This is a genomic window from Methyloversatilis discipulorum, from assembly GCF_018780585.1.
Classification (GTDB): Bacteria; Pseudomonadota; Gammaproteobacteria; order Burkholderiales; family Rhodocyclaceae; genus Methyloversatilis; species Methyloversatilis discipulorum_B.
Window position 1 is genome coordinate 1 of record NZ_JADMJL010000006.1, and the last position, 55519, is coordinate 55519.

54 protein-coding genes and 2 tRNA genes are annotated in these 55519 nt (G+C 68.2%); 41 read left to right on the forward strand and 15 right to left on the reverse strand.

Going from position 1 to position 55519, the window contains the following annotated elements:
• The 3 genes from IV112_RS01445 to IV112_RS01455 all read right to left on the reverse strand — a co-directional run.
• On the reverse strand, positions 1-630 hold a 630-nt coding region (locus tag IV112_RS01445; protein WP_304000642.1), incomplete at its 3' end, for a 1-acyl-sn-glycerol-3-phosphate acyltransferase.
• Positions 631-645: 15 nt separating this feature from the next.
• Positions 646-1833, reverse strand: a complete 1188-nt coding sequence (locus tag IV112_RS01450; protein WP_304000644.1) for an alanine racemase — start codon at positions 1831-1833, stop codon at positions 646-648.
• On the reverse strand, positions 1830-2141 hold the full coding sequence (locus IV112_RS01455) for an ArsR/SmtB family transcription factor (protein ID WP_304000646.1): 312 nt from the start codon (positions 2139-2141) through the stop codon (positions 1830-1832). Before IV112_RS01455 ends, IV112_RS01450 begins: the two co-directional genes overlap by 4 nt.
• A gap of 274 nt (positions 2142-2415) precedes the next feature.
• Between IV112_RS01455 and IV112_RS01460 the strand changes: the two genes are divergently transcribed.
• From IV112_RS01460 to glpD, 10 genes are all read left to right on the forward strand, one after another.
• Positions 2416-2766, forward strand: coding sequence for an ATP synthase subunit I (locus tag IV112_RS01460; RefSeq protein WP_304000648.1), 351 nt, complete (start codon positions 2416-2418; stop codon positions 2764-2766).
• Position 2767: 1 nt separating this feature from the next.
• Positions 2768-3658: a F0F1 ATP synthase subunit A gene (gene atpB / locus IV112_RS01465; RefSeq protein WP_019916199.1), complete on the forward strand. Its 891-nt coding sequence runs from the start codon at positions 2768-2770 to the stop codon at positions 3656-3658.
• Between the two features lie 59 nt (positions 3659-3717).
• A complete protein-coding gene (atpE, locus tag IV112_RS01470; protein WP_008063733.1) occupies positions 3718-3960 on the forward strand; it encodes a F0F1 ATP synthase subunit C in 243 nt (80 codons plus the stop codon).
• 45 nt (positions 3961-4005) lie between these two features.
• Positions 4006-4479 (forward strand): F0F1 ATP synthase subunit B, encoded by a 474-nt coding sequence (locus IV112_RS01475; RefSeq protein ID WP_296813549.1) that lies wholly within the window; start codon positions 4006-4008, stop codon positions 4477-4479.
• Between the two features lie 4 nt (positions 4480-4483).
• Positions 4484-5020: a F0F1 ATP synthase subunit delta gene (locus IV112_RS01480; protein ID WP_296813551.1), complete on the forward strand. Its 537-nt coding sequence runs from the start codon at positions 4484-4486 to the stop codon at positions 5018-5020.
• A gap of 10 nt (positions 5021-5030) precedes the next feature.
• Positions 5031-6569 (forward strand): F0F1 ATP synthase subunit alpha, encoded by a 1539-nt coding sequence (gene atpA / locus IV112_RS01485; RefSeq protein ID WP_296813553.1) that lies wholly within the window; start codon positions 5031-5033, stop codon positions 6567-6569.
• A 21-nt stretch (positions 6570-6590) separates the two neighbouring features.
• Positions 6591-7460, forward strand: coding sequence for a F0F1 ATP synthase subunit gamma (gene atpG / locus IV112_RS01490; protein ID WP_008063739.1), 870 nt, complete (start codon positions 6591-6593; stop codon positions 7458-7460).
• A gap of 34 nt (positions 7461-7494) precedes the next feature.
• Positions 7495-8898, forward strand: coding sequence for a F0F1 ATP synthase subunit beta (gene atpD / locus IV112_RS01495; protein ID WP_304000652.1), 1404 nt, complete (start codon positions 7495-7497; stop codon positions 8896-8898).
• A gap of 68 nt (positions 8899-8966) precedes the next feature.
• A complete protein-coding gene (locus IV112_RS01500; RefSeq protein ID WP_029143885.1) occupies positions 8967-9389 on the forward strand; it encodes a F0F1 ATP synthase subunit epsilon in 423 nt (140 codons plus the stop codon).
• 79 nt (positions 9390-9468) lie between these two features.
• Positions 9469-10941: a glycerol-3-phosphate dehydrogenase gene (glpD, locus tag IV112_RS01505; protein ID WP_304000655.1), complete on the forward strand. Its 1473-nt coding sequence runs from the start codon at positions 9469-9471 to the stop codon at positions 10939-10941.
• Here the strand turns inward: glpD and IV112_RS01510 are convergent.
• The 4 genes from IV112_RS01510 to IV112_RS01525 form a co-directional block, all read right to left on the reverse strand.
• A complete protein-coding gene (locus IV112_RS01510) occupies positions 10926-11510 on the reverse strand; it encodes a ubiquinone biosynthesis accessory factor UbiJ (RefSeq protein WP_304000656.1) in 585 nt (194 codons plus the stop codon). The genes glpD and IV112_RS01510 overlap by 16 nt on opposite strands.
• 3 nt (positions 11511-11513) lie before the next feature.
• Entirely contained in the window at positions 11514-12404 is an 891-nt protein-coding gene (locus tag IV112_RS01515) for a Tim44 domain-containing protein (protein WP_304000658.1), read from the reverse strand.
• A 100-nt stretch (positions 12405-12504) separates the two neighbouring features.
• Entirely contained in the window at positions 12505-13242 is a 738-nt protein-coding gene (gene ubiE, locus IV112_RS01520; protein ID WP_019916209.1) for a bifunctional demethylmenaquinone methyltransferase/2-methoxy-6-polyprenyl-1,4-benzoquinol methylase UbiE, read from the reverse strand.
• A gap of 7 nt (positions 13243-13249) precedes the next feature.
• Entirely contained in the window at positions 13250-13687 is a 438-nt protein-coding gene (locus tag IV112_RS01525; RefSeq protein ID WP_304000660.1) for a DUF971 domain-containing protein, read from the reverse strand.
• 150 nt (positions 13688-13837) lie between these two features.
• Between IV112_RS01525 and phoB the strand changes: the two genes are divergently transcribed.
• Positions 13838-14527, forward strand: coding sequence for a phosphate regulon transcriptional regulator PhoB (gene phoB / locus IV112_RS01530; RefSeq protein WP_019916212.1), 690 nt, complete (start codon positions 13838-13840; stop codon positions 14525-14527).
• Between the two features lie 57 nt (positions 14528-14584).
• Positions 14585-15889 carry a phosphate regulon sensor histidine kinase PhoR gene (phoR, locus tag IV112_RS01535; protein ID WP_296813564.1) on the forward strand — a complete coding sequence of 435 codons (1305 nt, stop codon included), beginning with the start codon at positions 14585-14587 and terminating at the stop codon, positions 15887-15889.
• 10 nt (positions 15890-15899) lie between these two features.
• Here the strand turns inward: phoR and IV112_RS01540 are convergent, their stop codons facing one another.
• Both IV112_RS01540 and IV112_RS01545 read right to left on the reverse strand, forming a co-directional pair.
• Entirely contained in the window at positions 15900-17525 is a 1626-nt protein-coding gene (locus IV112_RS01540; RefSeq protein ID WP_304000661.1) for a hypothetical protein, read from the reverse strand.
• Complete coding sequence (locus tag IV112_RS01545; protein WP_304000662.1) at positions 17522-19060, reverse strand: hypothetical protein; 1539 nt, start codon at positions 19058-19060, stop codon at positions 17522-17524. The genes IV112_RS01540 and IV112_RS01545 overlap by 4 nt, the downstream gene beginning before the upstream one ends.
• 198 nt (positions 19061-19258) lie before the next feature.
• Here IV112_RS01545 and IV112_RS01550 point away from each other — a divergent pair, with 198 nt between their 5' ends.
• The 4 genes from IV112_RS01550 (at position 19259) to IV112_RS01565 (ending at position 21640) form a co-directional block, all read left to right on the forward strand.
• Positions 19259-19666, forward strand: coding sequence for a COG4315 family predicted lipoprotein (locus tag IV112_RS01550; RefSeq protein ID WP_304000663.1), 408 nt, complete (start codon positions 19259-19261; stop codon positions 19664-19666).
• A 39-nt stretch (positions 19667-19705) separates the two neighbouring features.
• Positions 19706-20275: a sigma-70 family RNA polymerase sigma factor gene (locus IV112_RS01555; protein ID WP_304000664.1), complete on the forward strand. Its 570-nt coding sequence runs from the start codon at positions 19706-19708 to the stop codon at positions 20273-20275.
• The gene (locus IV112_RS01560; RefSeq protein WP_304000666.1) at positions 20272-20994 is read left to right on the forward strand and encodes an anti-sigma factor; all 723 of its coding nucleotides are present in this window, start codon (positions 20272-20274) and stop codon (positions 20992-20994) included. The genes IV112_RS01555 and IV112_RS01560 overlap by 4 nt, the downstream gene beginning before the upstream one ends.
• Positions 20995-21142: 148 nt before the next feature.
• Positions 21143-21640: an FxDxF family PEP-CTERM protein gene (locus IV112_RS01565; protein ID WP_304000669.1), complete on the forward strand. Its 498-nt coding sequence runs from the start codon at positions 21143-21145 to the stop codon at positions 21638-21640.
• Position 21641: 1 nt separating this feature from the next.
• Here IV112_RS01565 and IV112_RS01570 read toward each other — a convergent pair whose 3' ends face one another.
• Both IV112_RS01570 and IV112_RS01575 read right to left on the reverse strand, forming a co-directional pair.
• The gene (locus IV112_RS01570; RefSeq protein ID WP_304000670.1) at positions 21642-22502 is read right to left on the reverse strand and encodes a DUF3293 domain-containing protein; all 861 of its coding nucleotides are present in this window, start codon (positions 22500-22502) and stop codon (positions 21642-21644) included.
• A gap of 8 nt (positions 22503-22510) precedes the next feature.
• On the reverse strand, positions 22511-24133 hold the full coding sequence (locus IV112_RS01575; RefSeq protein WP_304000672.1) for an ABC-F family ATPase: 1623 nt from the start codon (positions 24131-24133) through the stop codon (positions 22511-22513).
• 132 nt (positions 24134-24265) lie between these two features.
• Between IV112_RS01575 and gshA the strand changes: the two genes are divergently transcribed.
• Genes gshA through IV112_RS01590 form a run of 3 tightly spaced genes read left to right on the forward strand, consistent with a single transcriptional unit; the run spans position 24266 to position 27567 of the window.
• A complete protein-coding gene (gene gshA / locus IV112_RS01580) occupies positions 24266-25588 on the forward strand; it encodes a glutamate--cysteine ligase (protein WP_304000674.1) in 1323 nt (440 codons plus the stop codon).
• Positions 25589-25595: 7 nt separating this feature from the next.
• Positions 25596-26546 (forward strand): glutathione synthase, encoded by a 951-nt coding sequence (gshB, locus tag IV112_RS01585; protein ID WP_304000675.1) that lies wholly within the window; start codon positions 25596-25598, stop codon positions 26544-26546.
• Positions 26518-27567, forward strand: coding sequence for an FAD:protein FMN transferase (locus tag IV112_RS01590; RefSeq protein WP_304000676.1), 1050 nt, complete (start codon positions 26518-26520; stop codon positions 27565-27567). The genes gshB and IV112_RS01590 overlap by 29 nt, the downstream gene beginning before the upstream one ends.
• A 25-nt stretch (positions 27568-27592) precedes the next feature.
• On the opposite strand, the gene IV112_RS01595 is transcribed toward IV112_RS01590, so the two are convergent.
• Complete coding sequence (locus IV112_RS01595) at positions 27593-28696, reverse strand: GGDEF domain-containing protein (RefSeq protein ID WP_304000677.1); 1104 nt, start codon at positions 28694-28696, stop codon at positions 27593-27595.
• 103 nt (positions 28697-28799) lie between these two features.
• On the opposite strand from IV112_RS01595, the gene IV112_RS01600 reads away from it, so the two are divergent.
• The 16 genes from IV112_RS01600 to IV112_RS01675 all read left to right on the forward strand — a co-directional run bounded on the left by IV112_RS01600 (position 28800) and on the right by IV112_RS01675 (position 41990).
• Positions 28800-28976 carry a DUF2256 domain-containing protein gene (locus IV112_RS01600; protein WP_304000679.1) on the forward strand — a complete coding sequence of 59 codons (177 nt, stop codon included), beginning with the start codon at positions 28800-28802 and terminating at the stop codon, positions 28974-28976.
• Positions 28969-30510: a cryptochrome/photolyase family protein gene (locus IV112_RS01605; protein WP_304000680.1), complete on the forward strand. Its 1542-nt coding sequence runs from the start codon at positions 28969-28971 to the stop codon at positions 30508-30510. The genes IV112_RS01600 and IV112_RS01605 overlap by 8 nt, the downstream gene beginning before the upstream one ends.
• A 228-nt stretch (positions 30511-30738) precedes the next feature.
• On the forward strand, positions 30739-31185 hold the full coding sequence (ybgC, locus tag IV112_RS01610) for a tol-pal system-associated acyl-CoA thioesterase (protein ID WP_304000681.1): 447 nt from the start codon (positions 30739-30741) through the stop codon (positions 31183-31185).
• Entirely contained in the window at positions 31182-31859 is a 678-nt protein-coding gene (gene tolQ, locus IV112_RS01615; protein WP_304000683.1) for a protein TolQ, read from the forward strand. The genes ybgC and tolQ overlap by 4 nt, the downstream gene beginning before the upstream one ends.
• A 24-nt stretch (positions 31860-31883) precedes the next feature.
• Entirely contained in the window at positions 31884-32294 is a 411-nt protein-coding gene (locus IV112_RS01620) for an ExbD/TolR family protein (protein ID WP_304000792.1), read from the forward strand.
• On the forward strand, positions 32294-33133 hold the full coding sequence (locus IV112_RS01625; protein ID WP_304000684.1) for an energy transducer TonB: 840 nt from the start codon (positions 32294-32296) through the stop codon (positions 33131-33133). The genes IV112_RS01620 and IV112_RS01625 overlap by 1 nt, the downstream gene beginning before the upstream one ends.
• Before the next feature lie 34 nt (positions 33134-33167).
• Entirely contained in the window at positions 33168-34442 is a 1275-nt protein-coding gene (tolB, locus tag IV112_RS01630; RefSeq protein ID WP_304000685.1) for a Tol-Pal system beta propeller repeat protein TolB, read from the forward strand.
• Between the two features lie 47 nt (positions 34443-34489).
• Positions 34490-35050: a peptidoglycan-associated lipoprotein Pal gene (gene pal / locus IV112_RS01635; RefSeq protein WP_304000687.1), complete on the forward strand. Its 561-nt coding sequence runs from the start codon at positions 34490-34492 to the stop codon at positions 35048-35050.
• On the forward strand, positions 35050-35802 hold the full coding sequence (ybgF, locus tag IV112_RS01640; protein ID WP_304000689.1) for a tol-pal system protein YbgF: 753 nt from the start codon (positions 35050-35052) through the stop codon (positions 35800-35802). The genes pal and ybgF overlap by 1 nt, the downstream gene beginning before the upstream one ends.
• A complete protein-coding gene (gene queC / locus IV112_RS01645; RefSeq protein WP_304000690.1) occupies positions 35799-36491 on the forward strand; it encodes a 7-cyano-7-deazaguanine synthase QueC in 693 nt (230 codons plus the stop codon). Before ybgF ends, queC begins: the two co-directional genes overlap by 4 nt.
• Before the next feature lie 46 nt (positions 36492-36537).
• On the forward strand, positions 36538-37653 hold the full coding sequence (locus IV112_RS01650; protein ID WP_304000692.1) for a YeeE/YedE family protein: 1116 nt from the start codon (positions 36538-36540) through the stop codon (positions 37651-37653).
• Positions 37654-37734: 81 nt separating this feature from the next.
• Positions 37735-37810: transfer RNA gene (locus tag IV112_RS01655), tRNA-Lys, on the forward strand.
• Between the two features lie 36 nt (positions 37811-37846).
• Positions 37847-37922 (forward strand) — tRNA-Lys (locus IV112_RS01660).
• A gap of 255 nt (positions 37923-38177) precedes the next feature.
• Positions 38178-39824, forward strand: a complete 1647-nt coding sequence (locus IV112_RS01665) for a flavin-containing monooxygenase (RefSeq protein WP_304000694.1) — start codon at positions 38178-38180, stop codon at positions 39822-39824.
• Between the two features lie 86 nt (positions 39825-39910).
• On the forward strand, positions 39911-40966 hold the full coding sequence (locus IV112_RS01670) for an alpha/beta fold hydrolase (protein ID WP_304000695.1): 1056 nt from the start codon (positions 39911-39913) through the stop codon (positions 40964-40966).
• Positions 40967-41105: 139 nt separating this feature from the next.
• Positions 41106-41990, forward strand: coding sequence for a helix-turn-helix domain-containing protein (locus IV112_RS01675; RefSeq protein WP_020166247.1), 885 nt, complete (start codon positions 41106-41108; stop codon positions 41988-41990).
• Between the two features lie 11 nt (positions 41991-42001).
• On the opposite strand, the gene IV112_RS01680 is transcribed toward IV112_RS01675, so the two are convergent.
• Together IV112_RS01680 and IV112_RS01685 are read right to left on the reverse strand one after the other, a co-directional pair.
• Positions 42002-42847 (reverse strand): EamA family transporter, encoded by an 846-nt coding sequence (locus tag IV112_RS01680; protein WP_304000698.1) that lies wholly within the window; start codon positions 42845-42847, stop codon positions 42002-42004.
• Positions 42848-42877: 30 nt separating this feature from the next.
• The gene (locus IV112_RS01685) at positions 42878-43108 is read right to left on the reverse strand and encodes a hypothetical protein (RefSeq protein ID WP_024300751.1); all 231 of its coding nucleotides are present in this window, start codon (positions 43106-43108) and stop codon (positions 42878-42880) included.
• 189 nt (positions 43109-43297) lie between these two features.
• On the opposite strand from IV112_RS01685, the gene IV112_RS01690 reads away from it, so the two are divergent.
• The 4 genes from IV112_RS01690 to IV112_RS01705 all read left to right on the forward strand — a co-directional run bounded on the left by IV112_RS01690 (position 43298) and on the right by IV112_RS01705 (position 49058).
• On the forward strand, positions 43298-44212 hold the full coding sequence (locus IV112_RS01690; protein ID WP_304000699.1) for an asparaginase: 915 nt from the start codon (positions 43298-43300) through the stop codon (positions 44210-44212).
• 153 nt (positions 44213-44365) lie between these two features.
• Positions 44366-45898 (forward strand): EAL domain-containing protein, encoded by a 1533-nt coding sequence (locus tag IV112_RS01695; RefSeq protein WP_304000700.1) that lies wholly within the window; start codon positions 44366-44368, stop codon positions 45896-45898.
• 30 nt (positions 45899-45928) lie between these two features.
• Positions 45929-46597: an ABC transporter ATP-binding protein gene (locus tag IV112_RS01700; protein WP_304000701.1), complete on the forward strand. Its 669-nt coding sequence runs from the start codon at positions 45929-45931 to the stop codon at positions 46595-46597.
• A complete protein-coding gene (locus IV112_RS01705; protein WP_304000702.1) occupies positions 46590-49058 on the forward strand; it encodes an ABC transporter permease in 2469 nt (822 codons plus the stop codon). Before IV112_RS01700 ends, IV112_RS01705 begins: the two co-directional genes overlap by 8 nt.
• Before the next feature lie 13 nt (positions 49059-49071).
• Here the strand turns inward: IV112_RS01705 and IV112_RS01710 are convergent, their stop codons facing one another.
• Positions 49072-49797, reverse strand: coding sequence for an SDR family oxidoreductase (locus IV112_RS01710; RefSeq protein ID WP_304000704.1), 726 nt, complete (start codon positions 49795-49797; stop codon positions 49072-49074).
• Between the two features lie 150 nt (positions 49798-49947).
• Between IV112_RS01710 and IV112_RS01715 the strand changes: the two genes are divergently transcribed.
• Both IV112_RS01715 and IV112_RS01720 read left to right on the forward strand, forming a co-directional pair.
• Positions 49948-51090, forward strand: a complete 1143-nt coding sequence (locus IV112_RS01715) for an HD-GYP domain-containing protein (protein ID WP_304000705.1) — start codon at positions 49948-49950, stop codon at positions 51088-51090.
• A gap of 9 nt (positions 51091-51099) precedes the next feature.
• A complete protein-coding gene (locus tag IV112_RS01720; protein ID WP_304000706.1) occupies positions 51100-55503 on the forward strand; it encodes a PAS domain S-box protein in 4404 nt (1467 codons plus the stop codon).
• The last annotated feature ends 16 nt before the right edge of the window (positions 55504-55519 follow it).

The following is a 55519-nucleotide window of genomic DNA, read 5'->3' on the forward strand; positions in this document are numbered from 1 at the left end:
GAACAGCGTCTGCTGCGGGCGCGAGGCGAAGATCATTTCCTGCATCAGCCGGCGCATCGCTTCGCCCGCGCGGCGGCGGCGCTCCTTGGCGCTGCCGGCCGCCGGCATGGCGATCTTCGTGGTCGGCAGCACGGTGATCGCGATGCGCGGAAACAGCGATTTCGGATAGCGCCCGGACACGCGCGAGAAATAGCTGCGCGAGGCGCCGTCCAGTCGCACCGGCAGCACGGTGGCACCGGTCTTTGCGGCGACGAAGGCGGGGCCGTCGTACACCTTCATCAGGCTGCCGGTCGTGGTGATGCGTCCTTCGGGGAAGATGACCACCGGGCGACCGGATTCGAGCAGGCGGATCACCTTTTTCATCGCCATCGGGCTGGTCGGATCGACCGCGAGGTAGTCGACCAGGGACAGCAGCAGCCGGAAGAAGGGATTGCGTGCGACACCGGTGTGCACGACGAACACCGGATCCATGGGCAGGAAAAGGCCGAGCAGCAGGCCGTCGAGGAAGGACTCGTGATTGGCGACCACCAGCAGGCGCTCCTGCCTTTCCGGCGGCGACGCCGGTGGCGTGATGCGGAACAGCAGTCGGCAGACGAAGGTGAGCAGGGGACGGACAAGGCGACGCAGCATGAACGCTCCGCGGGTTCAGAAAAGGAGTTCGGCCGGATGCGGATGGCCGAGGAAGTCGAGCGGACTGGCGCTGGCGCCATAGGCGCCCGAGCAATGAACGACCAGTAGGTCGCCCGGCTGCGCGCGCGGCAGCTCGATGTCGCGCGCCAGCACGTCGAAGGGCGCACACAACGGACCGGCGACGCTCACCCGTTCGATTTCGTTGGTCGGCGTCTGCGGATGCAGCGTCATCGGGAAGTTCGCCGGCTGTAACCGGTCCGGTTGCAGTGTCGCGTGCAGGTGCTGGTGTGCGCCGCCATCGACGATGAGCCAGGTACGACCACGCACCGTCTTGCGTTCGATCACGCTGCAGACGTAGATGCCGGCCGCCGCCACCAGGTAGCGGCCCGGTTCGAGCGCGAGCCGGGCCTGCGGGTGACGCGCCCGCAGCGACTCGTCCAGTGCGTGCAGATGCGCTGCGACCGGCGCGAAGTCGAGCGCTTGTTCGTCGTCGACGATGGCAACGCCGAAGCCGCCGCCCAGATTCAGCCAGGGCAGTGCAAGGTCGGCCGCGTCGGCAATCTGCATGGCTTCCGCAAAACAGCGGGCGTGCAGGGCGACGATCTCGGCCGCGTCCAGCATGCGCGAGGCGCAGTAATAGTGCAGGCCGCTGAATTCGAGACCGTGCCGGCGCACGGCTGCGATGGCGCTACCCAGTTGCGCACTGTCGATGCCGAAGAAGCTGTCGCCACTCATGCGCACGCGCGAGCCGGCGATCGCGAAGTCCGGATTGGCGCGCAGCGCGACGCGCGCCTGGCGTCCCTGCTGTGCGGCGATGCGCGCGATGCGTTCGATCTCACCGACCGATTCGGCGCAGATGCGCACGCCGGCCGTGATCGCCGCCGCCAGCTCGGTGTCACGCTTGCCCGGACCGGTGAAGCCGATGTGCGTCGCGGAAAAGCCGGCATCCAGCGCGCGCGCCAGTTCCCCGCCCGAACTGACGTCGGCGCCGTCGAGCCGCGTGCTGATGCACTGCAGCAACGCGGGCAAGGGATTGGCCTTCACCGCGTAGCACAGCTGCAAGGTGGCGGGCAGCGCGGCGCGCAAGGCGTCGATGCGAGCCAACACGGCGGCGCTGTCGATGGCATAGAACGGGGTGCGCCCGGCGCGCTGTGTCAGGTCCGACAGTCTGTCTGCCGCGACTCGGGGAGCGGACCTGCTCACCGGTGCGCGTCCAGGTAGTCGATGACGGTCTGCAGCCGCTGTATCAGCGAGTCCGCCATCAGCCGGAAGTGAATTTCGCGGCCCTGCCGGGTCCGTTCGAGCACACCGGCCTCGCACAGCAGTTTGAGATGGTGCGAAACGGTCGGCCGGCTCAGAGAGGAGGCGCGGGTCAGTTCGGTCACGTTGAGGCTTTCGCCCGGCTCGAAGGTCAGCAGGATGCGCTGCCGCTCCGGGTCGCCGAGCGCGGCGAACAGACGGGAGTAGTCCTGCCAGTCGGCAGGAATGGTCTGGGCGTAGTCGTTTCTCATGTCGAAAAACATCGACTATTTTCAGGCCGAGGTCAAGCGTCGCCCGCGAGCCGAGCGTGCGAAATGTTTTCTTTTTGCCGGATCCGATGCACACGCACTGTTCCGGGGCAAAATCCGGGAACTTCTTGACGGCGGCTGTAAGCGTATGTATCGTCAAGGGCTTTGCGCGCGAAGCTGTGCCGGTTCAGCTCGTCGCAGTGCGAACACTTGTGTCTTATAGAAGATTCGAGGTTCGCGGACTTTGGGTGGTACGGATGCGTGGAAGGCCTGCTGCATGTTGAAAGCGATCATGCTGCAGCTTTCGCTGGTGCTCGTGGTGACGGGCATCGCGCTGTTCGTCGGGGGCTGGATGGCTGGACTGTCCGCCCTGCTCGGTGGCCTGAGTTATGCGGCGCCGAGTCTCCTGTTCGCGATACGTCTCGGTCGTCTGGCGCGCCCAGGGGTGCAGGCCGCGGTGTCGTACCCGCTTGAATTCTTCCTCGGCGAGGCGATCAAGGTCGTCTCGACGATTGGGCTGCTGTTGCTGTGCCACTACCTCGTGCCCGGATTGTCGTGGGGCTGGTTCTTGGGGGGTCTGGGCGCGGCGCTGCAGGCAGGTTTTTTTGCTTTCTTGTTCAAACACTGACATGGCATCTGGAACCGAACTGGCGACTGAAGTGGCCCACGGCCCGACCCCCGGCGAGTACATCGCCCACCACCTGACCTTCCTGAACAACACCGGCGAGAAGCAGGTCGAGTTGATCAACTGGAATCTGGTCAATCTCGACACCGTCTTCTACTCGGTGCTGCTCGGCGTCCTCGCGCTGTTCGTGCTTTACCGCGCCGCGGCTAAGTCGACGTCCGGCGTACCGGGTCGCTTCCAGGCCGCCGTCGAAATCCTCGTCGAGATGGTCGCCGATCAGGCCAAGGGCCTGATCCACAGCGAAGAGTCGCGCCGCACCGTGGCACCGCTCGCCCTCATCGTCTTCGTCTGGATCTTCCTGATGAACGCGATGGACTTCCTGCCGCTCGATCTGCTGCCGCGCATCTGGGAAGGCATCTACGCATCCGCCGGTCATGATCCGCATCACGCCTACATGCGCGTCGTGCCGACCGCCGACATCAACGCCACCATGGGCATGTCGATCGCGGTGCTGCTGGTCTGCCTGTATTACAACGTGAAGATCAAGGGCGCCGGTGGCTGGGCGCACGAACTGATCTCGGCGCCCTTCGGCGACAAGCTCATTCTGGCGCCGTTCAACTTCGCGATGAACGTCATCGAATTCCTTGCCAAGACCGTGTCGCATGGCATGCGTCTGTTCGGCAACATGTTTGCCGGCGAACTGATCTTCATGCTGATCGCGCTGATGGGCGCTGCCTGGACGGGTGCCAACGCGCCGAGCTTCCTGCTCGCCTTCGGCCACATCGTTGCGGGTTTCGCATGGGCGGTGTTCCACATCCTCGTGGTCGCGCTCCAGGCATTCATCTTCATGATGCTGACGCTGGTGTACATCGGTCAGGCACACGAAGGTCACTGAGTTTGCAGTTGCAGTCCGGTTTGTTGTTTTCGTTTTTCTTTTAAATCTAAGGAGCTGTTATGGAACAAGTGTTCGGTCTCGTCGCCCTCGCCTGCGGTCTGATCATCGGTCTGGGTGCAATTGGTGCTTGTATCGGTATCGCGCTGATGGGCGGTAAGTACCTCGAAGCCTCGGCTCGCCAGCCGGAGCTGATGAACGCGCTGCAGGTCAAGATGTTCCTGCTGGCCGGCCTGATCGACGCCGCCTTCATTATCGGTACCGGTATCGCCCTCTGGTTCGCCACTTCGACCTTCCTGAAGTAAGAACGGCATCCGCCCCAACACCGATTTATTGAAGGGAAAGTTGCCGTGAATCTGAACGCAACGCTCATCATCCAGATCGTCGTGTTCCTGACCTTTGTGTGGTTCACGAAGAGCTTCGTGTGGCCGCCGATCGTCAAGGCTCTCGACGAACGCGCGAAGAAGATCGCTGACGGGCTGGCGGCTGCGGACAAGGCAAAGGCAGATCTGGCCAACGCGGAGAAGAAGTCGATCGAGGAACTGCGCGCAGCGCGTGAGTCCGCGGCCGAGCTCCGTTCGGGTGCAGAGAAGCAGGCGGCCAAGCTGGTCGAGGATGCGCGCGCGGAAGCGAATCGCATCATCGCGGCGGCCCGCGAAGCAGCGACCACCGAAGCTGCGGCTGCAGCGCAGAAGGCGAAAGATGCCCTGCGCGACCAGGTCGCCACGCTGGCGGTCGCGGGTGCGGAACGCATCCTGCGTCGCGAGATCAACGCCCAAGTCCACGCCGATCTGCTCACCAACCTGAAGCAGGAACTGAGCTGACACCATGGCAGAGAACGTCACCATCGCGCGACCCTACGCCGAAGCCGCGTTCCAGCTGGCCAAGGAAGGCAACTCGCTGGCAGCCTGGGCTGACGCCCTCGGCATGATGGCCGCTGCTGCCGCCGAGCCGCAGGTCAAGAAGCTGCTGGCCGATCCGACCCGCACCTCGACCGACCGTGGTTTCCTCTTCCTCACCGCAGTGCCCGGCGAACTTGCCGACGCGCATCGCAGCTTCGCACGCGTGCTGGCGCAGAACGGCCGTCTGGCCCTGCTGCCGGAAATCGCGCAGCTCTTCACCGAGCTGAAGAACGAGCACGAACGCAGCGCTGTCGCCTACATCAGTTCCGCCTTCCCGATGGACGACGCCACCGTGTCGCGCCTGCTGGCCGACCTCGAGCCGCGTTTCGGCCGTCGCCTGGAAGCCCGGGTCACGCTCGATCCCGAACTGATCGGCGGTGTGAAGGTTGCGGTCGGTGACGAAGTGATCGATGCCTCGGTCCGCGGCAAGCTTGCCGCCATGGCCACTGCGCTACAGAACTAGGAGTTTTTTGATGAACCTCAATCCGTCTGAAATCAGCGACCTGATCAAGAGCCGGATCCAGAACCTGCATCTGTCGTCGCAGGCGCGCACCGAGGGCACCGTGGTTTCGGTGACCGACGGCATCGTGCGCGTGCACGGCCTGGACGACGTCCAGCAGGGCGAAATGCTGGAATTCGAAGGCAACACGTTCGGTCTGGCGCTGAACCTCGAGCGCGACTCCGTCGGCGCCGTGGTGCTGGGTGATTACGAACACCTCTCCGAAGGCCAGACCGTCAAGTGCACGGGCCGCATTCTCGAAGTGCCGGTCGGCCCCGAGCTGATCGGTCGCGTCGTGAACTCGCTCGGCCAGCCGATCGACGGCAAGGGCCCGATCAACGCCAAGCTGACCGACAAGGTTGAAAAGGTCGCTCCGGGCGTGATCGCACGTCAGTCGGTTTCGCAGCCGGTGCAGACCGGCCTGAAGTCGATCGACTCGATGGTGCCGGTCGGCCGTGGCCAGCGCGAGCTGATCATCGGCGACCGCCAGACCGGCAAGACCGCGGTCGCTGTCGACGCCATCATCAACCAGAAGGGTCAGAACATGACCTGCATCTACGTTGCGGTGGGCCAGAAGGCCTCGACCATCGCCAACGTGGTGCGCAAGCTGGAAGAGTACGGCGCGATGGCCTACACCATCGTCGTCGCCGCCACCGCCTCCGACTCGGCCGCCATGCAGTTCCTGGCACCGTACGCCGGTTGCACGATGGGCGAATACTTCCGTGACCGCGGCGAAGACGCGCTGATCGTCTATGACGATCTGTCCAAGCAAGCCGTGGCCTACCGTCAGATTTCGCTGCTGCTGCGCCGTCCGCCGGGCCGCGAAGCCTACCCGGGCGACGTGTTTTACCTGCACAGCCGTCTGCTCGAGCGTGCCGCTCGCGTGAATCCCGACTACGTCGAGAAGTTCACCAACGGTGAAGTCAAGGGCAAGACCGGTTCGCTGACCGCGCTCCCGATCATCGAAACGCAGGCCGGCGACGTGTCCGCCTTCGTTCCGACCAACGTGATCTCGATTACCGACGGCCAGATCTTCCTGGAAACCGACCTGTTCAACGCAGGCATCCGCCCGGCTATCAACGCCGGTGTGTCGGTGTCCCGCGTCGGTGGTGCGGCCCAGACCAAGATCATCAAGAAGCTGGGCGGCGGTGTCCGTCTGGCGCTGGCCCAGTACCGTGAGCTGGCTGCGTTCGCGCAGTTCGCCTCCGACCTGGACGAAGCGACCCGCAAGCAGCTCGAGCGTGGCCGCCGCGTGACCGAACTGATGAAGCAGCCGCAGTACTCGCCGCTGTCGGTCGCCCAGATGGGTGTTTCGCTGTACGCCGCCAACAACGGCTACTTCGACGACGTCGAAGTGTCCCGCGTGCTCGCTTTTGAATCGGCCCTGCACCAGTTCCTGCAGCAGAAGTATTCCGATCTGATGAACAAGATCGAGTCCTCCAAGGACCTCGACGGTGAATCGGAAAAGACGCTCGCTGCCGCGGTGGCCGAGTTCAAGAAGAGCTGGGCGTAAGCGCGCGGACAGGAGATAACCATGGCCAGCGGAAAAGAGATCCGTTCCAAGATCAAGAGCGTGCAAAACACGAAGAAGATCACCAAGGCGATGGAGATGGTGGCTGCATCCAAGATGCGCAAGGCGCAGGACAGGATGCGGGCCGCCCGGCCCTACGCCGACACGATCCGCCGTCTTGCTGCCAACCTGTCTGCCGCCACGATCAGCGACTACAAGCACCCGTTCCTCGCGACCGTCGGTCAGATCAAGCGCGTCGGCATCATCGTCGTCACCACGGACAAGGGTCTGTGCGGCGGCATGAACACCAACGTGCTGCGTCTGGCGCTGAACACGATGAAGGAGTGGGAAGGCAAGGGCGCCACCGAAATCCGCGTTGCCGCCATCGGCAACAAGGGTCTGGGCTTCATGCAGCGCATGGGCGCCAAGGTGGTGTCGCAGGTGACGCAGCTGGGCGATACGCCGCATCTGGAAAAGCTGATCGGGCCCGTCAAGGTCATGATCGACGCCTTCCAGGCCGGTGAGCTCGACGCGGTCTATCTGTCCTTCACCCGCTTCATCAACACGATGAAGCAGGAGCCGGTGCTCGAGCAACTGCTGCCGCTCACGGGTGATCGTCTGGGCACGCCGGAAGGCACCTGGGATTACCTGTACGAGCCGGACCCGCAGGTGGTGATCGACGAGCTGCTCGTTCGTTACGTTGAAGCGCTGGTGTATCAGTCGGTCGCCGAAAACATGGCGTCCGAACAGAGCGCACGTATGGTGGCGATGAAGGCCGCGTCCGACAACGCAGGCAATGTCATCGGCGAACTGCAGCTGGTCTACAACAAGACCCGCCAGGCGGCGATTACCAAGGAACTGTCCGAGATCGTCGGCGGCGCCGCGGCAGTCTGATCGCGCAAACGAATTTTTGTATTGGGGATAGACGATGAATACCGGAAACATCGTTCAATGTATCGGCGCCGTGGTGGATATCCAGTTCCCGCGCGATTCGATACCGCACGTGTTTGAAGCACTGCAGCTCGACGAAGCCGAAGGTACGCACACGGCTGAAGCGGGTCTGACGTTCGAAGTCCAGCAGCAGCTGGGCGACGGCGTCGTGCGCACGATTGCGCTGGGTTCCAGCGACGGTCTGCGCCGCGGCATGAAGGTGAAGGGTACCGGCGCCGCGATCAGCGTGCCGGTCGGCACCGCCACGCTGGGTCGCATCATGGACGTGCTTGGCCGTCCGATCGACGAAGCGGGCGACATCGCCACCGAAGAACGTCGTGCCATTCACCAGAAGGCACCGAAGTTCGACGAACTGAGCCCGTCGGTTGACCTGCTGCCCACCGGCATCAAGGTGATCGACCTGATCTGCCCGTTCGCCAAGGGCGGCAAGATCGGTCTGTTCGGCGGTGCCGGTGTGGGCAAGACCGTGAACATGATGGAACTCATCAACAACATCGCGAAGAGCTACGGTGGTTACTCCGTGTTCGCCGGTGTGGGTGAGCGCACCCGTGAGGGCAACGACTTCTACCACGAGATGGAAGAGTCGAAGGTTCTCGACAAGGTGGCGATGGTGTTCGGCCAGATGAACGAGCCGCCGGGCAACCGTCTGCGCGTGGCGCTGACCGGCCTGACCATGGCCGAGAAGTTCCGCGACGAAGGCCGCGACATCCTGTTCTTCGTGGACAACATCTACCGCTACACGCTGGCCGGTACCGAAGTGTCCGCGCTGCTGGGCCGCATGCCGTCCGCCGTGGGCTACCAGCCGACGCTGGCCGACGAAATGGGCCGTCTGCAGGAGCGCATCACCTCGACCAAGGTCGGCTCGATCACGTCGATCCAGGCCGTGTATGTGCCTGCGGATGACTTGACCGACCCGTCGCCCGCCACGACCTTCCAGCACTTGGATGCAACCGTCGTGCTGTCGCGTGACATCGCTTCGCTGGGCATCTACCCGGCGGTCGATCCGCTCGACTCGACCTCGCGTCAGCTGGATCCGCTGATCGTCGGCGAAGAGCACTACGCGGTCGCCCGCAAGGTGCAATCGACGCTGCAGCGCTACAAGGAACTGCGCGACATCATCGCGATTCTGGGCATGGACGAACTGTCGCCGGAAGACAAACTGGCCGTGGCTCGCGCCCGCAAGATCCAGCGTTTCCTGTCGCAGCCGTTCAACGTGGCTGAAGTCTTCACCGGCTCGCCGGGCAAGATCGTTCCGCTGGCGGACACGATCAAGGGCTTCAACATGATCGTCAATGGCGAATGTGACCACCTGCCGGAACAGGCCTTCTACATGGTCGGCGGCATCGAGGAAGCGTTCGAAAAGGCGAAGACGCTGCAGTGACGCGGCAAGCGTGAGCCGTGACGGACTTCGGTCCGGCGCGGCTTGCGGGCAGCATTCACGGAGTAATCATGGCTATGACCGTACATGTCGACGTTGTCAGCGCGGAAGAGAAAATCTTCTCCGGGCTCGCAGAATTCGTCGCGCTGCCGGGCGAGAGCGGCGAGCTGGGCATCCTGCCCGGCCACACTCCGCTGATCACCCGCATCCGTCCGGGCGAAGTCCGCATCAAGGTGCCGAATCAGGCTGCCGACGAGCTGATCTTCGTGGCCGGCGGCCTGCTGGAAGTGCAACCGGGTCTGGTGACCGTGCTGGCGGATACCGCCATCCGTGGTACCGACCTGGATGAAGCGAAGGCGAACGAAGCCAAGCGTCTGGCCGAAGAAGCACTGGCCAACCGTCAGGCCGGTGTCGACTACGCTGCGGCGCAGGCGGAACTGGCTTCGGCCATCGCCCAGCTGGCGGCAATCCAGAAGCTGCGCAAGCGTCACTGAGCGCGGTTTCGAGCAGGTCCGGAAAGGCACGCCTCGGCGTGCCTTTTTGTTTTTGGCGCGCCCGGCGCAGAATCCGCCCATGCACCGGGAATCCTGCGATCTGCTCATCGTCGGGGCCGGCATCAACGGCGCCGGCATCGCACGCGACGCCGCACTGCGCGGTCTGGACGTCATCGTCTGTGAGCGCGGCGACATCGCCGGCGCCACCTCGTCAGCCTCCACCAAGCTCATCCATGGCGGACTGCGCTACCTCGAGCAGGGTGCCTTCGGCCTGGTCAGGGAATCCCTGCAGGAGCGCGAGACGCTGGCGCGCATTGCGGCCCACCTTGTGCGTCCGCAGCGCTTCGTCGTGCCGCACACGGGCGAACGGCCGGCCTGGATGCTGGCCGCCGGACTGCTGCTGTATGACCTGCTGGCCGGGCGCAGCACACTGCCGCGATCGCGACGCCTGCGTGCCGACTTTCCCTCGTTGCAGCACATGCAGCCGCCAGTGAGCGCAGCACACGCCTATTACGACCTGTGGGTGGACGACGCGCGTCTGACGTTATGCACCTTGCTCGACGCGCAGGCGCACGGCGCACGCGTGCTGCCGCAGAGCGCACTGAGCACGGTGACGGCCGAAGGCGCGCACTGGCGCTGCACGGTGGGACAGACGACGGTGCTCGCGCGCTGCGTCGTCAATGTCGCCGGGCCGTGGATGAACGCGGTCGAGGCGCTGCGCGGTGTTGCGGCGGCACCGGTGCGGCTGGTGCAGGGCACGCACATCGTCGTACCGCGCCTGCACGCTGGCGACGACGCCTGGCTGCTGCAACAGCCGGACCGCCGCGTCGTGTTTGTCATCCCGTTCGCCGGCGACTTCCATCTGGTGGGCACCACCGAAACCGATCTGCCGTCACCCGAGGCGCTGAGCGCCACGGCGGCGGAGCGGCGCTACCTGCTCGACGCGCTGCGGCGTGCCTTTGGGGGCGCTCCAGTCGAGAACGATATTCGCTGGGAATTCAGCGGCATGCGACCGCTGATCGACGGCGGAGGCAGCGCGCGCACGGCCAGCCGCGAATACCGGATGAGGATGGAAGGCGAGCGCGGCGGCCGCGGCTGGATGTCGATACAGGGCGGCAAGCTCACCACGCATCGAAGCCTCGCTGAACGGGCGGTCGATCGACTGGCCGCGTTCCTCGGATCGAACGCACGCTGCGTGACCGCCGACCGCCTGCTGCCGGGCGCCGAGGCCGCCGGCCCGACACAGCGTTCCGAACTCGCGCGCACGCTGGCGCAGCGCCATCCCGCACTGTCGTCAGGATGGATCGCCACACTGGTCGGACGTCACGGCAGCGAGACGTCGCCGCTGCTTGAACAGGCGGCGCGTGCAGGCGGACCCGGACGCGACTTCGGGGGCGGGCTGTTCGAGGCGGAAGCGCGCTGGTGCGCACAGTACGAGTGGGCGTACAACGCCGACGACGTGCTGTGGCGGCGGACGAAATGCGGGGTCGGGATGAGTGCTGCGCAGCGCGACACCTTCGCGCGCTGGTGGGTGGATCAGCGTATCGGCTGAGCTTTGCGTTCGAGCAGTTCGAGGCGCTTCTGCAGACGTGCCAGGTCGTCGCGCAGCGTATCGACTTCGTCGGCAAAGGCGGCTGTTGCGGCCGGACGCACCAGCAACTGCGCTTCGTCCGCCGCATATTCGCTGGCCGACGCGGCGAGCCGCGCGCCGAGGTCGCGGCCGCCGGCCCATGCCGCACGCGCACCGCCCACCACACGTTCGGCGGCCGCGTCACCGATCAGCCGGCTCAGGTCTTCCGCCGCGTCCCAGCGCAGGCCGCGCAGCACCTGACCGAGGGTTTCGGCCAGCGCCGCGTCGCCTTCGATGCGCGCATCGCGCAATACGGCGTCGCCTTCGTGTAGCAGCCGGAGTGCGGCATCCGCCGGCAGTCGCAGGGTGACCGCCAGCGGCTCATCGGAGGCCGCAGCCAGCCGGCCGTCTTCGCCAACCCTGAAGGCGACGCCGAGCGCGCCCAGTTCGAGCCTTGCCTGCGCGCCCGCATGCCGGGCCAGCCGGGCGTGCGCGCCCGGCGCCTGATCGAGCAGGTGGTTCAGTACCGGGAGCGCGGCCGTCGCGAGCATGATTTACTGCAGTTGCTGGATACCGGCGATCACCCAGCCGCGGCTGCCGGACACCGGCTTGGCCAGATGCCACACTTCGTCGAACGGTGCTGGCGCTGCGCTGACTTCCTCGCGCAGCAGGCCGCTGAAACGGACGCTGGCGATGTACTGATCGTTCTCGGTGGCCAGGTCGAGCAGCGCGGCGTCGAGCTGCACGATGTCGATGTGCTGGGTTTCGCCACCACGCTCCTGCAGCTGCATGCGGATTTCGGCGAACACCTCGGGCGAGGTGAACTGACGGATGTCCTCGACGTCACCCTTGTCGTTCGCCGCCTGCAGGCGCACGAAATTCAGCTTGGCCTGACGAAGGAAGCCGTCGACGTCGAAATCCCCCGGAATGTTGCCTGCACCGGCTGCGGCGGCCGGCGCCGAGGCGGCGACCGGGGCCGCCGCTTCGAAGCGCTGCGGGGCGGCGCCCGGGCCTGCGGTCGCGCCGGCGTACTGCATGCCCTGCTGCGGCGGCGGCGCGCTGCGGCGTGCGGCGAACATGCGCCAGACGAAGAGGGCGACCATGACCAGCAGCGCGATCATCATGAAGGACGCCATTTCCTCGCCGAAACCGAGGTGGGACGCCAGTGCGGCCAGGCCGATGCCGGCCGCCAGACCAGCCAGCGGGCCCATCCACGAGCGCTTGGCCGGCTGCGCGGCAGCGGGTACGGCGGGCTGCGCCTGGCGCTGGGCAGTGGTGGCGTTCTGCGTCGGCGAGGTCGGCGTGGCGTCACGCTGCATCGTGGTCGAATCACGCTGCGAACCGAAGGACTTGCCGCCACCCATGCGCTTGGCGGCTTCGGCGTCATGCATGGCGCCGCCGAGGCCGACGACGGCCACGCACAGCGCGCACAGGAAATTCTTCATCGATATGTCTCCATCAAAGGTGGGGCGAAAACGCGAGAGCGAAACTTAGCACACGAATTGACCGCAAAATGCGCGGATCGTTCGCCTCTCCACCCGGATTTCAGAGCTTGAAGCCGCGATGCAGCGCCACCACGCCCGCGCTCATGTTGAAGTACTCGACGCGGCCCAGGCCGACCTCGCGCATCATGCCGGCCAGCGTTTCCTGGTCCGGGTGCATGCGGATCGATTCGGCGAGATAGCGGTAGCTCGCCTCGTCGTTGGCGACGCGCTTGCCCAGCCAGGGCAGCACCTTGAACGAATACAGGTCGTAGGCCTTTTCGAGCGGCTTGGCGACGCGCGAGAACTCGAGCACCAGCGCGCGGCCGCCCGGTTTCAGCACGCGGCGGAACTCGGCCAGCGCGCGGTCCTTGTGCGTCATGTTGCGCAGGCCGAAGGCGACCGTGACGCAGTCGAAATGGTTGTCCGGGAAGGGCAGCTTCTCGGCGTCGCACAGCAGGCTGGGCAGCACGAAGCCGGCGTCGCGCAGGCGGTCGCGGCCTTCGCGCAGCATGTCCGGATTGATGTCGGTGTGCCACACCTCGCCGCTGGCGCCGGCGCGCTTCGCGTGTGCGAGCGTCAGATCGCCGGTGCCGGCGGCGACGTCGAGTACGCGCTGGCCCGGGCGCACGCCGGCCATTTCGATCGCGAAGGCTTTCCAGGCGCGGTGCAGGCCGGCCGACATCAGGTCGTTCATGATGTCGTAACGGCGCGCGACCGACGAGAACACGCTCGCCACACGGCGGGCCTTGGCCGCTTCGGGTACGCGCTCGAAGCCGAAATCGGTGGAGTTGTCGCTCATTGCAGGCTCAATGGTGGTGACCGCAACCGCCGCTGCCGCAGCCGCCCTTGGCGGCCGGCGGCGGCACCAGCGCCGGATCGCGGCTGGCACCGGCGGCGTCCAGGCGCGCGAGATAGTCGGCCCACAGCGCTTCCTGGTTCTCGCCCAGCAGATAGAGGTAGTCCCACGAGTAGATGCCGCTGTCGTGGCCGTCCGAAAACACCGGCTTGATCGCGTAGGCGCCGACCGGTTCGACGCGCGTGATGTCGACGTCGCGCTTGCCGATCTGCAGCGTTTCCTGTCCCGGCCCGTGGCCGCGCACTTCGGCCGACGGCGAGCACACGCGCAGGAACTCGAAACTGAAGCTGAAGCTGCGGCCGTTGTCGAAGCTGACGTCCATCATCTTCGACTTCTGCTGCACCTTGATTTCGGTGGGGATGGGGGTGTCCTTGTCCAGTCCTGCCATGATGTTCCGTGTCCGCTGCAAAGAGTCGGGAATGATACCCCGCGCCCGTCGTGATGGCCCTGCGGACCGACCGGAGGCGCTGTCACTAAACCGTCACCATACTGAAATAGACTGCGTCGCGTTCCCGTCATCCCACGCTCGCATACCGTCATGGCCCGCATACTCGTCGTCGAGGACGAACCGTCCATCCAGGAACTGATCAGCGTCACGCTCACCCGCACCGGCCACGATCCGCTGCGCGCGCCGGACGCCGAAACCGCGCTGCGCCTGCTACAGGCCGAACTGCCCGATCTGGTGCTGCTCGACTGGATGCTGCCCGGCCAGAGTGGTATCGATCTGGCGCGCCGGCTGCGCGCCGACGAGCGCACGCGTGGCGTGCCCATCATCATGCTGACGGCACGCGGCGACGAACAGTCCAAGGTGACCGGTCTGGAAACCGGCGCCGACGACTACGTCACCAAGCCCTTCTCGCCGCGCGAACTGGCGGCCCGCATCAAGGCCGTGCTGCGCAGGCAGAAGCCGCAGGCGACCGAAGACCCGGTCGAGATCGACGGTCTGCGCCTCGATCCGGCCACGCATCGCGTCACTGCCCGCGGCCAGGCCGTGGTACTCGGCCCGACCGAGTTCCGCCTGCTGCACTTCTTCATGACCCACGCCGAGCGCGTGCATTCGCGTGCGCAGCTGCTCGACAGCGTGTGGGGCGACCACGTGTTCGTCGAGGAGCGCACGGTGGATGTGCACATCCGCCGCCTGCGCGGCGCGCTGGAAGCGAGCGGACACGACGCGCTGATCCAGACCGTGCGCGGCAGCGGCTATCGCCTGTCCTGCCAGAAGGAGTGAGCCGTTTTGCGCGTGAGCGCCCATAATCCGGCGCCGTGATCACCCGCTGCGTACTCCATGCGTGAATTCTGGTTCCGCGCCGCCCTGCGCGTCGCGCTCATCCTCGTCTGCGTGCTGATCGGCCTGGCGGCCGACGCGCTGGCACCGGCGCTGGCGCTGGCCTGCGCGCTGCTGCTCGCGGGCAGCCTGCGCGACCAGTACGAGATCGGCCGCTTCGACCGCTGGCTCAACTCGACCAGCGACGCCGAACTGCCGGACGGTGCGGGCCAGTGGGAATTCCTGTTTGCCAAGCTGGCGCGGCGCGAGCGCAACGCCCGCCAGCAGCGCGAGGACCTGCGTAGCCGGCTGGAGCGCATGCGCGAAGCCAGCCGCGCGATGCCCGACGGCACGCTCATCATGTCGCGCGACGAACTGATCGAGTGGCTGAATCCGATGGCCGAGGAACATCTCGGGCTGGACGGCCGGCGCGACATCGCGATGCCCATCCTGAACCTCGTGCGCCAGCCCGAGTTCGCCGAGTACCTGCAATCCGGCGACTACGGCGAGCCGCTGTCCATGCCCTCGCCGCGTCAGCCCGGCCGCACGCTGCAGCTGCGGGTGGTGGCTTTCGGCGACGACCAGAAGCTGCTGCTGACGCGCGACATCACCCAGCTCGAAAAGCTCGAAACGATGCGGCGCGACTTCGTCGCCAACGTGTCGCACGAAATGAAGACGCCGCTGACGGTGATTCACGGCTTCCTCGAAACGCTGGAGGACGCGCTGCCCGAACTGCCGCAGGAGCAGGCGCTGTCCTTCATCCGCATGGCGCAGCAGCAGTCGGTGCGCCTGCAGCGCCTGGTCGATGACCTGCTGACGCTGTCGGCGCTGGAGACCGACACGCCGACACCGGAAGAGCCGGTGGACATGCGCAACCTGCTGGACATCGTGTTGGTCGAGACGCGGGCGCTGTCGTCCGGCCGGCACACGGTGACGCTGGACGTCGACGCGGCGCCCGGTGCGCTGCTCGGCTGCGCACGCGACCTGCGCAGCGCGCTTGGCAACCTCGCCAGCAACGCGGTGCGCTACACGCCGGACGGCGGCAGCGTGAAGCTCGCCTGGCGCGTGGTCGATGGTTGCGGGGAGTATTCGGTGACCGACAACGGCATCGGCATCGACGCCCAGCACATTCCGCGACTGACCGAACGCTTCTACCGCGTCGACCGCGGCCGCTCGCGCGAGACCGGCGGCACCGGCCTCGGCCTGGCCATCGTCAAGCACGTGCTCGAACGGCATCAGGCGACGCTGCAGATCGACAGCCAGCCGGGTCAGGGCAGCCGCTTCACCGTCCGCTTTCCCGCTCGCCGCACGCTGCCCGCACTCTGAACGGCGTCGCTCAGACGCCGTTTGCGGGTGTCTCCTCGCCGAAGGCGGCGCGTTCGTAATTGACGCCGAACGCGAGCAGGCGGGTCAGCTGCACTGCGCGCAGCGTGCCATTCAGGAAGATTTCGAGCTTGCGATCGGCCTGGAACCAGCCGCGCGGCAGCACCAGCGAGGCCTCTTCGCCCATCACCTGCACAGCCGGCAGCAGGAAGGCCCGAACGAAGCGCTCGGCCGGCATGCCTTCGTCGGCCAGCGGACGCACCGACAGCGCACGCGGCGTGCCCGGCAGCACGTGCAGGCCGGTCAGCAGATGGCCGTCGTGCTCGTACATGAGCCAGGACACGCGCGCCAGACGCCAGTGTTCCGAGTCCGGGCCGAACACCGCCAGCATCTGCGAGTACTCGATCGCCGCGGTCTCGCGCGGGGCGCGCAGGCGATAGCCCATCACGCTGTGGTCCAGCACCGCCCAGTGCTGGGTCGGGTACTGCGCGCGGGCGCTGGCCTGACGCACGGCCAGGCCGGCGCCGTCGGTCGCGCGTTCGCCGAAGGTGGCGATGTCGACGAAATCGCTGTGGCTGTAGATGCGCGCCGGCGGCGGCTGCACGAACTCTTCGCCGGCGATCAGGTAGTGCATCGCCTCTTGGCTGATCGCGATGTCTATCTCGCCGTCGCCACTGCGTCGCTGGAAGCGGCGCGGGTTGGCCGCATGGCACCAGGGCTTGTACAGCTGCAGCAGCAGGCGTCCGGCCGACAGCGGATGACAGTCGGCGCCCAGACCCAGCGTTTCCGGTGACAGGCCCTGCTTCAGGCCGGCCACCACGCGCTCGATCTCGCTGGCCAGCCGGGCCGAGCCGAGCCGGCGCAGATTGGGCGTGCGGGCGAACACCTCGAGCGGCTTGGCGCCGCTGTCGAGGTTCAGGTCGATGGCATAGGTCCGGGCGTCGGTACCGCCGAAGACCGGCATGATCTCGGTCAGGCCGGCGTACTGGTCGGCCCAGCGGCACACCCACTCGAATTCGCGCGGGCTGCGGCCGTAGGGGTTGGCCAGGTCGACCAGCAGCACGCTGCAGTAGGACTCGGCCGCGCTCTGCGGGTAGCCGCCTTCCTTCAGGCTGTCGGCCACCGGCTGGGTGGCAAAGCCCCATTCCTCGGCCGTGCTGTAGTAACCGTGCAGTTCCAGCCAGAGGCCGCGCGGCAGCGTGCGCCGGGCGCGGAAATACTCGATCACCGCGCGGCTGGCGTACAGCACGCAGCGCTGACACACCAGCGCCAGCTGGGCGTCGGTGAGCGGGTGCAGGTCGGCCTTCTCGGCGGCCTGCGCGTACGCCTGCGCCATCGCCATCCACAGTGCGACCACCTGGCGCAGCACGCCGTCCTCGGTGCTGCCCGGCGCGACCGGCCGGCTGCTGTAGCGCTTGCCCAGGCTCTCCTGCAGGAAGTGCAGCGGCGCGCGCATCGCCTCCAGCACGTCGAGGTAGTCGGCGCTGCGCGGCGGCGTCTGCCGCAGCCCGTAGAGCATGCGCGTCAGCGTGTCGCGCACGCGCGGCACGTTGGTCAGCGGCAGCTCGGCGATCAGCGCGCGGCACTGCTGCGCGTCGCGGTAGTTCAGCATGCCCGGCGTCGGTGCAGGCGCGTTCATGCTGAGGGCTCGATGCGGGCGAGGTCGAAGTCGGCCCCGCGTTCGATGGATTCGACCAGCCGCACGCGCCGCTTGCCGTCGTCTGCGGTGAGCAGGATGTCGCGCGACTTGCGGTACCAGCCGCTGGGCAGCGCGACGCATTCCGGCTGACCGATGCGCGGCACTTCCGGCATCAGCACGCCGCGCGCCTCGTGTTCACCGCTGCCGTCAGGCGCTCGCGCGAGATCGACCAGACGCGGCGCGCCGGCCAGCATGCTGATGCCCATCTGCAACTCGCCTTCGACCGCCATGATCCAGCACACGTGGGCGAGCATGAAGTGCGGGCTGTTGTCGGGCCGCACCGCCAGCAACATGCCGTTGCCAATGCGCGCGCCGTCGCCGCTGGCGCGGCGGCCAAGGCGCAGGCCGGTCGGGCTGTCGTCGAGGATGCGCCAGTCTTCGACCAGATAGCCGGCCGCCACCGTTTCCGGTCGGTTGCCCGGATCGTTGTCGCCGCCGCCGAGAAATTGCTGCACTGCGCCCATGCCGATCACCACCGACGCGTTCTGCTGCAGCGGCCGGCGCGCTTCGGCGCGGGTCAGGCCGCCGCGGCAGCAGTGCGCGTGCAGATGGCGCAGCAGGCGGTCGGCCTGGGCCGGACTCAGTTCGTCGCCCAGGCGCAGTGCCAGCGGTGTTTCGCCCTGCGCCAGCAGCGCCATGCGCTTGCGCACGCTGTGCGAGAACTCGTCCAGCACCAGCCAGCGCAGCCGGCTGTCCGGCTGCGGTGTGCGGGCGACCGGTTCGTCGGTGTTAAGGTCCAGCATCAGGGGGGGCAAGGCGCTGTGCGGCACCGGCGTGTCGAACAGCGCCACCTTGCCGGCCCATTTGCCCAGCCAGCGATGCAGCACGCGCAGCTGGCGGTGGGTCAGACCGAAAGGGCTGGAGGTGTGCAGCAGCACGCACAGCACGTAGGCGGCACGCACGCTGGTCGGCCGTTCGTCATGGATGGCGTCGTCGCGGATCTTGCGCTCCGCCGCGCCGAGCCGGGCGGCCGCGTCGTAGCAGGCATGCACGCGGCGCCAGTAGCCGGGCGCAGGCAGATGCGCGGTGCGCAGCGTGTCGAGCTGCATCAGCGCCAGCGCGCTCAACGCACGATGTGCGATCAGCCCCGCCTGACCGACCACGGCGCCATCGCCGTCGAGCGCCGCGGACAGGCAATGCAGATAGGCGGTGACCAGCGTGTCCCACATGCCCTGATTGGCGTCGAAGGCCGCTCGTTCGCCAGCGGACAGCGGCAGCGGACGGCCGACGAAGCGGTTGGCGGTGGCGGCCTGCACGTCGAGCACCGTGTCGCGCAGCTCTTCGGCGATGCGCAGCCGCTCGCCGGCGCCGATGTTGTAGCGATTCAGCAGGTTGAGCTGGCCGAGCAGACGGGCCTGGGTGGCGAGCGGCTGGGTGCTGTCCATGCCCTGCACCCAGTCGCGCGCAGCCCGCGCGTCGGAGAACTCCGGCAGGTGCGTGCTGTGGCTGATGGCGGGCAGAGCGAAGGCGTGCATGAAATCGGGGGGCGATGTAAGCCAATGTAACCAATTCTATGTGTACGCCGCAGTTTGCGCGCGGGAGGCCGGCACGGCGGACATTCTTTTTGACAGCAAATTTCCGCCGCGCCTGTCTCCGATGTGTTCAGCCGTCCGTATATCGATCCGGACACGCGATTTCCGGGTGTCGAACCTCTGCAAGGAAGGAGAATCACGATGATCAGAAATGCCCTCTGCGCTGCACTGCTGGGTGCGATCTGCGGCTCAGTTCACGCCCAGTCCGTCGTCGGCACGGCAGGACTGCTGACCGACGCTGCCGGCCGCGTGCTGTACACCTTCGACAAGGACAGCACCGGGAAGAGCGCCTGCTACGACCAGTGTGCCGCGCTGTGGCCGCCCTTCGTCGCGGCAGCCGATGCGCGAGCGACCGGCGAGCACACGCTGGTCACGCGCAGCGACGGCAGCCGGCAGTGGGCGGTCCGCGGCAAGCCGCTCTATTACTACGTGGGCGACAGCGAAGCCGGACAGACCACCGGCGACGGGCGCGGCGGCGTCTGGCATGTCGTGCGCGACGGCGGCAAGGCGCCGGCCGAGGCCGGCAGCTACCGGCCGCGGGACTACTGATGGGCTGCGACCCGTCGATGAGCATGGCATCATGCGGCGATGCTCGATCCGGTCCAGCTTGAGAGGCTGCTGGCGCGCGTTGCACTGCGCGACCGGCAGGCCTTCCGTCAGCTCTACGATGCCTGCGCGCCGCAGCTGCTCGGGGTCGCGCTGCGTCTGCTGCGCCGGCGCGACCTGGCTGAAGACGTGCTGCAGGATGCCTTCACCAGCGTGTGGCACCGCGCCGACAGCTATCGGGCGGACGCGAGCCAGCCCATGACATGGCTCACCTCGGTCGTGCGCAACCGCGCGCTCGACGTACTGCGGTCGGAATCGCTGCGGCGGGCCGAGTCGCTGGACGACGACGACGGGCAGGGCGGCGTCGCCGCGCTTGGTGACGACCGGCCCAGTCCGCTCGGCCTGCTCGAACAGGCGGCCGACGCGCTGCATCTTCGCCGCTGCATCGACGACATCGACGGGCCGCAGCGCCAGTGTCTGGCGCTGGCCTACTACCACGGCCTGTCGCACTCGGAACTGGCGGAACACCTCGGCTCGCCGATCGGCAGCGTCAAGGTGTGGCTGCGCCGGGGCCTGGACAAGCTGCGCCGCTGCATGGAGCGGCTGGCATGAAGTACGACCACCCGGAACTGCTCGACCGCCTCGCGGCCGCCTATGTGTTCGGCACGCTGGGCCGGCTGCCGCGGCGGCGCTTCGAGCGGCTGGTGCGGTCGAACGAGGCGGCGGCGCGCGCGCTGCGCACCTGGGAAATGCATGGCGCCGCACTGGCGGCTGCCGTGCCGCCGGTGCAGCCCTCGCCTGCGGTGTGGGCGGAGGTCGAACGGCGCACCGGCGCTGCACCGCGCCCCCGGCCGACGGCGCAGCGGCGCTGGCGCGACTGGCTGCGCCCGGCGCTCGGCTTCGCCTTCGGCCTGCTGGTGGCCGTCGGCGTGGTGCGCGAGCAGCCGCAGTGGGTGCTGCCGTCCGACCTGCCCGAGCACGCGGTGCTGCCGGCCAGCTATGTCGGCCTGATGCTGGACGCCGCGGGCAAGCCTGCCGCGCTCGCCTCGTCGCGCCGGCATGGGGTGGAACTGAGCGTGAAGCTGCTGCAGCCGCTGGTGGTGCCGGAGGGCGCCGAGGCGGTGCTGTGGGCACTGCCGAAGGACGGCGCGCCCTTCCGGCTTGGTGTGCTGCGCACCGACGCCAAACAGGTGATCGCGATGGCCGGCACGTCGGAAGCGCTGCTGGCGGCGGTGGGCGAACTGGCGGTGTCGATCGAACCGGTCGGCGCGGCCGCGGCGCAGCCCTCGGGCGGCTTCGTGCTGCGCGGCCATTGCGTGAAGCTGTGGTGATCCGATGAGGTCTCCGGCGGCAACGGTGACATCCGTCACGCTGCCGGAAAGTCCGATGTCACCCGACTGTCTCCGCTGAAGCCCGGGCTCCGTAGATGACGAATGAAAGCAGACGCTTTCATCCTTCATTCATCCTACGGAGTCCGTCATGAACACTTCCATCCGCACCGCACTGATCGCCGCGCTGACCGTCCTGCCCGCTGCACACGCCAGTGCAGCCAGCGTCGATCTGGGCACGCTGGTCGCCGGTCAGTCCTTCAGCTTCGAACAGCAGCTCGGCAACTTCGCCGACAGCTTCAGCTTCACCGTCGGTGAGCCGGTCGATTTCACGCTCGATTTCTCCAACCTCGGGCTGGGCTCGCGCGCCTCGCTGTCGGTGTTCCTGAACGGCAACGAAATCGTCGGCACCTTCGGTCGCAATCTCACCTTCGCGTGGGGACCTTTCACCGGCGGCGGCAGCACCTTTCCGTTCGCCACGGGCACCGAGTTCCTGGTGACCGTCGACGGCGTCGACAATACGCTGGCGGACGCGAGTTACCGGCTGGGCATCACGGCAGCGGTGCCGGAGCCGGCCAGCGCGGCCATGCTGCTGGCCGGGCTGGCTGCGGTCGGCGCGGTGGCGCGCCGGCGCATGCAGGTTCGCTGAGTCAGTCGGTCTGCCGGCGCACGCACCAGCGCAGCTGGGCCGTGCCGCCGGCGTCTCCGGTCAGTACCGCGTTCTGGCCGAAGGCGGCGCCGATGCGCAGCGCCTCCTCGGCGGTCAGGCCGGCGCACAGCAGGGAGGGTTCGGTCCAGCCGGCTTCGGTCGTGCGGTTCTCGGCGTCGAGCAGCGGCAGGCCGCGCTGCGTCAGCAATGCGCGCAGTGCCGTGTGGGCGGCGCGGTTGGCGTCGTCGTCGCAGCGTGCCGACCACGGATTGGCGGCCGCCAGCAGCGCCCACTGTGTTGCGTTCTGCGTCGCCAGCCAGCGGTCCAGCGCCGGTGACGGTGCACCGACGTGCAGTGTCGTTTCGCCGTCGGGCAGGGCCACGGCGTAGTCGGTGCCTTCGTAGGCGCCGGTCAGCGCGTCGCTGACGGCAACGGTCGGCAGGCCGAGACGGGCCAGCAGCGTGGCGCGCCACAGCGCCGCCGGTACGCGAGGGCGCGGCGCGCCGTCGCGCTGCTTCGCGCCCCACACCGAACCTGGGAAGTGGGCGTCGTCCTGCCAGCGCGCGACGACATGCCAGTGCAGGTGCGGCACCATATTGCCGAGGCTGCCGAGGTTGATCTTTTCCGGCTGCGCAATTTCGCGCACGCAGCGCTCGACCTGCCACACCACGTGCATCAGGTGATCGCGGTCGGCGTCGGCAAGGTCGGTCATCTCGCGCACGTGCCCGTTCCAGATCACGCGCAGAAAGGCTGGATGGTCGGCGTCACGCGCGTCGATCACGCGCAGCCGGTCGTCGCGCCACAGCCAGTGATGGCCGGGCGTGTCGTCGCAGATGGGACAGGTGTTCGGCGTATTGCTCACAGACAGGCTCAGTCGTCGATGCCTTGGCTGGCGAGGTAGTCCTCGTAGCCGCCGCGGTAGTCGACGATCTGGCCGTCGCCACGGACTTCCAGCACCCGGGTGGCCAGCGTGGACACGAACTCGCGGTCGTGCGACACGAAGAACAGCGTGCCGTCGAAGGCGTCGAGGCCGGCGTTCAGCGACTCGATCGATTCCATGTCCATGTGGTTGGTCGGTTCGTCGAGCAGCAGCACGTTGTTCCGCTGCAGCATGAGCCGGCCGAACATCATGCGGCCCTGTTCGCCGCCGGACAGCACGCGCACCGCCTTCTTCACGTCGTCGCCGCCGAACAGCAGACGGCCGAGCGTGCCGCGGATCAGCGTGATCGCGTCGTCGCCCTCGTAGCCGCCCTCGCGCACATAGCCGCTGATCCAGTCGGTCAGGTTGGCGTCGCTGTCGAAATCGGCTGAATGGTCCTGCGCGAAATACCCAAGGCGGGCCTTTTCCGCCCACTTGATCGAGCCGTGCTGCGGCGTCAGTTCACCGACCAGCAGCTTCAGGAAGGTGGTCTTGCCGACCCCGTTCTCGCCGATGATGGCGACCCGGTCGCCGCCGTCGAAGGTGGCGGTGAAGCCCTTCAGGATCTGCGGGCCGCCGTCGTAGCCGAACACCACGTTGTCCAGTTCGACCGCCTGCCGGTGCAGCTTCTCCTTCGGGTCGTAGTCGAAGCGTATCCACGGGTACTGACGCGAGCTGGGCTTGAATTCCTCGATCTTGATCTTATCGATCATCTTCAGACGCGAGGTGGCCTGCTTGGACTTGGACTTGTTGGCCGAGAAGCGGCGCACGAAGCTCTGCAGTTCGGCCACCCGTTCCTTCGCCTTTGCGTTGGCCGCCGACGCGCGTTCGCGCGCCTGTGTCGACGCTTCGATGTAGTCGTCCCAGGTGCCCGGGTAGAGGCGGATGGTCGCGTAGTCCAGGTCGGCCATATGGGTGCACACCTGGTTCAGGAAGTGGCGGTCGTGGCTGATGATGACCATCGTGCTGTTGCGCTCGTTCAGCGTGTGCTCGAGCCAGCGGATGGTGTTGATGTCCAGGTTGTTGGTCGGTTCGTCGAGCAGCAGGATGTCCGGGTTGGCGAACAGCGCCTGGCACAGCAGCACGCGCAGCTTCCAGCCTGGCGCGACCTGGCTCATCGGGCCGTTGTGCTGTTCGGTCGGGATGCCGACGCCGAGCAGCAGCTCGCCGGCACGCGCCTCGGCGGTGTAGCCGTCGTATTCGGCGAACTGGCCTTCCAGTTCGGCGGCGCGCATGTAGTCCTCTTCGGTCGCCTCCGGGTTGGCGTAGATGGCGTCCTTTTCCTTCATGCAGGTCCACATTTCGGCGTGGCCCATCATGACCACGTCGAGTACGCGCTGGTCCTCAAACGCGAACTGGTCCTGACGCAGGAAGGCCATGCGCTCGTGCGCGTCGATGGACACGTTGCCGGCGGTCGGTTCGAGCACGCCGGCGAGGATTTTCATGAAGGTCGACTTGCCGGCACCGTTGGCGCCGATCAGACCGTAGCGGTAACCGTCGCCGAACTTGATGCTGACGTTGTCGAAAAGCGGCTTGGCGCCGAACTGCATGGTGATGTTGGAAGCGGACAGCATGGAATTCACTAGGGTGTGGCATGCGCGGATGCGCAAGAAGCCCGGATTGTACCGGAGCGGGGAGGCGACCCCGGCTGCGGGTGTAGAATCCGCGCGCCTGAACCTCATTGCGGATCGCGCCCGCTCACGCCCATGGTGCCTCACCTGACCACCGCGCTCACCGGCCCGCTGCTCGCGCTGGAGAGCCGATTTCTCGAACGCCAGACCGACATCGAACAGTGGTTCCGTTCGCAGTGGCTGGAGCACAGCCCGCCCTTCTACGCCTCGGTCGATCTGCGCAACGCCGGTTTCAAGCTGGCGCCGGTCGATACCAATCTGTTTCCGGGCGGCTTCAACAACCTGAACGCCGAGTTCCTGCCGCTGTGCGTGCAGGCGACGATGACTGCGGTCGAAAAGCTGTGCCCGGAAGCACGCAACCTGCTGCTGGTGCCGGAAAACCACACGCGCAACCTGTTCTATCTGCGCAATGTCGCCCGGCTGGCGCAGATCCTGAAGCTGGCCGGTCTGAACGTGCGCATCGGCAGCCTGATTCCCGACCTCGCCGGCCCGACGCCGCTCGACCTCGGCGACGGCCAGACGCTGACGGTCGAACCGCTGATCCGCCTGCCCGGCGGTCGACGCATTGGCGTCGCCGGTTTCGATCCCTGCGCCATCCTGCTCAACAACGATCTGTCGGCCGGCGTGCCGGAGCTGCTGCAGAACGTCAATGAGCAGACCTTCATTCCGCCGCTGCACGCCGGCTGGACGACGCGCCGCAAGTCGCAGCACTTCGACGCCTACAGCGAAGTCGCACGCAGCTTCTCGTCGGTCATGGACATCGATCCGTGGCTGATCGACCCGCTGTACGACGTGTGCGGCGACATCAATTTCCAGGAGCGTGCCGGCGAGGAATGTCTGGCCACGCGCGTCGGAGCGCTGCTCGCGCGCATCCGCGAGAAGTACGCGCAGCACGGCGTCGATCACGAGCCCTTCGTCATCGTCAAGGCCGACGCCGGCACCTACGGCATGGGCATCATGACGGTGCGCGATCCGTCCGAAGTGGTCGGCCTGAACCGCAAGCAGCGCAACAAGATGGCGGTGGTGAAGGAGGGGCTGGAAGTCAGCTCGGTGCTGATCCAGGAAGGCGTGCCCACCTTCGAAAGCGTCGATGGCGGCGCAGCCGAACCGGTGGTCTACATGATGGATCGTTACGTCGTCGGCGGCTTCTACCGCGTGCATGGCGAGCGTGGCATCGACGAGAACCTGAACGCGCCGGGCATGCACTTCAAGCCGCTGGCCTTCGAATCCTGCTGCTCGATGCCCGACCCCGGCTGCGCGCCGGACGCGCCGCCCAACCGCTTCTACGCCTATGGCGTCGTCGCTCGTCTTGCGCTGGTCGCGGCCAGTCTGGAACTGGAGCGGGGTCTGCCGATGACGCCGGCGGAAGAGGCGCTCGAAGCCGAACTGCGGGGTTGAGACCGACATGAACCTGCGCCTCGCCTTCATCGTCGATCCGCTCGACAAGCTCAAGCCGGCCAAGGATTCGAGCATCGCGATGATGCGCGAGGCGGCGCGCCGCGGTCACGAGATCTGGACCATCCAGCGGCAGACGATGAGCCTGCACGGCGACGAGGTCATGGTCGGCGCAGTCCGCATCCAGCCTCAACGCGGCGACGCGCCCTGGTATGTGCCCCACGGGACCGAACCGCGTGCGCTGCGCGAATTCGACGCCGTGCTGATGCGGCAGGACCCGCCCTTCGATTTCGAGTACATCACCGCGACCTGGATGCTCGAGCGCGCGGCAGCGGCCGGCGTGCGCGTGTTCAACCATCCGCGTGCCATCCGCGATCACTCGGAGAAGGTGTCGATCTGCGAATTCCCTGAGCTGATCACGCCGACGCTGGTCAGCCGCGACGTCGCGGCCATCAATGCCTTCATCGACACGCACGCCGACTGCATCCTGAAGCCGCTCGACGGCATGGGGGGGGCGCGCATCTTCCGCGTGCGCGCCGACGACGCCAACCGCAACGTCATCATCGAGACGCTGACCGAGGACGGCGCGCGCACGCTGATGGCGCAGCGCTTCATCCCGGAGATCGCGCAGGGCGACAAGCGCGTGCTGCTGATCGACGGCGAGCCGGTGCCCTACTGTCTGGCGCGCATCCCGAAGGCTGGCGAAACGCGTGGCAATCTGGCCGCGGGCGGTCGCGGCGTCGCCCAGCCGCTGTCCGAATCCGATCTGGCGATCGCGCGCAAGCTCGGCCCCGTCCTCGCGGCGCGCGGGCTGCTGCTGGTCGGGCTGGACGTGATCGGCGACCGGCTGACCGAAATCAACGTCACCAGCCCCACCTGCTTTGTCGAAATCACCGAACAGACGGGCTTCGACGTGGCCGCCATGTTCCTCGATGCACTCGAACGTGCGACGACGCGCTGAGCGTTTCGCCGCCGCACTGCTCCTGTTTGCGCTGCTCGCCGGCTGCGGCACGAAGGAGCCGGTCGAGCGGCAGGAGTCCTTCGTTTTCGGCACCCGCGTCGAAGTGGTCGTGTACGGCCTCGACCGCACGCAGGCGCGCGACGCGCTGGGCGAGGTGCTGCGTGAGTTCGACCGCCTGCACCGCACACTGCACGCCTGGCAGCCGTCCGAGCTGACGCGGCTGAACACCGCCTTCGCGGCCGGGCAGACGGCCGACGTCGATGCCGAGACCGCCGCGTTGCTGGTGGCGGTGCAGGCCGCCGCGGCGCGCGGCGAGGACCTGTTCAATCCGGCGGCCGGTGCACTGGTCGAGGCCTGGGGTTTTCACGCCGACGAGTTCGTGCCGCGGCGGCCCGAAGCCACCCGGCGCGACGCGCTGGTCGCGGCGAAGCCGCGCATGGCCGATCTCGTGATCACCTCCCGGCCGGACGGCGGCGCCACGGTGTCCAGTCGCAACCCGGCGGTGCAGCTCGACCTCGGCGGCTACGGCAAGGGCTATGCGCTGGACCGCGCCGCCGCCATCCTGCGCGCGCGCGGCGTCTGCTGCGCGCTGGTCAACATCGGCGGCAACGTGATGGCGCTGGGCAGCAAGGCCGGCACGCCGTGGCGCATCGGCGTCCAGCATCCGCGCAAGCCGGAGGCGCTGGCCACCGTAGAACTGCACGACGGCGAGGCGATCGGCACCTCGGGCGATTACCAGCGCTATTTCGAACTGGATGGCGAGCGCCTGTGCCACCTGATCGACCCGCGCAGCGGCGAGCCGGTGCGTCACACGCAGTCGCTGACCGTGCTGATGCCGGCTGGTCCGGACGCCGGCGCCCGCTCCGACGCGGACAGCAAGCCGCTGTTCATCGTCGGTCGCGACGGCTGGCGCGCGCTGGCTGAACGCATGGGCGTGACGATGGCGCTGCGGGTGGACGCCGACGGCTCGGTGGACATGACGCCAGCGATGGCGCAGCGCGCGGCGGCTCCGGCGCGCTGAGATCGCCGGGCCGGTGGGTCGCGCGTCAGTCGCCGTGCGTGCTCGCCGGTGCGGCCCCGGATTCGACCCGGTTGCGGCCACCGGCCTTGGCGCGGTAGAGCGCCTTGTCCGCCTGCTGCAGCAGGTGTTCCGGCGATGTGGTGGTCGAGCTGCGGCTGGCAATGCCGGCGCTGATGGTGAGCACGGGCGGGCGCTCCCAGTGCGCGTCCGCGACGTGCGTGCGGATGCGCTCGGCGACCGCGCGCGCGGTCGCCGGTTCGGCGCCCGGCAGCACGACCAGGAATTCCTCGCCGCCGAAGCGCGCGACGTAGTCACTGGCGCGCAGCGCCTCGCCGATCAGCCGGGCCACGCGACGCAGCACCTCGTCGCCGTGGGGGTGGCCGTAGCTGTCGTTCACGTCCTTGAAGTGATCGACGTCGATCAGGCAGACGGACAGCGGCAGTTGCAGCCGGCTGGCGAGCGCGAACTCCTCGCCCAGTCGCGCCTCGCCGGCGCGGCGGTTGCCGCTGCCGGTCAGCGCGTCCACATGGACTTCGGTTGCCAGCTCCTCGCAGCGCGCCTGCAACGCCTGCCGCTGGCGTTCAAGCAGTTCGTGCTGCTGGCGCAGTTCCCGCGTCAGCGCATGCAGCTGCTGCACGCGCATGCGCAGGTGCAGCTGCGCTTCGGCCTGCGCCGCCAGCGCGCCCAGCTGGTCCAGCTGGCGAAGGTCGAGGCTGCGCGGCTTGAAATCGATCAGGCAGAAGGTGCCCAAGGGCAGGCCGTCCGGGTTGAGCAGGGTCACGCCGGCATAGAAGCGGATGCCGGGCGCGCCGACCACCAGCGGGTTGTCGGCGAAGCGCGGATCGTTCAGCGTGTCCTCGATCACCATGCGTCCTCGTGGCGCGACGATGGTGTGCGTGCACAGTGCGGCGTCGCGTCGCGTTTCGCGCAGGCACAGCCCGTGCACCGACTTGAACCACTGGCGGGATTCGTCGATCAGGCTCACCAGCGCAACCGGCATGTCGAACAGTTGCGCCGCCAGCGCGGTCAGCGCGTCGAACGCCGGTTCCGGCGGCGTGTCGAGCACGCACAGGTCGCGCAGTGCCTGCAGGCGCTGCGCCTCGTCTTCGGGGAGCGGAGCAATCTTCATCGTTCGATTATCGGGCGGCCGGGCGGCTCGCTTGAGCGGATTGCGTGGATGTCGGCGCTGCAATGAAACCGGCGGCCGCGCCGCCTGTCCAGAGGCGGTACTCATGACCGCGATGGCCGCAATGAAATCCCGACACAAGGGCAACAAGACCTTTCTTCCGAGCAAGCCATGTGCGGTCTGCGGCCGTGACATGACCTGGCGGCGCGCCTGGCGCAACAACTGGGAGGCGGTGAAGTACTGCTCGGAAGCCTGCCGCCGCAAAGGGGGCGCAGGTGTCTGACATCCGCCATCTGGTACTGGTGCTCGGCGACCAGCTCGATCACGCATCGGCCGCTTTCGACGGCTTTGATCCGGCGCGCGATCACGTGCTGATGATCGAGGCGGCGGGCGAATCGACCCTTGTCTGGAGCCACAAGGCGCGCACCGCGCTTTTCCTGACGGCCATGCGCCATTTCGCCGACGGGCTGCGCGGCCGAGGCTGGACGGTCGATTACCGCGCGCTCGGCGACGGCGACAGCGAAGACCTGGTCGACATCCTCGCCGGGCGGCTGCGCCGTCACGCGCCCGGCAAGCTGGTGCTGGTCGAGCCGGGCGAATGGCCGCTGGAACAGGCGATCAGCGCGCTGTGCGAGCGTGAGCGGGTGGCGCTCGACCTGCGCGACGACCTTCATTTCATGATTTCGCGCACCGGCTTTGCCGACTGGGCGAAGAAGTATCGGCAGCTGCGCATGGAGTTCTTCTACCGCATGATGCGCGAGCGCCACGGCGTGCTGATGGAGGGTGGCGAGCCCGCGGGCGGCCGCTGGAACTTCGACGCCGACAACCGCAGCGGCTTCGGCCGCAAGGGCCCCGGCCTGGTGCCGCCACCACTGCGCTTCGAACCGGACGCGATCACCCGCGACGTGATGGCCGAAGTCGAGGCGCGCTTCGCCGATCATCCGGGCACGACCGCCGCCTTCGACTGGCCGGTCACGCGCGAACAGGCGCTGGCGGCGCTTTCGGACTTCGTCGAGCACCGGCTGGAACTGTTCGGCCATCACCAGGACGCGATGTGGACCGGCCAGCCCTGGCTCTGGCACGCACGGCTCAGCGCGGCGATGAACCTGAAGCTGTTGTCGCCACGCGAAGTGGTCGCCGCCGCGGTGGCCGCCTGGCGCGAGCGCGGCTTGCCGCTGCAGTCGGTCGAGGGCTTCGTGCGCCAGGTGATCGGCTGGCGCGAATTCATCCGCGGCATGTACTGGCTGGACATGCCGCGCCTGCGCGACGCCAATCACTATGGCCACGCCCGCGCGCTGCCACGTTGGTACTGGACCGGCGACACCGGCATGAACTGCATGCGCGCCGCCATCGGCCAGACGCTGCGCCACGGCTACGCCCACCACATCCAGCGCCTGATGGTGACCGGCCAGTTCGCGCTGCTGGCGGAGATTGCGCCGCAGCAGGTCGAGGACTGGTATCTGGCGGTCTATGTCGACGCGGTGGAGTGGGTGGAACTGCCCAATGTGGCGGGCATGGCGCTGTACGCCGACGGCGGCCGCTTCACCAGCAAGCCCTATGTCGCCAGCGGTGCCTATATCCAGCGCATGAGCAATTACTGCGACGGCTGCCGGTATAGCCCGTCGGCGCGCAGCGGCGAGGCGGCCTGCCCGGTGACCGTGCTGTACTGGCACTTCCTCGACCGCCACGAAGCGGAATTCGCCGCCAATCCGCGCACCGCATTGATGGCGAAGAATCTGCAGAAGCTCGCGCCGGCCGAGCGCACGGCGATAGGCGAGCGTGCCAGGCAGATGCTGGAGAAGCTCGACGATCTGTAAACGAGGGCTGCAAGGTCTCTGCCAAGGAGGCGCAGGAATGCGCCCAATCCGCGGCCGGAGCCCGGGCCGGGGGTTCTGTGGGAGCGTCTTCCGACCCCGACAGCAACCTGCCTCAAAGCCGGCTGCGGCGTGCGCTTCTTTCTCCCAGCCGGTTGTTACATCCCCTTTCCAAGCGAATTTGCTGCCCTGCGCAAAGCCGGGGGCGCGGGTCGGGTAAAATCTCGCGCCATGACTTCACCAGCGCAGCACGTTGCCGGCTTTTCGTGGCCGGTACGCGTCTACTACGAAGATACCGACAGCTTCGGCGTGGTGTACTACGCGAACTACTTCCGCTTTCTCGAACGTGCGCGCACCGAATGGCTGCGCGCGCTCGGCTTCGACCAGGTCGAGATGGCGGCGGCGGGCGTCGGCTTCGTCGTGCGTTCGGTACAGGGCGAATACCTGAAGCCAGCCCGCTTCAACGACATGCTCGAAGTGCGCAGCCACATCGCGTCGAACACGCGTGCCGCGGTCGATTTCGTGCAGCGCCTCTACCGCGGCGACGAACTGCTGTTCGACGGCAGGGTCCGTGTGGTGTCGATCGACATGGCGAAGAACCGTCCGGTATCGCTGCCCGCAGCGTTGCGTGAGCGCCTGCTTCCTTCCATCCAGCCTTCAGTCCCCTCCCTCACATGAATCTTTCCGAAGACCTTTCGATCATTTCGCTCGTGATGCAGGCCAGCCTGCTGGTCAAGCTGGTGATGGCGCTGCTGGTCGGCATTTCCTTCATGAGCTGGTACTGGATCTTCCGCAAGTCCTTCGCCATCCGCGCGGCGCGGCTCAGTTCGGACAAGTTCGAGCTTGAGTTCTGGTCCGGCGGCGACCTCAATGCGCTGTTCCAGAGCGCGGCCAACGACCGCCACAACGCCGGCGGCATGGAGCGCATCTTCGAAGCGGGCTATCGCGAATTCACCAAGCTGCGCGGGCGGCAGAACATCGACACGGCGACCGCGGTCGACGGCGCGCGCCGCGCGATGCGGGCGACCTACCAGCGCGAACTGGACGAGCTGGAATCGCACACCGCCTTCCTCGCGTCGACCGGTTCGGTCAGCCCCTACATCGGCCTGTTCGGTACCGTCTGGGGCATCATGAACGCCTTCCGCGGCCTGTCCAACGTCGGTCAGGCCACGCTGGCCCAGGTCGCGCCGGGCATCGCCGAGGCGCTGGTCGCTACCGCGATCGGCCTGTTCGCCGCCATCCCGGCGGTGGTCGCCTACAACCGCTTCGCGCACGATATCGACCGCATTTCCATCCGCTGGGAGAGCTTCATGGAAGAGTTCTCCAACATCCTGCAGCGTCAGGCCCGGTAAGCCGCGATGAGAAGACAGCGCCGCATGATGAACCAGATCAACGTCGTGCCTTACATCGACGTGATGCTGGTGCTGCTCGTCATCTTCATGGTCGCGCCGCAGGCCACGCCGACCGGCAGCATCGAACTGCCCAGCGTCGGCCAGGCGTCGCAGACGCCGGCGCAGCCGATCGAGGTGATGGTGAAGGCCGACGGCAAGCTCGCGCTGCGTGACCGCGACAAGGGTGGCAAGGAAGAGGCGGTCACGCGCGACACGCTGGTGAGCCGCCTGCGCGACATGCAAGGTGGCGACGGCAGTCGCGCGCTGGTCGTGGCCGGCGACAAGGCGGTGCGCTACGAGGAAATCCTGCGCGTGATGGATACGCTGCAGGGCAATGGTTTCACCCGCATCGGCCTGCTGGTGCAGACCGGGCAGAACGCGAAACCGGCCCGCTGATGCGCGATCTCGCCCTGAACCGTCCGCAGCCCGGCAAGTGGCAGTCGGCCGCATTGGCCGCCGGCATGCACCTGCTGCTCGGTCTGTTCCTGTTCTACAGCGTGCGCTGGCAGACCAGCCAGCCGGCCGCAGTGCAGGTCGAGCTGGTCGGCAGCCTGCCGCCGATCGAGGCACCGGTGCGCCCGCCGCCGCCGCCGGAACCGGTGGTCGAGAAACAGCCGGAGCCGGTGGTGGAACCGCCGCCGCCTCCGCCACCGCCGAAGCCGGACATCGCGATCAAGGAGCCGCCGAAGCCGAAGACGCCGCCCAAGGTGGAGCCGAAACCCGAACCCAGGCCGAAGCCGGTTGAAAAGAAGCCGGAACCCAAGCCCGAGCCCAAGGTCGAGAAGAAACCGGAGCCCAAGGTGCCGCCCAAGCCGGACAACCGGCTGGAGCAGGAACTGCAGGACAAGCTGCTGAAGGAATCGCTGGCGCGCGAAAGCGCCGACCAGACGCGCCGCCAGGCCGCGCAGGAAGCCGATCTGATGGCCAAGCTGGCAGCCGACGGCGCGCGCAGCAAGGCGCGCGAAACCTGGGCCGGCCGCATCAGCGCCAAGGTGAAGCCCAACGTGGTGGTGCCGCCCGGCGTGTCCGGCAATCCGGAAGCGGTGGTGGCGATTTCGCTGCTGCCCGACGGTTCGGTGGTCGGCGAGCCCAGATTGAGACAGTCGACCGGCAATGCGGCGCTGGATGCGGCGATACTGCGCGCCATCGTGAAGTCGTCGCCGCTGCCCAAGCCGGAAGACCCGGCCGTATTCGAGCGCAACCTGGAACTGAAATTCCGGCCGCTGGCCGAGTGACCGGCGCCCGCAGACACTTTACGGAAAGGATCCGATGATCAAGCTCTTCAGACTGATGGCCGCCGCGCTGCTGTTCGCCGCGCAGTTCGCCCACGCCCAGCTCACGGTCGAAATCACCGGCGCCGGTGCCAACCGCATTCCGATCGCCATCGCCAATTTCGCCGGCGAGGGCCTGCTGCCGCAGGCACTGGTCGGCGTCGTGCGCGCCGACCTGGAGCGCAGCGGTCTGTTCAAGCTGGTCGACCCGGGCTCGAGCCCGGTGCACCAGGACGCCGCCGTCGACCTCAACCAGTGGAAGGAACGCGGTGCCGACGCGCTGGCGCTGGCCAGCATTCTGCCGGTGCCAGGCGGACGCTACGAGGTGCGCATGCGCCTGTACGACATCGCGCGGCAGGGCAAGCCGGACGGCATGATTTTCGTGTTCTCGCCGGCCACCGTGCGGGAAACCGGCCATCGCATCGCCGACTTCATCTACGAAAAGATGACCGGCGAGCGCGGCGTGTTCAACACGCAGATCGCCTACGTGGTGAAGAAGGGCACGCGCTTCGAACTGACCATCGACGACGCCGACGGGCAGAACCCGCGCATCGCGCTGCGCTCGGCCGACCCGATCATCTCGCCGACCTGGTCGCCGGACGGCACGCGCCTCGCCTATGTGTCCTTCGAGGCGAAGAAGCCCATCATCTACGTGCATTCGCTGACCACGACCTCGCGCTCGGTGGTGGCCAACTTCAAGGGATCGAATTCCGCGCCGGCCTGGGCGCCGGACGGCAAGCGTCTGGCCGTCGTGCTGACCAAGGACGGCTCGTCGCAGATCTACACGATCAACGCCGACGGCAGCGGTCTGACACGCGTGGCCGGATCCAGCTCGATCGACACCGAACCGCAGTTTTCGCCGGACGGCCAGTACATCTATTTCACGTCGGACCGCGGCGGCAGCCCGCAGATCTATCGCGTGCCGGCCAGCGGCGGCAACGCCGAGCGCATTACCTTCGAAGGCAGCTACAACGTGACGCCGCGCCTGTCGCCGGACGGCAAGACGCTGGCCTACGTGTCGCGCAACGGCGGCCGCTTCCAGATCACGGCAATGGATCTGGCGACGCGGCAGACGCAGATCCTGACCGACTCGTCGCGCGACGAGTCGCCGTCCTTTGCGCCGAACGGCCGGATGATCCTGTACGCCTCCGAAATCGGCGGACGCGGCGTGCTGTCGGCGGTGTCGGCCGACGGCCGCGTCAAGCAGAAACTGTCCGGGCAGGCTGGCGGCGATGTCCGCGAGCCGGCCTGGGGCCCGTTCAACAAACCGTAAATACCGTCACAACCCCACGCAGTAGCGAAACCAGAGAGGCCAACACCATGCGCACCCATACCAAGCTTTCCATCGCAGCCCTGACGCTGGCCGTGCTGGCCGGCTGCTCGTCCACCGGTCCGGAGCAACCCGCCGCGCCGACCGAGGACAAGTCGCCGACCGCACCGACCGGCCCCTCCGTGTCGCCGGTGACGCCGCCGTCGGTCGACGGCAAGAAGATGACAGCCGAAGAGGCGCTGCTCGCCCAGCTGAAGGACCCGAACAGCCCGCTGTCCAAGCGCATCATCTACTTCGACTACGACAGCTACGTCATCAAGGACAGCTACGCCAGCCTGATTTCGGCGCACGCCAAGTTCCTGACGGCCAACCCGAAGTTCAAGATGCTCATCCAGGGCAACACCGACGAGCGCGGTTCGCGTGAGTACAACCTGGCGCTAGGCCAGAAGCGTGCCGAGGCGGTCAAGCGCGCGCTGATGCTGCTGGGCGTGCAGGAAGCGCAGCTGGAGTCGGTCAGCCTGGGCGAAGAGAAGCCGCGCATGGTGGGCAGCGACGAAGCGTCGTACGCCGAGAACCGTCGTTCGGAAATGCTCTACTCGGGTGAGTTCTGATGCAGGCCCGCAACGGGGTCGCGGCGGCGCTCGCCGCGCTGTTCATCGTCGCGGCTCCGGCGCGGGCCGCGCTGTTCGATGACGAGGTTGCACGCCAGCGCATCGAGGACCTGCGCGCCGACACCAAGGCGCGCACCGGCAAGCTCGAGGCGCAGCTCGAACAGTCGCAGCGTACGCAACTCGAGCTGAGCAACCAGATCGAGGCGCTGCGCGGCGAAATCGCCAAGCTGCGCGGCCAGGTCGAGGTGCTCACCTACGAGCTGGAGGCGTCCACCAAGCGGCAGAAGGACTTCTACCTCGATCTCGACACCCGCCTGCGTGCGCTGGAGACGAAGCCGGTCGCCGCGGCCGAGCCCGAGGTCGACCCGGCTGCCGAGCCGCGCGACTACGAGGCGGCACTGAACCTGCTCAAAGGCGGCAAGTACGCCGAGGCGCAGCTGGCCTTCGAAGCCTTCATCAAGAGCTGGCCGAAGAGCAGTTTCCAGCCGGCTGCCCACTACTGGGCCGCCAGCGCCGCCTTCCAGACCAAGGCCTACTCGCGCGCCGCCGAGCTGTACCAGCAGGTGCATGCGCAATGGCCGGCCGACGTGCGGGCGCCGGAAGCGCTGATCGGTCTGGCCAACACGCAGCAGATCCAGGGTGATGCCAAGGGTGCGAAGAAGACGCTGGACATGGTGATCGCCCAGTATCCGGGCACGCCGTCGGCCGACGTCGCGCGCCAGCGCATCAAGCAGGCGGCGCAGAAGAAGTGAGCGGGCAGGGCAGAGGCGGCAGGGCCGCAGTCGTGCTGTTGTCCGGCGGCCTCGATTCGGCCACCGTGCTGGCGATGGCGCGTGCGCAGGGGCTGGACTGCCACTGCCTGTCGCTCGACTACGGCCAGCGGCACCGGGCGGAGCTGGTGGCTGCCGAGCGGGTGGCCACTGCGCTCGGTGCGGCCGGCCACCGTACCATTGCGCTCGATCTGCGCGCCTTCGGTGGTTCGGCGCTGACCGACAGCGCGATCGACGTGCCGACCGGCGGTGTGGTGCCCGGCATCCCGGTCACCTACGTGCCGGCGCGCAACACCATCATGCTGTCGCTGGCGCTCGCCTGGGCCGAGGTGCTCGGCGCGCAGGACATCTTCTGCGGCGTCAATGCGGTGGACTACTCCGGCTACCCCGACTGCCGCCCGGAGTACATCAAGGCTTTCGAGGCGATGGCCAACCTGGCGACCAAGGCAGCAGTCGAGGGCGCACGGCTTACCGTGCACGCGCCGCTGATCAGCCTCACCAAGGCGGGTATCATCCGTGCCGGCGCGCAGCTCGGCGTCGATTACGCGCTGACCGTGTCCTGCTACCAGGCCGACGATGAAGGCCGCGCCTGCGGTGTGTGCGACTCCTGCCGCTTGCGGCGCGAGGGATTCGCGGCTGCCGGGGTGGCGGACCCGACGCGCTACCGCTGAACCGTCGTCCCGCATTCCGGGGCGGCGTTACCGCTCCGGAACGACGATGGAACTGAACATCCACACCGAAACACTGGCAGCCGTGTTCGCGCTGTCTGTCGCGCTGGGCGCGCTCACGTCGCGCACCGGCTTCTGCACCATGGGTGCGGTGTCCGACTGGATCAATATCGGCGACCTCGGCCGCATGCGCTCGTGGATGCTGGCGATCGCCACCGCCATGGCCGGCCTGGTCGGGCTCGAATCGGCTGGCGTGGTCGACCTCAGCACCACCTATCCGCCCTACCGCACGCCGCAACTCGCCTGGCTGCGCTACATCGTCGGCGGCCTCATGTTCGGCGTCGGCATGACGCTGGCCAGCGGCTGCGGCAACAAGACGCTGGTGCGCATCGGCGGCGGCAACCTGAAGTCGCTGTTCGTGCTGGCGGTCGGCGCCGTGTTCGCCTATCTGATGATCTTCACCGATTTCTACGCCAGCGCCTTCGGCTGGATGAACGACTGGACGCTGTCGCTCGACGCGCGCGGCATCGATTCGCAGGCGCTCGGTTCCGTCGTTGCCGGTGCGGTCGGCGGTGACGCCGCCACGCTGAATCGTGCATTGGCCTGGATCATCGCCGCCGCGCTGGCCGTGTGGGCCTTCGCCTCGGCCGATTTCCGCCGCAACATCGACCATGTGGCCGGCGGCATCGGCTTCGGTCTGGCGGTGCTGGCGGGCTGGTGGCTGACCGCCGGCCCGCGCGCTGCGGCGTGGAAGGAGTGGGCCGAATTCGCCGACGTGATGCCGAGCCGGGTCGAGGCGCAGTCCTACACCTTCGTCGGCCCGATGGCCGACGGCGCGCGCTGGCTGCTCGACCCGACCAATGCCGCACTGGTCAACTTCGGTCTGATGGCGCTGGCCGGCGTCGTCGTCGGCGCCTTCATTCATGCCATTGCGAGCGGAAAATTCCGCGTCGAGTGGTTCCGCGGCACCGCCGACGTCGTGCGTCACGGCATTGGCGGCGCGCTGATGGCCATCGGTGGCGTGCTCGCCTCCGGCTGCAGCGTCGGCCAGGGCATCACTGGCGTGTCGACGCTCGCACTGGGTTCGGCCATCGCGCTGTTCGCCATCATCGCCGGCTCGGCGCTGACCATGAAGGCGACCATGTGGTGGCTGATGCGCGACTGAGCTGCGAGGTGTGCCTGGAGTCAAATTCCGGGTTGACAGGGCCCTTCCTCTCACCTATAGTCCGCGGTCTTCGCAAGGCGAGGGTCGGTAGCTCAGTCGGTAGAGCAGCGGACTTTTAATCCGTTGGTCGCGAGTTCGAGTCTCGCCCGACCCACCACTCGGTGGGCCGAAGCAGTACGCGAAGCAGGTTTCCGGGTTGTTAGCTCAGTTGGTAGAGCAGCGGACTCTTAATCCGTAGGTCGAGTGTTCGAGCCACTCACAACCCACCAGATGCAGTAAGCAAAAGGCCAGTTCTCCGGAACTGGCCTTTTTCTTTTCGTGCGTGCCCAGCCTCCGGGCTGTCCCCGACCTGATCCTGGCGGCCTCGCGAACATTCCCCCGCGGCCGCCTCCCGGATCGTTCAAAGATTTGCCGGGATTGTTCAAGCCCGTCCGCCCGCCCGTCCCTACAGTCAGCGCCAGATGGTCCCGCCCTGCGCGGGGGCATTCCGGGTTCTGCACATAGCCAAAATGACGGAGGGGAAGATGGGCGAAGCAACTGTGGCCGCAAAAGCGGCGGGAGCGAGCGAGGGTGCGAGCACCTTCGACGCGGTGGTGATCGGCGCCGGCGTGGCCGGGCTGTACCAGGTGTATCGGCTGCGCGAGATGGGTATGTCGGTGCAGGGCTTCGAGGCCGGGTCCGGCGTCGGCGGCACCTGGTACTGGAACCGCTATCCGGGTGCGCGCTTCGATTCCGAGGCGGAGATCTACCAGTACTGGTTCGACGAAGCCATGTTCAAGAACTGGCAGCCGAGCGAGCGCTTCCCGGCGCAGCCGGAGACCGAGCGCTGGCTGAACTACGTCGCCGATCGCGCTGACCTGCGCAAGCACTTCCGCTTCGATACCCGCGTCACCGCGGCACGCTACGACGAAGCGCGGCGGCAGTGGGCGATCACGACCGATGCGGGCGACACGGTCACCGCGCGCTTCCTGATCTGCTGCACCGGCATGCTGTCGGCGCCGCTGACTTCGGTGTTCCCGGGACAGGACAGCTTCCGGGGGCAGATCTTCCACACGGCACGCTGGCCGAAGGAGCGAGTCGAGTTCGTCGGCAAGCGGGTCGGCGTGGTCGGCACCGGTGCCACCGGCATCCAGGTGATCCAGACCATCGCGCCGCAGGTCGGCCACCTGAAGGTGTTCCTGCGCACGCCGCAGTACGTGATACCGATGCGCAACCCGAAGTACAGCCCGGCCGATTGGGCGAAGCAGGGCGAGCGCTTCGCGCAGATCCGCGACCGCGTGGCGCGCACCTTCTCTGGCTTCGAGTACGACTTCGAGAACGGCGCCTGGGCCGACCTCACGCCGGCGCAGCGCACCGAGGTGTTGGAGCGGCTGTGGGCCGACGGCTCGCTGTCGCTGTGGCTGGCCTCCTTCGCCGAAATGTTCTTCGACGAGAAGGTGAACGACGTGGTGTCCGAATTCGTGCGCGACAAGATGCGCGCGCGCATCAAGGACCCGGTGCTGTGCGACAAGCTCATTCCGACGACCTACGGCTTCGGCACCCACCGCGTGCCGCTGGAGAGCAACTACCTCGAGGTGTACCACCAGCCCAATGTCGAGATCGTCGACGTGAAGCAGGCGCCGATCGAGCGCATCGTGCCCGAGGGCGTCATGACCGCCGACGGCACCGTGCATGCGCTCGACATCCTGGTGCTCGCCACCGGCTTCGACGCCGGCTCCGGCGCGCTCACCCGCATCGACATCCGCGGCCGCGAGGGCCGTTCGCTGAAGGAGGAGTGGGGCCAGGAAATCCGCACCACGATGGGCCTGCAGGTTCACGGCTATCCCAACATGTTCACCACCGGCGCGCCGCTGGCGCCGTCGGCCGCGCTGTGCAACATGACCACCTGCCTGCAGCAGCAGGTCGACTGGATCACCGCCTGCATCCGCTCGATGCGCGACAAGGGCCAGCAGGTGATCGAGCCGTCGAAGGCGCTGCAGGACCAGTGGGTCGCCCACCACGACGAGACGGCGAACAAGACGCTCGTGGTGAAGACCGACTCCTGGTACATGGGCACCAACGTCGCCGGCAAGCCGCGCCGCCTGCTGTCCTACATCGGCGGCGTCGGCACCTACCGTCAGAAGTGCGACGAGGTCGCGGCCAGCGGCTATCGCGGCTTCACCTTCGCCTGATCGGCGATGCACCCGGCCGGCATGCCGGCCGGGCCCGGATACAGCGCCGCACCACCCGGTGACGGCGACGACGGAGGAGCAGGAAAATGATCCAGAACGACTATTACAGCCAGGACATGCACGGCCCCTACGAGCTCATCAGCATCGGTGCGCTGGAGCTGGAGGAGGGCGGCACGATTCCCGACTGCCGGCTGGCCGTGGTCACGCACGGCACGCTGAACGCGCGCAAGGACAACGCCATCCTGGTGCCCACCTGGTACTCGGGTACCAGCAAGATCATCGCGCAGGTCTACATCGGCAAGGGCCACGCGCTCGACCCGGACAAGTACTTCATCGTGCAGATCAACCAGATCGGCAGTGGCCTGTCGAGCTCACCGCACAACAGCGACGGCGCCATCGCGATGGAGCGCTTTCCGCGCGTGCGCATCGGTGACGACGTGCGCGCGCAGCAGCGTCTGCTGTCGCAGCACTTCGGCATCGAGAAGCTGGCGCTGGTGGTCGGCGGATCGATGGGCGCACAGCAGACCTGGGAGTGGGCGGTGCGCTTTCCCGACCGCGTGCTGCGCGCGGCGCCGATCGCCGGCACCGCGAAGAACAGCGAGCACGACTACCTGTTTGCCGAAACGCTGATCGAGGCCATCGTCACCGATCCGAACTTCAAGGGCGGCCGCTACGCCGCCTCGTACGACGTGATCGACGGCCTGCGCCGTCACGCCAAGCTGTGGACGGTGATGGGCTGGAGCGTGGATTTCTTCCGCGAAGGGCGGCACCGCGTGCTCGGCTTCGACTCGGTCGCCGATTTCGTCGAACGCTTCATGGTCGGCTACTTCGGTCCGATGGATGCCAACGACCTGCTGTGCATGGCGTGGAAGTGGCAGCGTGGCGACGTCAGCCGCCACGCCGGCGGTGATCTCGCGGCCGCGCTCGCCCGCGTGCGCGCAAAGATGTACGTGATGCCGATCAGCCACGACATGTTCTTCCCGCCCGAGGACTGCCGCCGCGAACAGCGCCTGGTGGCGGGCAGCGAACTGCGCGTGCTGGACAGCATCGACGGCCATTTCGCGTTGCTGGGCACCGACCCGGCGATGGTGGCGCAGGTGGACGCCCACCTCGCGGAGCTGCTCGCCACGCCTGCCGGCTGAGCGCGCGGCGGCTTCGCTGCGCTGCAACCTCGGCGCGCCGGATGCTCTGCTAAGCTGCCTCTGCCTGCCGGCGCGTGCCGGCAGGCGTGACCGGCGGCGCAGTGGATCGCGTCCGGCCTTCTCGTCGGGGGAGAACGACATGCCGAACATCATCACGCCGAAAGAATTGCCCCAGTGGGTGCCCGGCGAGGTGCTTTCGTCGAGCGACAACCTCGGCTGGAAGGGCGTGGGTCATCGCTCCTATCGCTATGCCGGGCTGGATGTGCCGATCCCGCCGCTGGACCACTTCATGGTTGTGCGCTACGCCGCTGGCCAGACGCCGATGGACCGCTGCTTCGATCAGCGCTGGTCGCGCGCCGACTGCCGTCCGGGCGACGCCTCGCTGCTCACCATGTCGGAGGCCTCGCACTGGCACTGGACACAGCAGATCGACGTGTCGCACGTCTATCTGTCCAACAGCCTGATGTCGCGCGTGGCCGGCGAGGTGATGGACAGGCCGGTCGCCGAGGTGCGGCTGCACGACGTGCTGTGCGCGCGCGACCCGACGCTGCTCGCCATCACCGACGCCATCACCCAGGAGGCGGTGCAGCCCGAAATGGGCGGTCCGCTGTATGCGGAGACGCTGGGCACCCAGCTGGCGGTGCACCTGCTGCGCAGGTATGCCCAGGTCACCTTCCGTCACGACCTGCCGGGCGGCCGCCTGTCGCCGGCGCAGATGCGCCGCGTGCTCGACCTGATCGACAGCCGCCTGCACGAAGCGCTGACGCTGGAAGACATGGCCGAGGCGGCGGGTCTCGGCGTATGCACCTTCCACCGCCGCTTCCGCGAGACGCAGGGCCGGGCGCCGCACGCCTTCGTGATCGACCGTCGTGTCGAACGTGCGCGCCAGCTGCTCGCCGCCGGTGACCTGGCGGTCAAGGAGGTGGCTGCCAGCTGCGGTTTTTCCGATCAGGCGCACATGACGCGCGTGCTGCGCGCACGGCTCGGCACCACGCCGGCGAAGCTGCGCGCCGCGCGCGGCTAGGGCGCGCCTTTCTACTGCAGCAGCCGCAGTGCGATCGCGCCGGCACCGACCACGACGATGGCGGCGAGGCGCAGCCGGCTGACCGTTTCCTTCAGCACGCCGGCGGCGATCAGCAGCGCGAACACCACCGATGTTTCGCGCAGCGCTGCCACCAGCGCGATCGGCGCGCGCGTCATCGCCCACAGCACCAGCGTGTAGGACGCCAGCGTGCCGGCGCCGCCGATCAGTGCGCGTTGGCCGCTGCCGCGCAGCCGTGCCAGGTCGGGTCGGCCACGCCGCAGGCAGAAGAGCAGGGCCAGCGCCAGCCCGGTCAGCAGCAGCATCCACGCGGTGTAGCCGAACGCCGTGCCGGACAGCCGCACGCCGCGTCCGTCGATCAGCGTGTAGCAGGCGATCACCGCGCCATTGGCCAGCGCCAGTGCGGCCGAGCCCAGGTGCAGGTGGCCGCGGCGCCGGGCGTCGCCCGCCAGCAGCAGGATGCCGCCGCCGATCAGCACGATGCCGGTCCACGCACCCGGCGACAGCCGTTCACCAAGCAGCTGCGTCGCCGCCAGTGCGGTCAGCAGCGGTGCCGAACCACGCATCAGCGGATAGGCCAGGCCCAGTTCGCCGCCGCGGTAGGCGAGCGCCACCAGCGAGAAGTAGACGACGTGGATCAGCGTCGACGCGCCCAGCCAGGGCCAGCTGGCCGGCGCCGGCATGGGCAGCAGCGGCAGCAGGCAGGCCGCCCACAGCGCGGCGCCGCCGACCATGAACACGGTGTCGGCGAAGGTGTCCTGCGAACTGCGCACCAGCGCATTCCAGCCGGCATGCAGCAGCGCGGCGAACAGCACGACCGCCATCACGTCCAGGGGCATGCCCTCGTCCTCTGCCGCGCGGGCGCTGGGTCAGTCGACCTGCTTCGGCGGCGCGGGCGGTGTTTCCTCGCGCACACCGCGTATCACCTTGATCAGGCAGAACAGGAAGCCGGCGACGCCGACCGCGGTCATGATCAGCGACTGCCACAGCGGCCAGCCGCCAGTCTGGCTTTCGTCGATCAGGTTGAGCAGGCTCAGCGTCACCCCGGACATGCCGACGATGGCGAAGCCGAGGGCGGCGAAGAAGAACAGTACGCGCATGAATGAGATCCAGTGAGAGGCGGCGCAGCGCCGACGGCGGGCAAGCCGCCGCGGGTGCCCGGCGGCCTGCATTGTGTCCGAAGCGGCGGCGACCTGTGAAGCCGCGTTGCCGGCTTCGACCACGCGCGCGCTTGCGCGTGCCGCGAGCGCTCCGCGAGAATGCGGCAACTTCACTCGCGAACCGACACGATGAAACGCATCGTCATCCTCGGCACCGGCGGCACCATCGCCGGTCAGGCCCGGCAGGCCGGCGACAATGTCGGCTATACCGCTGCGCAGATCGCCGTCGGCGATCTGCTGGCGGCGATTCCGGCGCTGGCCGGCTTCGCGCTGGAAGCGGAACAGGTGGCGCAGGTCGACAGCAAGGACATGTCCTTCGCCATCTGGCGCGCGCTGGCGCAGCGCACGGCGCATCACCTCGTCCGCGACGAGGTGGCCGGCATCGTCATCACGCACGGCACCGACACGCTGGAGGAGACCGCCTACTTCCTGCATCGCGTGCTGGCACCGGCCAAACCGGTGGTGCTGGCCGCGGCGATGCGGCCGGCGAACGCGCTGGCGCCGGACGGCCCGCAGAACCTGCTCGACGCGGTGCGGGTCGCCGCGCTGCCCGGCGCGCGTGGCGTGCTCGCCTGCATCGCCGGTGCGGTGCACGCCGGTTGCGACGTGCGCAAGGTACACCCCTTCCGTATCGACGCCTTCGATTCCGGTGACACCGGTGCGCTCGGCTACATCGAAGAGGGGCATCTGCGGCAACTGCGCGACTGGCCCGCGGGCGAGGCGCTCGGCCTGGCCTGCACGCAGCGCGAGGACTGGCCGCGCGTCGACATTGTCGTCAGCGCGGCCGGTGTCGACGGCGCACTGGTGGACGCGCTGGTCGCGCTCGGCGCACGTGGCATCGTCGCCGCCTGCACTGGCAACGGCACTCTGTCCGCTGCGCTCGAAAGTGCGCTGCTGCGCGCGCAGGCGGCCGGTGTTGCGGTGCTGCGCGCCACCCGCATCGGCCGCGGCAGCATCGTCGAAACGAGCGCGCAGGCGCTGCCGTCGGCCGGCGCGTTGACGCCGGTGCAGGCACGCGTCGAACTGCTGCTCACCCTGCACTGACGCCGGGCATTCACAAAAAAGCACGAAGATTGCGACGTGGGCGCGCTGTGACGGGGTCGCAAGCGCTTAAACTTCCGCCTCTGTGCACATCAAGAACAAGGTCGCCCGAGCGGCCGCCATAATCGAAGAACGCCTCCGATGCGACGTCGCGCATTGACCACGCTGTTGACCGTGGCCGCCCTGCTTGCCGGGCTGCTGCCGGTGGCGGCTGCGCTCTATTTCTCCTGGGCCTACACGCTGCGGGTGGAGACCCAGCACCTCGATGCGCTGGCGCAGCAGGCGCTGGCCCGCGCCGAGCAGGTGTTCGACGACGCGCAGTCCGAACTGGGCGGTCTGCAGAGTTTCCCGCAGCCGGCCTGCTCGCCGGCCCATATCGAGCGGCTGCGGCAGATCGCCTACTGCACGCCCTTCGTGCGCGAGATCGCCTATGTCGAGAACGGCCAGATCGCCTGCAGCAGCATGGGCAGCGAAGCCCATCGCGTGCTGCCGGCGGCCGACTGGTCGGATGGCAAGGGGCGGCAGATCTGGTTCCGCGTCACCCACACGCTCGACGACGCGCGGCCGTCGGTGGCCATCGGCCGCGGCAGCCACATCGCGCTGATTCACGCCAGTCACTTCCAGGCGCGCGCGGTCGGCGATACCCAACTGGCGGTGCTCAGCACCACCGACTGGCTGCCGCTGGCCCACCTCGACCAGCCGCTGCTGCCGAGCATGATCGATACCGCGGTGACCGGTCGCGAGCGCATTCAGGGCGATCGCCTGTATGCCGTCGCGCAGTCGGTGCAGTTGCCCATCGTCGCCGTCGGCGCGCAGTCGCGCGCCCAACTGATGGCCGCATGGACCGAGCCGCTGGTCATGATGACGCTGCTCGGCGTGCTGGTGAGCACCCTGCTGATGTGGGCGGTGCGCCGCTTCGCGCGCCAGTACTTCTCGCCGGCCAGCGCGCTGCTGTCGGCGATACGCCGCGGCGAACTGCGCGTGGCCTACCACCCGCAGATCCGCCTGTCCGATGGCCGCTGCGTCGGTGCCGAGCTGCTGGTGCGCTGGCCCGATCAGAACGAGCCGGTCATGAGTACCGACGACCTGGTGCATCTGGCCGAGCATTCGGGTTTCGAGCACGAAATCACCGCCCGCGTGCTGCGCACCGCGATTTCCGAGATCGGCGATCTGCTGCAGCGCCGGCCGGAGCTGACGGTGTCGCTGAACCTGGCTTCGCACGACCTTGAACGCGGCGATCTGACCGAACTGCTGGCCGATGCGCTGGACGGCAACGGCATCCGCCGCAGCCAGATCGAACTCGAACTGACCGAGCGCAACCTGATCCAGGCCGGCTCGGCCGGCGAGGTGCTGGCGCGGCTGCGCGAGGCTGGCCACAAGGTGCTGCTGGATGACTTCGGCACCGGTTACTCCAGCCTGTCCTATCTGCACGACCTGCCGGTCGACGCGCTGAAGATAGACCGCGCCTTCGTCGGCACCATAGGCGCCGAAACGCCGCACGCGCCGCTGGTGCCGCACATTGCCGAGATCGCCCGCACGCGCGGTCTGCACATGGTGGCCGAGGGCGTCGAGACCGAGCAGCAGGCGGACTATCTGCGTGAGCAGGGCGTCGAGATCGCGCAGGGCTATCTGTACGCGCGACCGATGGACGCCAGCGAGTTCCGTCACTTCCTCGCCACGCGCGGCTGAACCCGGCGCGCGCCGCGCAGTCCATCGGCCGTGCTCACCCTCCATTCACTTCGCAAGACCCTGCCCGGTACGCCACCGCGCCTGCTGCTCGACGCCGTCGACCTGACCGTCACGCCGGGCGAATACGTCGCGGTGATCGGCGAATCGGGCGCCGGCAAGTCGACGCTGCTCAATCTGGTCGCCGGCCTCGACCGACCGGACGCCGGCAGCGTTCAGTTCGGTGCGCACGCGGTGTCCACGCTCGACGACGACGCGGCCACGCTGTGGCGGCGGGTCGAGGTCGGTTTCGTGTTCCAGTCCTTTCACGTGTTGCCCTGGCTCAGCCTGGCCGACAACGTCGCCTTGCCGCTGGCGCTGGCTGGCGTGCCGGTGCGCGAACGGGCCGCCCGTGCCCGCGCGCAGCTCGATGCAGTGGGTCTGGGCGAGCGTGCCGGCGACAGCCCGACCCGGCTGTCCGGCGGCGAGCTGCAGCGGGTGGCCATCGCCCGCGCGCTGGTGCATCGCCCGCGCCTGCTGCTGGCCGACGAACCGACAGGCAACCTGGACGCCGACAACGCCGAGCGCGTCGCCGCGCTGTTGCGCGACGCGGTGAAGTCCAGCAAGGCCTGCGGCCTGCTGGTGACGCATTCGACCGCGATGGCGGACAGTGCCGACCGCGTGCTGCGGCTGGCGCGCGACGGCCGCCTGCACGATGCTTGAGCTGCTGTGGCGCTCGGCCCGGCGCGGCGCGAGCGTGCTGGCGCTGCTCGCCATCGCACTCGGCGTGGCGCTTGGTGTCGCGGTGTCGGCCATCCACCGGGCGGCGCTCGACGAATTCGAATCCGGCCTGCGCAGCGTGTCCGGCAGCGCCGACGTCGAGGCGGTGGCGCCGCGCGGCATGGATGAAATGCTCTACCCGCGGCTGGCCGCGTTGCCCGACGTGGCGGCGGCCAGTCCGCTGGTCGAGCGCGAGATCGAGGTCGCGCACGCCGGCCGCACGCTGAAGCTGCGCGTGATCGGCATCGACGCCTTCCGCGCTGCCGCCGTGCAGCCGACATTGCTGCCGCCGGCCGACGGCATCGGCCGCCTGATGCAGCCGGATACGCTCTACCTGAGCCACGCGGCCGGTCGCGCACTCGGCCTGCAGCCGGACGACACGCTGACGCTGCGCGGTCACGCCTTCCGCGTGGCCGGCTGGCTGCCGACGGCCGGCGAGGGCGCGGTGCTGGCGGTGACCGACATCGGCGACGCGCAGTGGCGGCTGGGCAGCGCCGGCCGCATTCACCGCGTCGCGCTGCGCCTGCACGCGGGCGTGGCGCGCGCCGATGCGATCGGGCGCATCGCCGCCGCACTGCCGGCCGACGTGACGCTGCAGACGCCGGCGCAGGCGCTGGAGCGTGCCGACCGGCTGTCGCGTGCCTATCGCGTCAATCTCGGCCTGCTGGCGCTGATCGCGCTGGCGGTCGGCAGTTTCCTGGTGGCGGCGACGCAGGCGGCGGCGATCGCCCGCCGCGTATCGGAAATCGCCTTCCTGCGCGCGGCCGGACTGACGCGTGCTCAGCTGATGCGGCTGCTGGTCGGCGAAGGCGCACTGCTCGGTGCCGCCGGTGCCGCCATCGGTATTGCGCTGGGTCACGCGCTGGCGGCGCTGGCACTCCATCTGATCGGCAGCGACCTGGGCGCCGGCCTGATTGCCGGCGTGGCGCCGCAACTGGGCTTCGATGTGTCGGCCAGCATCGGCTTCGGCCTGCTCGGCGTGGCGTCGGCGGCAGCCGGCGCCGCCTGGCCGGCGTGCGATGCGCTGGCCATCACGCCGGCGCAGGCGCTGCGCGGCGGGGTGTTCACGCCGCCCTTGCGTCTGCTGGGGAATCGCCGCCGGGCCGTCGGCCTGCTGGCGCTGCTCGCACTGGGTGCCGTCGCCGCGGCACAGCCGGCGCTGGGCGGGCTGCCTCTGGGCGGCTATCTGGCGATCGGCTGCGTGCTGGCGAGCGCGGTGCTGGCGGTGCCACCGCTCGCGGCGGCACTGGCGCGGGCGCTGCCCGACGACGCCAGTCTGCCGTTGACGCTGGCCGCGGCGCGACTGCGCGCCGAACCGGGTTTCGCGTCGCGCAGCGCGGCCGGTGTGCTGGCGGCCAGTGCGCTCATCGTCGCGATGGCGGTCATGGTCTCGTCCTTCCGCGCGTCGGTCGATCGCTGGCTGGGCGACGTGCTGCCGGCCGAGCTCTATATCCGCGGCGATCGCGACCGGCCGTGGCCGGACGACGTCGAGCGCCGGCTGGCGGCGGTGCCCGGCGTCGCTCGCGTCGATGTGCTGCGTCACCAGTCGCTGCTGCTGCGCGCCGATCTGCCGCCGGTGGCGCTGATCGCGCGGGCGCTGCCGGACGACGCCGGACGGGTGCTGCCGCGCGTCGGATCGATGGCGCCACCGGGCGCCCTTCCACGCGTGTGGGCATCGGAGGCGATGGCCGATCTGTACGGCTGGCGTGCTGGCAGCGAGGTCGAACTGCCGCTGGCCGGGCGCGCGCTGCGCGTGCAGGTGGCCGGGCTATGGCGTGACTACGCGCGGCAGCACGGCGCGCTGGTGATCGACCTCGAATGCTACCGCGCGCTGACCGGCGACCGGCTGGCCGACGACTTCGGCCTCTGGCTGGCCGATGGCGCGGACCCGAGCGCGGTCGCCGCGGCGCTGCGCGACGCCAGCGGCGCCGGCGAAGCGCTGGAGCTGACGTCGAGCGAGGACATTCGCCGGTTGTCGCTGGGTGTGTTCGACCGCACTTTCGCTGCCACCTATGCGCTGGAGGCGGCGTCGGCGCTGATCGGTCTGGCCGGCATCGCCGCCGCCTTCGCCGCGTCGGCCGCGGCGCGCGTGCGCGAGTTCGGCCTGTTGCGCCACGTCGGTTTCACGCGCCGGCAGATCGCTGCGCAGCTCGCCGCCGAGGGCCTGCTGTCGACCGTGCCCGGCCTGCTGCTCGGTCTGCTTGCAGGCTTTGCGATGAGCGCGCTGCTGATCGAAGTGGTGAACCGGCAGTCCTTCCACTGGAGCATGGACTGGGTGGTGCCCTGGGGTCTGCTCGCCGGCATCGTGCTGGCCATGCTGGTGGCGGCCACCATCGCCGCGCTGATCGGTGCCCGCCGCGCGCTCGCCATCGATGCCGTGCGCGCGGTGCGCATGGACGGGTGACGGCGATGCGCGATCAAGGCAGAGCGGTGCGCAGGTCGGCCACCGGTTCGACGCCGAAGCGCTCGGACAGCAGGTAGTCGACCAGGCGGCGCGCGCAGTCGGCCGGCGACAGCAGTGCGCCGTCGCGCTGCAGCGCCTCGAAGCGGGCGCGGTTCGGGAAGTCCGCCAGCGGCGTGGCGCGGATCTGCGCCTGCATCGCTGTGTCGATGACGCCCGGCGCCAGGCTCACGATGCGGGTGCCGGCCGGGGCGTCGAGCATCGCAGCGCGGGCGTGCTGGTCGAGCGCGGCCTTGGTGGCGCAGTAGATGGACCAGCCGGCATAGGGCGTGTGCGCGGCGCCACTCGAAATGTGCACGATGCGCCGGTCGCTCGCGTGCGCAGCGGCGGTGACCAGGGCGTCGGTCAGTGCCAGCGGGGCGGCGACATTGAGCGCCACGGCCTGCGCGATGGCCGCCGCACCCTGGCGTCCGGCCGGCGCCACCGGACCCAGCGTGCCGGCGTTGTTGATCAGCAGCACGCGGTCGGCGGCGGCAACGAAGCGTGACAGCGCGTCGCCCGCCAGCCATCGCGCCAGCGCCGCCGCGTCGGCGAGGTCGAGTGCGACCTGCGTGAAGCCGTCGTCGTCGGGCTGCGGCGACCGGCTGCGTGCGAGCCCGAGCACCGGAATGCCGCGTGCGCGCAGCGTGGCGGCAAGCGCCTCGCCCAGTCCGTGCGTGTGGCCGGTCAGTACTGCCTTCATCGTCTTTTCCTCGTCGTCTCATGCGCCGCAAAGCCGCGTCGGCACACTGTTTTGCTGTCGGCCGCATAGGGGCGGAGTAAGATCATCGACAGAACTGGCGCGGGCGTCCGACCGGTGCCTGCGCTCCGGATACAACACGGGAGACACCCAGTGAACCCACACCAGGGCGCGGCGACCACCCCGCAGAAGACCCTGCTTCTGGTCGATGACACGCCGGAAAATCTGACCGTACTCGGCGAAATCCTGATGCCTCACTACCGTGTCCGCGTCGCCAGTTCAGGTGCACGTGCGCTGGCGGCCGCGACCAGCGATCCGCGGCCGGATCTGGTGCTGCTCGACGTGATGATGCCGGAGATGGACGGTTACGAGGTGATCAGCCGTCTGCGCGCAGATGCGCGCACGCGCGAACTGCCTGTCATCTTTGTCACCGCGCTCGACAGCACCGAAGACGAAGCACACGGACTGGAGCTGGGCGCCGTCGACTACATCACCAAGCCGGTGCGTCCGGCCATCGTGCTGGCCCGCGTGCGCGGGCAACTCGAACTGAAAGAGGCGCGCGATCGCATGCGCGATCAGAACGCCTGGCTGGAAGCCGAGATCGCCCGCCGCATGCGGCAGAACCAGGTGGTGCAGGACGTGAGCATGCGCGCGCTCGCCAGCATCGCCGAGGCGCGCGACGACGAGACCGGCAATCACATCCTGCGCACGCAGGCCTATGTGAATGTGCTGGCACGGGCGCTGGCGACGACGCCGCGCTACGCTGGCGAGCTGACGCCGGCGCGGGTCGAAACCTATACGAAGGCGGCGCCGCTGCACGACATCGGCAAGGTGGCGATTCCCGATCACATCCTGCACAAGCCGGGCAAGCACACGCCCGACGAGTGGGAAATCATGAAGACCCACGCCCGGCAGGGATCGGATGCGATCTGGCGCGCCATCTGCGACCAGGAGGAGCGCGAAGCGCTGGATTTCCTCTACATCGCGATGGACATCGCGCACTACCACCACGAGAAGTGGGACGGCAGCGGCTACCCGGAAGGTCTGGCCGGCGAGGCCATTCCGCTGCCGGCGCGCCTGATGGCGCTGGCCGACGTGTTCGACGCGCTGATCAGCAAGCGCGCCTACAAGCCGGCCTTTCCGCTCGATCGGGCGACCGCCATCATCACCGAGGGGCGTGGCCGGCATTTCGATCCGGACGTCGTTGACGCCTACCTCGCACATCTCGACGAGTTCGCGGCCATTGCCGCGCGCTACGCCGACCTGGCCGAGCAGACCCCGAACGCACCCGCCTGAGTCGCGCCGATGATGACGTCCATACCGAGCCTTGCTGCCGCTCGCCTGATGCGGTCGGCCACCGCTGCCGTCTGTCTCCTCAGTTTCGCCACACCGGCTCTGGCGCAGCACGTGCCCGCCGACTCGCTGCCCGAACTGTGGCGCGATCACCACGTGCTGTTGCTGGTGCTCGGCTTCAGTCTGGCGCTGGTGTGCGCGCTGCTGCTGGCGCAGCGGCGGCACGCCCGACGCCTGAGTCGCGCGCAGGCGCTCGCCGATCGCCACGCTGCGGCGCTGGAGCAGGAGCGCAGCCGTCTGCGCATGTTGCTGAACGCGATTCCCGATCTTGTCTGGCTGAAGGATGCCGACGGCACTTTTCGCTTCTGCAATCCGCGTTTCGAGCAGCTGCTCGGCGTGCCCGAAGCGCAGCTGATCGGACACACCGATTACGACTTCGTCGAGCGCGAACTGGCCGACTTCTTCCGTGCGCACGACCGCGCGGCGATCGCCGCCGGCCGACCGCTGATCAACGAGGAGTGGCTTACCTTCCGCGTCGGTGGTCAGCAGGGCCTATACCAGACCACGAAGACGGCGGTCACCGACAGCGCCGGACAGCTGGTCGGCGTACTCGGCGTGGCGCGCGAGGTCACCTTGATGCGCGAAATCGAGCAGGCGCTGGCCGAACGGGTGAAGGAACAGCGTTGCCTGTACGCGGTGTTCCGCGCCACCGAGGACCTGCGCCGGCCGCTGCCCGACATGCTGCGCGAGGTGGCGGGTCTGTTGTCTGGCGGCTTCATGCATGTGGGCGAGGCTGAGGCCGCCATCGAGCTCGACGGCGAAACGGTCGCCACGTCCGGTTTCGACCGGGCGGTGCAGTCCATCCATGCGCGGCTGGTGCTGCGTGGCGAAGTGCGCGGACGGATATGCGTCGCTTACCGAAGCGAAATGCCTGTGCGTGACGAGGGGCCCTTCCTGCTCGAAGAGCGCATGCTGCTGGAGGCGCTGGCCGACCGCATCGTCAGCGTCATCGCCCGGCGCGAGGACGAAGCGCGCGCGACGCAGCGCGAGGACATCTACCGCGCCATCGTCGCGCAGGCCTCCGATTCGATCACGCTGATCGATGCCGAAACGCTGGCCTTCGTCGAGTTCAACGATGCGGCCTGCACCGGTCTGGGCTACACGCGCGAGGAGTTCGCGTTGCTGACGCTGGCCGACATCAATGCCGACCTCGACCCCGATGCGGTGCGGGCGAAGATGCGCGACGTGGTTGCGCGCGGCGGCGCGCAGTTCGACACGCGCCGCCGGCGCCGCGACGGCTCGGTTACTGACGTTCGGGTCAGCGTGCAGCCGGTGAAGGTGCAGGGACGGGTCTACGTATCGGACATCTGGTGGGACGTGACCGAGCGCTCCAAGGTGCAGGCCCAGCTCGACCGCGAGCGGCAGCGGCTGCAGGACATCATCGACGGCACCCACGCCGGTACCTGGGAATGGAACCTGCAGACCGGCGAAGCGGTGTTCAACGAGCGCTGGGCGGGCATGTTCGGCTACGCGCTGGCCGATCTGCAGCCCTTCACCGTCGACACCTGGGCGCGCTTTGTCCATCCGGACGACCTGCGGCAGGCCAACGAAGCACTGGAACGGCATCTGGCCGGCGAAACCGACTATTACGAGTGCGACGTCCGGATGCGCCATCGCGACGGCCACTGGGTGTGGATCGCCGACCGCGGGCGGGTGACGCAGCGCACGCCGGACGGGCGCCCGCTGCTGATCCGTGGCACCCATATCGACATCACCGAGCGCAGACAGTCGGAAGAACGCCTGCGCGAGAGCGAGGCGCGTTTCCGCAAGCTGTTCGAGGACACGCGCGAGGCGGTGGCGCTGATGGAGGACGGGCGCTTCATCGACGTCAATCGTGCCGCCCTGGAAATGCTCCGCATGGAGGATGCGACGCAGCTGGTCGGGCACTCGCCGGTCGATGTCGCGCCGGAGTTCCAGTCCGACGGCACGCGCTCCGCCCAGGCCTTCGAGCAGATCATGCGCAGGCTGGGCGAGGGCGGCGCGCACCAGTTCGAGTGGCTGATAACGCGGGCCGATGGTGAAGCGCTGGCAACCGAGGTGCTGGCCACCGCGATCGAGCACGACGGGCGCGCGCTGCTGCACGTCGTGTTGCGCGACGTGACCGACCGCCGCGAGGCCGAGCGGCGTCTGCGCGAGAGCGAGGAGCGGCACCGCCTGCTGTCGGAGAACTCGAGCGACGTGATCTGGCTGTACGACCTGCGCGCCGAGCGCTTCGTCTACATCAGTCAGGCGATCGAGCGGCTGCGCGGCTATACCGTCGACGAGGTGCTCGGGCAGAGCATGCAGGACACCATGACGCCGGACAGCTACCGCCGCGTCAGCGAGGCCTTCGCCGTGCGGCTGGCTGCCTTCCGTGCGGGCGACGAATCGATGCGCACGCAGACGATGGAAATCGAACAGCCCTGTCGCGACGGGCGTGTCGTGATGACCGAGGTGGTGACCACGCTGCGCACCAACGCCGACGGGCAGATCACTCTCCTGCAGGGTGTCACCCGCGACATCACGGCCAAGCGGGCGGCCGAGGCCGAGCTCGATGCGCACCGCCACCATCTGGAGGAACTGGTGCGCAGCCGCACCGCCGAACTGGAACGCGCCCGCATCGACGCCGAGGCGGCGAGCCGCTCGAAGAGCACCTTCCTCGCCAACATGAGCCACGAAATCCGCACGCCGATGAACGCCATCATCGGCTTCACCCACCTGCTGCGGCGAGAACTGACGGCGCCGTCACAGCTGGACAAGCTGGAAAAGATCACCGCTTCGGCCAAGCACCTGCTCGGCCTCATCAACGACGTGCTCGACCTGTCGAAGATCGAGGCCGACCGCCTGCAACTGGAGGAAGTGCCGTTCAGCGTGCTGGCGACGCTGGACCGAGTGCGCAGCATGATGGCGGACCGCATCGCCTCCAGGCGGCTGCTGCTGAAGGAGGAAGTCGATCCGCGGCTGACCGGCCTGTCGCTGCTCGGCGACCCGATGCGCGTCGGTCAGATACTGATCAACTACCTGAGCAATGCGGTGAAGTTCACCGAGCGCGGCAGCATCACCTTGCGCGTGCAGGTGCTGGCCGAGCAGCCGACCGCGGTCATGCTGCGTTTCGAAGTCGAGGACACCGGCATCGGCATCGCGCCACAGAAGCAGGCGCAGCTGTTCGAGGCCTTCGAACAGGCCGAGGCGGCCACGACGCGCAAGTACGGTGGCACCGGACTCGGTCTGGTGATCAGCCGTCGGCTGGCACGGCTGATGGGCGGCGACGTCGGTGTGAGCAGTGTGCCGGGCGAAGGCAGCACTTTCTGGTTCACCGTGCGCCTGCAGCGCGGCGACGCGGCGCTGCGGCCGGATTCGATCACCCGTCAGCGTCGCGTGCGTGTTGGCGCGCACGTGCTGCTGGTCGAGGACAACGCGATCAACCAGGAGGTGGCGCGCGAACTGCTCGAAGGCGCCGGACTGATGGTCGATGTCGCCGCCGATGGCGCGGAGGCGGTCGACAAGGTGGCCCGCTCGCATTACGACATCGTGCTGATGGACATGCAGATGCCGGTGATGGATGGCGTCGAGGCGACGCGCCGGATCCGCGCCACCGACGCCGGACGCATGCTGCCCATCCTCGCGATGACCGCCAACGCCTTCGAGGAGGACAGGCGCCGCTGTGAGGAGGTCGGCATGAACGGTCACCTGGTCAAGCCGGTCGATCCGGAGCGCATGTTCGCCGCGCTGGCACAGTGGATTCCGGAGGGCGAGCATGCGGCCGCGTCGCCGCTGACGCCGACGGTGCCTGCCGTCATCGATCGCGACGTCGGCGTGCGCGCGCTCGGTGGCGATGCCGCGGGCTACCGCCAGGTGCTGGACATGTTCCTGGCGAACCACAGCGGCGACGTCGATCGCCTGCGACAGGCGATCAAGGACGGCGACCGGGTGCTCGCCGAGCGCGTTGCGCACACCCTGAAGGGCGTGGCGGCGACCATCGGTGCGCACGCATTGCGCGACCGCGCGCTTGCACTCGAACAGGCGCTGCATGCCGGCACCCCGGTGCAGACCATCGCCGACGACATCGCCGCCTGCGCGGTGCAGATAGGTGCGGTGTGCGACGAGATACGCGCGCTACCCCGCGCCGAGGCGGATGCAGTCGGCCTGCCGACCGCGCGCGTGCGCAGTCTGGTCAGCCAGCTCTGCCTGCTGCTTGAACACGACGACATGAAATCCGGCGCCATCTGGCGCGAACTCAAGCCGGCACTGGTGGCGCAGTTCGGCGAGGCGGCGGTGCATCCGCTGACCCGCCTGATCGAGGCTTTCGAGTTTCCCGAGGCGCTGACCATCCTGCGCGCCTTCGTGTCGGTGCACCCGGAACTGCGCGAGGACTGAGGCGCGGGCGCACCGG

What these genes read in the sequence shown, in the direction of transcription:
- IV112_RS01455 (WP_304000646.1), bottom strand. Translation starts at nt 2,141, where the DNA reads ATGAGAAACGACTACGCCCAGACCATTCCTGCCGACTGGCAGGACTAC.
- IV112_RS01460 (WP_304000648.1), top strand. Translation starts at nt 2,416, where the DNA reads ATGTTGAAAGCGATCATGCTGCAGCTTTCGCTGGTGCTCGTGGTGACG.
- atpB (WP_019916199.1), top strand. Translation starts at nt 2,768, where the DNA reads ATGGCATCTGGAACCGAACTGGCGACTGAAGTGGCCCACGGCCCGACC.
- atpE (WP_008063733.1), top strand. Translation starts at nt 3,718, where the DNA reads ATGGAACAAGTGTTCGGTCTCGTCGCCCTCGCCTGCGGTCTGATCATC.
- IV112_RS01480 (WP_296813551.1), top strand. Translation starts at nt 4,484, where the DNA reads ATGGCAGAGAACGTCACCATCGCGCGACCCTACGCCGAAGCCGCGTTC.
- atpA (WP_296813553.1), top strand. Translation starts at nt 5,031, where the DNA reads ATGAACCTCAATCCGTCTGAAATCAGCGACCTGATCAAGAGCCGGATC.
- atpG (WP_008063739.1), top strand. Translation starts at nt 6,591, where the DNA reads ATGGCCAGCGGAAAAGAGATCCGTTCCAAGATCAAGAGCGTGCAAAAC.
- atpD (WP_304000652.1), top strand. Translation starts at nt 7,495, where the DNA reads ATGAATACCGGAAACATCGTTCAATGTATCGGCGCCGTGGTGGATATC.
- IV112_RS01500 (WP_029143885.1), top strand. Translation starts at nt 8,967, where the DNA reads ATGGCTATGACCGTACATGTCGACGTTGTCAGCGCGGAAGAGAAAATC.
- glpD (WP_304000655.1), top strand. Translation starts at nt 9,469, where the DNA reads ATGCACCGGGAATCCTGCGATCTGCTCATCGTCGGGGCCGGCATCAAC.
- IV112_RS01510 (WP_304000656.1), bottom strand. Translation starts at nt 11,510, where the DNA reads ATGCTCGCGACGGCCGCGCTCCCGGTACTGAACCACCTGCTCGATCAG.
- IV112_RS01515 (WP_304000658.1), bottom strand. Translation starts at nt 12,404, where the DNA reads ATGAAGAATTTCCTGTGCGCGCTGTGCGTGGCCGTCGTCGGCCTCGGC.
- ubiE (WP_019916209.1), bottom strand. Translation starts at nt 13,242, where the DNA reads ATGAGCGACAACTCCACCGATTTCGGCTTCGAGCGCGTACCCGAAGCG.
- IV112_RS01525 (WP_304000660.1), bottom strand. Translation starts at nt 13,687, where the DNA reads ATGGCAGGACTGGACAAGGACACCCCCATCCCCACCGAAATCAAGGTG.
- phoB (WP_019916212.1), top strand. Translation starts at nt 13,838, where the DNA reads ATGGCCCGCATACTCGTCGTCGAGGACGAACCGTCCATCCAGGAACTG.
- phoR (WP_296813564.1), top strand. Translation starts at nt 14,585, where the DNA reads ATGCGTGAATTCTGGTTCCGCGCCGCCCTGCGCGTCGCGCTCATCCTC.
- IV112_RS01540 (WP_304000661.1), bottom strand. Translation starts at nt 17,525, where the DNA reads ATGAACGCGCCTGCACCGACGCCGGGCATGCTGAACTACCGCGACGCG.
- IV112_RS01545 (WP_304000662.1), bottom strand. Translation starts at nt 19,060, where the DNA reads ATGCACGCCTTCGCTCTGCCCGCCATCAGCCACAGCACGCACCTGCCG.
- IV112_RS01550 (WP_304000663.1), top strand. Translation starts at nt 19,259, where the DNA reads ATGATCAGAAATGCCCTCTGCGCTGCACTGCTGGGTGCGATCTGCGGC.
- IV112_RS01555 (WP_304000664.1), top strand. Translation starts at nt 19,706, where the DNA reads ATGCTCGATCCGGTCCAGCTTGAGAGGCTGCTGGCGCGCGTTGCACTG.
- IV112_RS01560 (WP_304000666.1), top strand. Translation starts at nt 20,272, where the DNA reads ATGAAGTACGACCACCCGGAACTGCTCGACCGCCTCGCGGCCGCCTAT.
- IV112_RS01565 (WP_304000669.1), top strand. Translation starts at nt 21,143, where the DNA reads ATGAACACTTCCATCCGCACCGCACTGATCGCCGCGCTGACCGTCCTG.
- IV112_RS01575 (WP_304000672.1), bottom strand. Translation starts at nt 24,133, where the DNA reads ATGCTGTCCGCTTCCAACATCACCATGCAGTTCGGCGCCAAGCCGCTT.
- gshA (WP_304000674.1), top strand. Translation starts at nt 24,266, where the DNA reads ATGGTGCCTCACCTGACCACCGCGCTCACCGGCCCGCTGCTCGCGCTG.
- gshB (WP_304000675.1), top strand. Translation starts at nt 25,596, where the DNA reads ATGAACCTGCGCCTCGCCTTCATCGTCGATCCGCTCGACAAGCTCAAG.
- IV112_RS01590 (WP_304000676.1), top strand. Translation starts at nt 26,518, where the DNA reads ATGCACTCGAACGTGCGACGACGCGCTGAGCGTTTCGCCGCCGCACTG.
- IV112_RS01595 (WP_304000677.1), bottom strand. Translation starts at nt 28,696, where the DNA reads ATGAAGATTGCTCCGCTCCCCGAAGACGAGGCGCAGCGCCTGCAGGCA.
- IV112_RS01600 (WP_304000679.1), top strand. Translation starts at nt 28,800, where the DNA reads ATGACCGCGATGGCCGCAATGAAATCCCGACACAAGGGCAACAAGACC.
- ybgC (WP_304000681.1), top strand. Translation starts at nt 30,739, where the DNA reads ATGACTTCACCAGCGCAGCACGTTGCCGGCTTTTCGTGGCCGGTACGC.
- tolQ (WP_304000683.1), top strand. Translation starts at nt 31,182, where the DNA reads ATGAATCTTTCCGAAGACCTTTCGATCATTTCGCTCGTGATGCAGGCC.
- IV112_RS01620 (WP_304000792.1), top strand. Translation starts at nt 31,884, where the DNA reads ATGATGAACCAGATCAACGTCGTGCCTTACATCGACGTGATGCTGGTG.
- IV112_RS01625 (WP_304000684.1), top strand. Translation starts at nt 32,294, where the DNA reads ATGCGCGATCTCGCCCTGAACCGTCCGCAGCCCGGCAAGTGGCAGTCG.
- tolB (WP_304000685.1), top strand. Translation starts at nt 33,168, where the DNA reads ATGATCAAGCTCTTCAGACTGATGGCCGCCGCGCTGCTGTTCGCCGCG.
- pal (WP_304000687.1), top strand. Translation starts at nt 34,490, where the DNA reads ATGCGCACCCATACCAAGCTTTCCATCGCAGCCCTGACGCTGGCCGTG.
- ybgF (WP_304000689.1), top strand. Translation starts at nt 35,050, where the DNA reads ATGCAGGCCCGCAACGGGGTCGCGGCGGCGCTCGCCGCGCTGTTCATC.
- IV112_RS01650 (WP_304000692.1), top strand. Translation starts at nt 36,538, where the DNA reads ATGGAACTGAACATCCACACCGAAACACTGGCAGCCGTGTTCGCGCTG.
- IV112_RS01665 (WP_304000694.1), top strand. Translation starts at nt 38,178, where the DNA reads ATGGGCGAAGCAACTGTGGCCGCAAAAGCGGCGGGAGCGAGCGAGGGT.
- IV112_RS01670 (WP_304000695.1), top strand. Translation starts at nt 39,911, where the DNA reads ATGATCCAGAACGACTATTACAGCCAGGACATGCACGGCCCCTACGAG.
- IV112_RS01675 (WP_020166247.1), top strand. Translation starts at nt 41,106, where the DNA reads ATGCCGAACATCATCACGCCGAAAGAATTGCCCCAGTGGGTGCCCGGC.
- IV112_RS01680 (WP_304000698.1), bottom strand. Translation starts at nt 42,847, where the DNA reads ATGCCCCTGGACGTGATGGCGGTCGTGCTGTTCGCCGCGCTGCTGCAT.
- IV112_RS01685 (WP_024300751.1), bottom strand. Translation starts at nt 43,108, where the DNA reads ATGCGCGTACTGTTCTTCTTCGCCGCCCTCGGCTTCGCCATCGTCGGC.
- IV112_RS01690 (WP_304000699.1), top strand. Translation starts at nt 43,298, where the DNA reads ATGAAACGCATCGTCATCCTCGGCACCGGCGGCACCATCGCCGGTCAG.
- IV112_RS01705 (WP_304000702.1), top strand. Translation starts at nt 46,590, where the DNA reads ATGCTTGAGCTGCTGTGGCGCTCGGCCCGGCGCGGCGCGAGCGTGCTG.
- IV112_RS01710 (WP_304000704.1), bottom strand. Translation starts at nt 49,797, where the DNA reads ATGAAGGCAGTACTGACCGGCCACACGCACGGACTGGGCGAGGCGCTT.
- IV112_RS01720 (WP_304000706.1), top strand. Translation starts at nt 51,100, where the DNA reads ATGATGACGTCCATACCGAGCCTTGCTGCCGCTCGCCTGATGCGGTCG.